This is a genomic window from Bradyrhizobium sp. T-12, assembly GCF_058314695.1.
Map to the genome: position 1 here is coordinate 3,331,794 of NZ_CM177756.1, position 56,825 is coordinate 3,388,618.

At 64.4% G+C, this 56,825-nt stretch carries 54 protein-coding genes and 1 tRNA gene (2 of these 55 cut by a window edge); 40 read left to right on the forward strand and 15 right to left on the reverse strand.

What is annotated here, in order from left to right:
* The 4 genes in view from AC0WRY_RS15635 to AC0WRY_RS15650 are tightly spaced (at most 55 nt apart) and all read right to left on the reverse strand, a layout consistent with a single transcriptional unit that may run on beyond the window.
* A protein-coding gene (locus AC0WRY_RS15635; protein ID WP_491123333.1) for an efflux RND transporter permease subunit crosses the window boundary here: on the reverse strand, positions 1-1,798 show its 5' portion. 1,421 nt of this gene lie to the left of the window's left edge; only the first 1,798 of its 3,219 coding nucleotides appear in the window; the start codon lies at positions 1,796-1,798; its stop codon lies off the left edge, out of view.
* Positions 1,791-2,759, reverse strand: coding sequence for a divalent metal ion exporter adaptor subunit IhpB (gene ihpB, locus AC0WRY_RS15640; RefSeq protein WP_491123334.1), 969 nt, complete (start codon positions 2,757-2,759; stop codon positions 1,791-1,793). The genes AC0WRY_RS15635 and ihpB overlap by 8 nt, the downstream gene beginning before the upstream one ends.
* Positions 2,756-4,030, reverse strand: a complete 1,275-nt coding sequence (gene ihpA, locus AC0WRY_RS15645; RefSeq protein ID WP_491123335.1) for a divalent metal ion exporter subunit IhpA — start codon at positions 4,028-4,030, stop codon at positions 2,756-2,758. Before ihpA ends, ihpB begins: the two co-directional genes overlap by 4 nt.
* A gap of 55 nt (positions 4,031-4,085) precedes the next feature.
* Positions 4,086-4,448, reverse strand: a complete 363-nt coding sequence (locus AC0WRY_RS15650) for a hypothetical protein (RefSeq protein ID WP_212069026.1) — start codon at positions 4,446-4,448, stop codon at positions 4,086-4,088.
* Between the two features lie 51 nt (positions 4,449-4,499).
* Between AC0WRY_RS15650 and AC0WRY_RS15655 the strand changes: the two genes are divergently transcribed.
* Both AC0WRY_RS15655 and AC0WRY_RS15660 read left to right on the forward strand, forming a co-directional pair.
* Positions 4,500-4,718: a hypothetical protein gene (locus tag AC0WRY_RS15655; protein WP_491123336.1), complete on the forward strand. Its 219-nt coding sequence runs from the start codon at positions 4,500-4,502 to the stop codon at positions 4,716-4,718.
* A 296-nt stretch (positions 4,719-5,014) separates the two neighbouring features.
* Positions 5,015-5,902 carry a hypothetical protein gene (locus tag AC0WRY_RS15660; protein ID WP_491123337.1) on the forward strand — a complete coding sequence of 296 codons (888 nt, stop codon included), beginning with the start codon at positions 5,015-5,017 and terminating at the stop codon, positions 5,900-5,902.
* Between the two features lie 55 nt (positions 5,903-5,957).
* Here the strand turns inward: AC0WRY_RS15660 and pepT are convergent, their stop codons facing one another.
* From pepT to AC0WRY_RS15690, 6 genes are all read right to left on the reverse strand, one after another.
* Positions 5,958-7,208 carry a peptidase T gene (gene pepT, locus AC0WRY_RS15665; protein WP_491123338.1) on the reverse strand — a complete coding sequence of 417 codons (1,251 nt, stop codon included), beginning with the start codon at positions 7,206-7,208 and terminating at the stop codon, positions 5,958-5,960.
* A 102-nt stretch (positions 7,209-7,310) separates the two neighbouring features.
* On the reverse strand, positions 7,311-7,655 hold the full coding sequence (locus AC0WRY_RS15670) for an HU family DNA-binding protein (RefSeq protein ID WP_491123339.1): 345 nt from the start codon (positions 7,653-7,655) through the stop codon (positions 7,311-7,313).
* 187 nt (positions 7,656-7,842) lie between these two features.
* Positions 7,843-7,919 (reverse strand) — tRNA-Asp (locus AC0WRY_RS15675).
* 161 nt (positions 7,920-8,080) lie between these two features.
* Positions 8,081-8,284, reverse strand: coding sequence for a hypothetical protein (locus AC0WRY_RS15680; RefSeq protein WP_063194782.1), 204 nt, complete (start codon positions 8,282-8,284; stop codon positions 8,081-8,083).
* Between the two features lie 130 nt (positions 8,285-8,414).
* On the reverse strand, positions 8,415-9,710 hold the full coding sequence (locus tag AC0WRY_RS15685; protein ID WP_491123340.1) for a spinster family MFS transporter: 1,296 nt from the start codon (positions 9,708-9,710) through the stop codon (positions 8,415-8,417).
* Between the two features lie 61 nt (positions 9,711-9,771).
* Positions 9,772-10,962 carry a Rieske 2Fe-2S domain-containing protein gene (locus tag AC0WRY_RS15690; protein WP_491123341.1) on the reverse strand — a complete coding sequence of 397 codons (1,191 nt, stop codon included), beginning with the start codon at positions 10,960-10,962 and terminating at the stop codon, positions 9,772-9,774.
* A gap of 166 nt (positions 10,963-11,128) precedes the next feature.
* Here AC0WRY_RS15690 and AC0WRY_RS15695 point away from each other — a divergent pair, with 166 nt between their 5' ends.
* The 29 genes from AC0WRY_RS15695 to AC0WRY_RS15835 all read left to right on the forward strand — a co-directional run bounded on the left by AC0WRY_RS15695 (position 11,129) and on the right by AC0WRY_RS15835 (position 41,018).
* Positions 11,129-11,644 (forward strand): MarR family winged helix-turn-helix transcriptional regulator, encoded by a 516-nt coding sequence (locus AC0WRY_RS15695; protein WP_491123342.1) that lies wholly within the window; start codon positions 11,129-11,131, stop codon positions 11,642-11,644.
* Positions 11,645-11,821: 177 nt separating this feature from the next.
* Positions 11,822-14,074 carry a TonB-dependent siderophore receptor gene (locus AC0WRY_RS15700; RefSeq protein WP_491123343.1) on the forward strand — a complete coding sequence of 751 codons (2,253 nt, stop codon included), beginning with the start codon at positions 11,822-11,824 and terminating at the stop codon, positions 14,072-14,074.
* A gap of 733 nt (positions 14,075-14,807) precedes the next feature.
* Positions 14,808-15,173, forward strand: coding sequence for an NADH-quinone oxidoreductase subunit A (locus tag AC0WRY_RS15705; protein ID WP_008136158.1), 366 nt, complete (start codon positions 14,808-14,810; stop codon positions 15,171-15,173).
* The gene (locus AC0WRY_RS15710) at positions 15,164-15,751 is read left to right on the forward strand and encodes a NuoB/complex I 20 kDa subunit family protein (protein ID WP_194407841.1); all 588 of its coding nucleotides are present in this window, start codon (positions 15,164-15,166) and stop codon (positions 15,749-15,751) included. The genes AC0WRY_RS15705 and AC0WRY_RS15710 overlap by 10 nt, the downstream gene beginning before the upstream one ends.
* 11 nt (positions 15,752-15,762) lie before the next feature.
* Positions 15,763-16,377, forward strand: coding sequence for an NADH-quinone oxidoreductase subunit C (locus AC0WRY_RS15715; RefSeq protein ID WP_194407842.1), 615 nt, complete (start codon positions 15,763-15,765; stop codon positions 16,375-16,377).
* A gap of 2 nt (positions 16,378-16,379) precedes the next feature.
* Positions 16,380-17,576: an NADH-quinone oxidoreductase subunit D gene (locus AC0WRY_RS15720; RefSeq protein ID WP_491123344.1), complete on the forward strand. Its 1,197-nt coding sequence runs from the start codon at positions 16,380-16,382 to the stop codon at positions 17,574-17,576.
* Entirely contained in the window at positions 17,576-18,541 is a 966-nt protein-coding gene (locus AC0WRY_RS15725; RefSeq protein ID WP_491123472.1) for an FkbM family methyltransferase, read from the forward strand. Before AC0WRY_RS15720 ends, AC0WRY_RS15725 begins: the two co-directional genes overlap by 1 nt.
* 12 nt (positions 18,542-18,553) lie before the next feature.
* Positions 18,554-19,165: an NADH-quinone oxidoreductase subunit NuoE gene (gene nuoE, locus AC0WRY_RS15730; protein ID WP_011087680.1), complete on the forward strand. Its 612-nt coding sequence runs from the start codon at positions 18,554-18,556 to the stop codon at positions 19,163-19,165.
* Positions 19,165-19,371, forward strand: a complete 207-nt coding sequence (locus AC0WRY_RS15735) for a hypothetical protein (protein WP_194407844.1) — start codon at positions 19,165-19,167, stop codon at positions 19,369-19,371. Before nuoE ends, AC0WRY_RS15735 begins: the two co-directional genes overlap by 1 nt.
* 15 nt (positions 19,372-19,386) lie before the next feature.
* The gene (gene nuoF, locus AC0WRY_RS15740) at positions 19,387-20,712 is read left to right on the forward strand and encodes an NADH-quinone oxidoreductase subunit NuoF (RefSeq protein ID WP_491123345.1); all 1,326 of its coding nucleotides are present in this window, start codon (positions 19,387-19,389) and stop codon (positions 20,710-20,712) included.
* A 5-nt stretch (positions 20,713-20,717) separates the two neighbouring features.
* The gene (gene nuoG, locus AC0WRY_RS15745; protein WP_194407845.1) at positions 20,718-22,793 is read left to right on the forward strand and encodes an NADH-quinone oxidoreductase subunit NuoG; all 2,076 of its coding nucleotides are present in this window, start codon (positions 20,718-20,720) and stop codon (positions 22,791-22,793) included.
* A gap of 10 nt (positions 22,794-22,803) precedes the next feature.
* Positions 22,804-23,871: an NADH-quinone oxidoreductase subunit NuoH gene (nuoH, locus tag AC0WRY_RS15750; RefSeq protein ID WP_194407846.1), complete on the forward strand. Its 1,068-nt coding sequence runs from the start codon at positions 22,804-22,806 to the stop codon at positions 23,869-23,871.
* 8 nt (positions 23,872-23,879) lie between these two features.
* Positions 23,880-24,374, forward strand: coding sequence for an NADH-quinone oxidoreductase subunit NuoI (nuoI, locus tag AC0WRY_RS15755; RefSeq protein ID WP_014494864.1), 495 nt, complete (start codon positions 23,880-23,882; stop codon positions 24,372-24,374).
* A 9-nt stretch (positions 24,375-24,383) separates the two neighbouring features.
* Positions 24,384-25,022: an NADH-quinone oxidoreductase subunit J gene (locus AC0WRY_RS15760; protein ID WP_194407847.1), complete on the forward strand. Its 639-nt coding sequence runs from the start codon at positions 24,384-24,386 to the stop codon at positions 25,020-25,022.
* On the forward strand, positions 25,019-25,327 hold the full coding sequence (nuoK, locus tag AC0WRY_RS15765) for an NADH-quinone oxidoreductase subunit NuoK (protein WP_008547737.1): 309 nt from the start codon (positions 25,019-25,021) through the stop codon (positions 25,325-25,327). The genes AC0WRY_RS15760 and nuoK overlap by 4 nt, the downstream gene beginning before the upstream one ends.
* Before the next feature lie 8 nt (positions 25,328-25,335).
* Positions 25,336-27,420 (forward strand): NADH-quinone oxidoreductase subunit L, encoded by a 2,085-nt coding sequence (nuoL, locus tag AC0WRY_RS15770; protein ID WP_194407848.1) that lies wholly within the window; start codon positions 25,336-25,338, stop codon positions 27,418-27,420.
* Positions 27,421-28,929: an NADH-quinone oxidoreductase subunit M gene (locus AC0WRY_RS15775; protein ID WP_194407849.1), complete on the forward strand. Its 1,509-nt coding sequence runs from the start codon at positions 27,421-27,423 to the stop codon at positions 28,927-28,929. It begins immediately after the preceding gene.
* 22 nt (positions 28,930-28,951) lie between these two features.
* Positions 28,952-30,388: an NADH-quinone oxidoreductase subunit NuoN gene (nuoN, locus tag AC0WRY_RS15780; protein WP_194407850.1), complete on the forward strand. Its 1,437-nt coding sequence runs from the start codon at positions 28,952-28,954 to the stop codon at positions 30,386-30,388.
* Between the two features lies 1 nt (position 30,389).
* Positions 30,390-31,196, forward strand: a complete 807-nt coding sequence (locus tag AC0WRY_RS15785) for a biotin--[acetyl-CoA-carboxylase] ligase (RefSeq protein WP_491123346.1) — start codon at positions 30,390-30,392, stop codon at positions 31,194-31,196.
* Positions 31,196-32,866: a ribonuclease J gene (locus AC0WRY_RS15790; protein ID WP_491123347.1), complete on the forward strand. Its 1,671-nt coding sequence runs from the start codon at positions 31,196-31,198 to the stop codon at positions 32,864-32,866. The genes AC0WRY_RS15785 and AC0WRY_RS15790 overlap by 1 nt, the downstream gene beginning before the upstream one ends.
* 12 nt (positions 32,867-32,878) lie before the next feature.
* A complete protein-coding gene (gene mce / locus AC0WRY_RS15795; RefSeq protein WP_491123348.1) occupies positions 32,879-33,283 on the forward strand; it encodes a methylmalonyl-CoA epimerase in 405 nt (134 codons plus the stop codon).
* A gap of 9 nt (positions 33,284-33,292) precedes the next feature.
* Positions 33,293-33,568 carry a DUF1467 family protein gene (locus AC0WRY_RS15800; protein ID WP_194407853.1) on the forward strand — a complete coding sequence of 92 codons (276 nt, stop codon included), beginning with the start codon at positions 33,293-33,295 and terminating at the stop codon, positions 33,566-33,568.
* A 33-nt stretch (positions 33,569-33,601) separates the two neighbouring features.
* Complete coding sequence (locus tag AC0WRY_RS15805) at positions 33,602-33,949, forward strand: hypothetical protein (RefSeq protein ID WP_194407854.1); 348 nt, start codon at positions 33,602-33,604, stop codon at positions 33,947-33,949.
* An 88-nt stretch (positions 33,950-34,037) separates the two neighbouring features.
* Positions 34,038-35,324 (forward strand): S-methyl-5-thioribose kinase, encoded by a 1,287-nt coding sequence (gene mtnK / locus AC0WRY_RS15810; RefSeq protein ID WP_491123349.1) that lies wholly within the window; start codon positions 34,038-34,040, stop codon positions 35,322-35,324.
* 283 nt (positions 35,325-35,607) lie between these two features.
* Complete coding sequence (locus tag AC0WRY_RS15815; protein WP_491123350.1) at positions 35,608-37,197, forward strand: ABC transporter substrate-binding protein; 1,590 nt, start codon at positions 35,608-35,610, stop codon at positions 37,195-37,197.
* Between the two features lie 60 nt (positions 37,198-37,257).
* Positions 37,258-38,181, forward strand: coding sequence for an ABC transporter permease (locus tag AC0WRY_RS15820; RefSeq protein WP_194408284.1), 924 nt, complete (start codon positions 37,258-37,260; stop codon positions 38,179-38,181).
* A complete protein-coding gene (locus AC0WRY_RS15825; protein ID WP_194407857.1) occupies positions 38,178-38,999 on the forward strand; it encodes an ABC transporter permease in 822 nt (273 codons plus the stop codon). Before AC0WRY_RS15820 ends, AC0WRY_RS15825 begins: the two co-directional genes overlap by 4 nt.
* Positions 38,996-39,976 carry an ABC transporter ATP-binding protein gene (locus tag AC0WRY_RS15830; RefSeq protein ID WP_194407858.1) on the forward strand — a complete coding sequence of 327 codons (981 nt, stop codon included), beginning with the start codon at positions 38,996-38,998 and terminating at the stop codon, positions 39,974-39,976. Before AC0WRY_RS15825 ends, AC0WRY_RS15830 begins: the two co-directional genes overlap by 4 nt.
* The gene (locus AC0WRY_RS15835; protein WP_491123351.1) at positions 39,969-41,018 is read left to right on the forward strand and encodes an ABC transporter ATP-binding protein; all 1,050 of its coding nucleotides are present in this window, start codon (positions 39,969-39,971) and stop codon (positions 41,016-41,018) included. Before AC0WRY_RS15830 ends, AC0WRY_RS15835 begins: the two co-directional genes overlap by 8 nt.
* Before the next feature lie 28 nt (positions 41,019-41,046).
* Here the strand turns inward: AC0WRY_RS15835 and AC0WRY_RS15840 are convergent, their stop codons facing one another.
* From AC0WRY_RS15840 to AC0WRY_RS15860, 5 genes are all read right to left on the reverse strand, one after another.
* Positions 41,047-42,075 (reverse strand): serine hydrolase domain-containing protein, encoded by a 1,029-nt coding sequence (locus AC0WRY_RS15840; protein WP_491123352.1) that lies wholly within the window; start codon positions 42,073-42,075, stop codon positions 41,047-41,049.
* 289 nt (positions 42,076-42,364) lie between these two features.
* Entirely contained in the window at positions 42,365-43,390 is a 1,026-nt protein-coding gene (locus AC0WRY_RS15845) for an ABC transporter permease (RefSeq protein WP_211416812.1), read from the reverse strand.
* A gap of 11 nt (positions 43,391-43,401) precedes the next feature.
* Positions 43,402-44,904, reverse strand: a complete 1,503-nt coding sequence (locus AC0WRY_RS15850) for a sugar ABC transporter ATP-binding protein (RefSeq protein WP_491123353.1) — start codon at positions 44,902-44,904, stop codon at positions 43,402-43,404.
* Positions 44,905-44,925: 21 nt separating this feature from the next.
* Positions 44,926-45,948 (reverse strand): sugar ABC transporter substrate-binding protein, encoded by a 1,023-nt coding sequence (locus tag AC0WRY_RS15855; protein ID WP_194407862.1) that lies wholly within the window; start codon positions 45,946-45,948, stop codon positions 44,926-44,928.
* A 140-nt stretch (positions 45,949-46,088) separates the two neighbouring features.
* On the reverse strand, positions 46,089-46,493 hold the full coding sequence (locus tag AC0WRY_RS15860; RefSeq protein ID WP_491123354.1) for a globin: 405 nt from the start codon (positions 46,491-46,493) through the stop codon (positions 46,089-46,091).
* Between the two features lie 497 nt (positions 46,494-46,990).
* Here AC0WRY_RS15860 and AC0WRY_RS15865 point away from each other — a divergent pair, with 497 nt between their 5' ends.
* The 9 genes from AC0WRY_RS15865 to AC0WRY_RS15905 form a co-directional block, all read left to right on the forward strand.
* Complete coding sequence (locus AC0WRY_RS15865; RefSeq protein ID WP_491123473.1) at positions 46,991-47,362, forward strand: DUF2946 domain-containing protein; 372 nt, start codon at positions 46,991-46,993, stop codon at positions 47,360-47,362.
* 94 nt (positions 47,363-47,456) lie between these two features.
* Positions 47,457-49,865, forward strand: a complete 2,409-nt coding sequence (locus AC0WRY_RS15870) for a TonB-dependent receptor family protein (RefSeq protein WP_491123355.1) — start codon at positions 47,457-47,459, stop codon at positions 49,863-49,865.
* Between the two features lie 26 nt (positions 49,866-49,891).
* On the forward strand, positions 49,892-51,103 hold the full coding sequence (locus AC0WRY_RS15875; RefSeq protein WP_491123356.1) for a sialidase family protein: 1,212 nt from the start codon (positions 49,892-49,894) through the stop codon (positions 51,101-51,103).
* Positions 51,100-51,597, forward strand: coding sequence for a TlpA family protein disulfide reductase (locus AC0WRY_RS15880; protein WP_491123357.1), 498 nt, complete (start codon positions 51,100-51,102; stop codon positions 51,595-51,597). The genes AC0WRY_RS15875 and AC0WRY_RS15880 overlap by 4 nt, the downstream gene beginning before the upstream one ends.
* Before the next feature lie 27 nt (positions 51,598-51,624).
* A complete protein-coding gene (locus AC0WRY_RS15885; RefSeq protein WP_491123358.1) occupies positions 51,625-52,161 on the forward strand; it encodes a copper chaperone PCu(A)C in 537 nt (178 codons plus the stop codon).
* Between the two features lie 29 nt (positions 52,162-52,190).
* On the forward strand, positions 52,191-52,730 hold the full coding sequence (locus AC0WRY_RS15890; RefSeq protein ID WP_194407869.1) for a YcnI family copper-binding membrane protein: 540 nt from the start codon (positions 52,191-52,193) through the stop codon (positions 52,728-52,730).
* Positions 52,730-54,292, forward strand: a complete 1,563-nt coding sequence (locus AC0WRY_RS15895; protein WP_194407870.1) for a copper resistance CopC/CopD family protein — start codon at positions 52,730-52,732, stop codon at positions 54,290-54,292. The genes AC0WRY_RS15890 and AC0WRY_RS15895 overlap by 1 nt, the downstream gene beginning before the upstream one ends.
* A gap of 143 nt (positions 54,293-54,435) precedes the next feature.
* A complete protein-coding gene (proS, locus tag AC0WRY_RS15900) occupies positions 54,436-55,755 on the forward strand; it encodes a proline--tRNA ligase (protein WP_491123359.1) in 1,320 nt (439 codons plus the stop codon).
* Between the two features lie 81 nt (positions 55,756-55,836).
* A protein-coding gene (locus AC0WRY_RS15905; RefSeq protein ID WP_491123360.1) for a lipoprotein-releasing ABC transporter permease subunit crosses the window boundary here: on the forward strand, positions 55,837-56,825 show its 5' portion. 292 nt of this gene lie beyond the right edge of the window; only the first 989 of its 1,281 coding nucleotides appear in the window; its start codon is at positions 55,837-55,839; its stop codon lies beyond the right edge, outside the window.

Sequence of the window (56,825 nt, forward strand, 5' to 3'; positions counted from 1 at the left end):
CCTGCATGATGCGCTTTTCCAGCGCCTTCTGCAGATCGAGCGATTGCGTGAGGCTGGTGCCGGGAATCCGGATCGAGGCCAGGGCGACGTCGCCTTCGTCCAGGCTCGGAATGAATTCGCCGCCCATCCGTGCGGCGGCAACGCCGCTTGCGATCACGATGAGGACCGCCATGATGGCCACCGCGCCCCGGTTGTCGATGGCAAAACGGAGCAGCGGCAGATAGGCGCGCTTCGCCATCCGCATGAACAGGTTTTCGTGCTCGGACACTTTGCCGGTGACGAAGATGGCGACGGCGGCCGGCACGAAGGTAATGGAGAACAGCACGGCAGCGCCGAGCGCCATCAGCACGGTCAGCGCCATCGGCGTGAACATCTTGCCCTCGACGCCGGTCAGCGTCAGCACGGGCAGATAGACCACCGCGATGATCAGCGTGCCGAACAGGCTCGGCTTGATCACCTCGCGCGCGCCGCGCAGGATCGCGCGCAGCCGCTCGTTTGTCGTGAGCAGGCCGCCTTTCTCGCGTTGCGCCGCCGCCAGCATGCGCAGGCAATTCTCGACGATGATCACCGCGCCGTCGACGATGATGCCGAAATCGATCGCGCCCAGGCTCATCAGGTTCGCGCTGACTTTTGTCTCGACCATGCCGGTGATGGTCATCGCCATGGACAGCGGAATGACGCAGGCCACCACCAGCGCCGCGCGGATGTTGCCGAGGATCAGGAACAGCACGGCCACCACCAGGGCCGCGCCTTCCAGCAGGTTGTTCTTGACGGTACGGATGGTGGCTTCGACGAGGTCCGTGCGGTCGTAGACGGTCCGCGTCACGACGCCTTCGGGCAGCGATTTGGCGATGTCCTCGAGCCGGGCCGCGACGCGGCGCGCCACGGTGCGGCTGTTTTCGCCGATCAGCAGCATGGCGGTTCCGAGCACGGTCTCCTCGCCATCGTATGTCGCAGCGCCCGTGCGCAAATCGCGACCCTCGGTGACTACAGCGACGTCCCTGATCCTGACGGGATTGCCGCCGCGCGAGCCGATCACGACGTCCCGGATTTCACTGAGATTGCCGACCTGGCCCGGCGAGCGGACGAGATATTGCTCGCCGTTGCGCTCGATATAGCCGGCGCCGACATTGGCGTTGTTGGCGGCGAGCGCCGTCATCACGTCGCGGAAGCCGAGGCGGTAGGCCATCAGCTTGCCGGGATCGGGGAGCACGTGGAATTGCCGCTCGAAGCCGCCGATGGTGTTGATCTCGATCACGCCGGGCACGTTGCGAAGCTGCGGCTTGATGATCCAGTCCTGCACGGTGCGCAGATCGGTCAGCGAATAGTCGTGGCCGCTCTGCGTCTTCGCGCCCGCCTTGGCCTCGACGGTGTACATGAAGATCTCGCCGAGCCCGGTCGAGACCGGGCCCATCGCGACCTCGACGCCGGCAGGGAGTTGGTCCTTCACCTGCTGGATGCGTTCGCCGACCAGCTGGCGGGCGAAAAAGATGTCGGTGCCGTCCTTGAAGACGACCGTTACCTGGCTGAGGCCGTAGCGGGACAGCGAGCGGCTGTAGTCGAGTTTCGGCAGGCCGCCCATCGCGGTTTCGACCGGGAAGGTGATGCGCTGCTCGGTCTCCAGCGGCGAATAGCCGGGCGCGCGGGTGTTGATCTGGACCTGGATGTTGGTGATGTCAGGCACCGCATCGATCGGCAGGCGCTGGAAGTTCCAGGCTCCGAAGGCAATGGCGCCAAGCGCGAGCAGGAGGACTAGCCAGCGCTGGGCAAGCGAGACGGCGATGAGGCGCTCAATCATGCTCGGCCTCGCCCTTACCCATCTCCGCCTTCACGACAAAGCTGTTCTCGGCGACGTAATGCTCGCCGGCGGAAAGACCTGCCTTGATCTCGACATGACGCGGATCGGAATCGCCAAGCTCCACCGGGCGCGCCTCGATCTTGTCGCCGTCCTCGCGGACGAACACGATGGTCCGGTTCTCCAGCGTCTGGATCGCGCTTCGGCGCACGGCGACCGCGACGTTGCGGGCGGCGAGGATCAACCGCGCGGTGACGAACAGGCCGGGCCGCAGCCGCCCGTCCGGATTTTGCAGCACCACACGCGCCAATGCGGTCTGGGTCTCGCTCGAGCCGATCGGCGCCATGTAGGAGATGGTGCCCTTGATCTCGCCGCGGCCGTCGTCGGGATCGATCAGCACCTCGTCGTTGAGGCGCACGCGCCTGAGATCCTGCCGATAGATCGACAGATCGACCCAGATGGTGGAGAGATCGGCGACGACGAAGGCCGGCTTCTGTTCGGAGGCGTATTCGCCGAGCGAGATCTGCCGCTCGATGATGGTGCCGGCAATAGGCGCCTTCAGCTCGTAGACCGTGAGGCTCTGGTTGCTCTCGATCGCGGCCAACAGATCGTCCTTGGCGACCTTGTCGCCGATGCGCTTCTGGATCGATTTGGCAAGGCCGGGAAAGCGCGGCGTCACCTGCACCACGGCCTCCTGGTTGGCGCGCAGAATGCCGTTGAAGGCGAGCGTGTCGGTCAGCGTGGCGCTCGCAGCCTCCGCCAGCACCACGCCCGCGGCTGCCAGCTTGACGTCGGAGATGCGGATGCGGTCGGCGCCGTGCTCGTCCTGCTCGACATGGTCGTTCGGTTTCTTCGGTTCGGAATGCTCGCTGTGCGCAGGCTTGTCCGGCGCCAGCAGGGAGGTGCCGTAAGCGCCGAGCGCGGCGGCAATGATGGCTACGAGAATGGTGGAGGAATTCTTCATCGTGCGCTCTCCCGCGCCAGCGTGAAGGGATTGCCGACGAGGCCTTCGATGGTCGCAACGCCGGCATGGAAATTCTGGAGGGCCTCCTGCTCGCGCAACCGCGCCTGGGTGACGCTGGCCTGGGCATCGAGCACCTCGAGCAGAGTGAAGCGGCCCTGGCCGTAGCCTTGCGAGATGGCCTCGGACGCCTCGACGGCCTTGGGGATCGCGGTCTCACGCAGCACCGCGAGCTCGCACAGCGATCCCTGCAGCGAGTCGTAGGCGCGGCCGGCAATCACAATCAGCGTGTTGCGGTTGGCATCGCGCTCGGCTTTGGTCTTGGCGAGGCTTTCCTGCGCCGAGAGGATATTGCCCTGGTTCTGGTCGAACACGGGGATCGGCACCGAGACGGTGAGGCGCGCCGCGTCGTCATTGGTCTCGTTGAAATGGCGCCAGCCGGCCGCGATCCGCACGTCCGGATAGGGCTTGAGCCGCGCCAGCAGCAGCTCGGCATTGCGCTGGGCAAAGACCGCGGTCCAGCGCACCAGCTGCGGATTGGCGTCGATGGCGGCGACGACGGACTGGAACGTCGGCGGCTTGCCCATGGTGTCGAGCCGGCCGGAGACCTCGCCGAATTTCGCGGACGGATTGCCCATCAGCACGGCCAGCTCGCGCCGGGCGCTCGCCAGGGTCGCCTTGAAGCGTTCGCGGTCGGCCTTCACCAGGGCGGAGGCGACCTCGGCGCGGCCGGTCTCGGCCGGGGAGGAGGCGCCGGCCTCGACGCGGCGGCGCAAGAGCGGCGTCAGGCGGTCGATGGCGGTGATCTGCTCATCGAGGATCTGGATGCGGCGCTGCGCGCCGAGCACACTGAGGAAGGCGATCGCGGTCTCCGACAGCACCTCCAGCCTGACGGCCTTGCGCTGGATCGCGGCGACTTCGACACCGGCCGCTCCGGCCGCGATCCGCGCGTCGCGCTTGCCGAACAGCTCGAAGGCCTGGCTGATCTGGAGGGTGGTCTCGGCCGATCGGGTCCCGCGATATTTGCCGGAGCCGAATGAATCGTCCTGCTCGTAGGTCAGTTCCGGATTGAGCAGCGCGCCGGCCTGGATGCGCTGGCCCGTGGCGATGCCGACGTCGCGCTCGGCCGCCGTCAGGCGCGGGCTCGCGGCCAGCGCGCGCGACAGCGCGCTTCGCATCGTCAAAGTCTGGGCGTACGACGGTGCAAGCGCCGATCCTGCAATCAGACACGCCGCCGCGCACGCCAGGCGCGCGGCCATTCCCCTGCGAAACATGAAACCGACCTGTGAAGGATGAACCTAATGGGCGCGGAACGCCCGACCAATCCGTTCAGGCAATATGCTTGGGAGGGGGAGAGTCGGTATCGGTGATGATTCCGGCGAGCCGGGAGGCATGTTGCGGGTGCGTTGCCGGCACCGGCGCGACCGACACGGCCGATGGCGCCGGCTGCGTGACCGTCAGCGAGAAGCAGCCATGGCAATGATGCCCGCCGATGGCCTTGTGATCGCCATGGCCCGTGGTGCCGTCGAGGACGGCGGCGATCTCCGAGCCACCGCCGGGCGTGGTGACGTCGATATCGTGCGATCCGTGCAGCGCGCCCGCGAGCAGATAGATGACCGCGATCAGCACAGACAGCAGCCCGCGCCAATTGCGCGGACGGCATGTTCCGGAAAGCTGGCGGTTCGCAGGCACGACGTCACTCTGGTTGCGGTCGATGTTCGGCCTAGCATGGCGGCAGGAACAGTGTCGACCCGCAACATTGTTACGTCCGGGGAACAATTGCCGCAGCAGCGCGGCCGGCGCGATCACTCACTGGCGGGCGATAATGCGTCGGTGCGAGGCAGTGGTTTCAATGATGGCAGTGCGGATCGGTTCGGCAACGTGTCTGCCATGGTCGGCCTTACGGTTAAGGTGGCGCGACTGCTCTCCATCGCCCGCTCCAGCCATTTGATGGCTTCATAGGACGGGCGAGGGGAGAGATTGCCCCATCGCAAACGCGGAAAGGCCCCAGCCAGCAACTGACCGGCTGAGGCCTTGTGCTCACAATCTCATCCTTCGGACTCGAACAATCAACGCGCATCCGGCCGGTTCGTTCCGTAACGGATGCCGAATTTAGGAACGTTCCTCCTGTCTTCTGATTAGCGAGCAGAAACTTGTTGAGGAGGATGGGACTATGGACGGACTGATTTACCTGATCGGCTTGATCGTCGTGATCATGGCGGTGCTGTCGTTCTTCGGCCTGCGCTGAGAGGACGACAATGGAAACGCTCGTACGGGAAGACATGATGGAGGGCGGCGTGACGACCGCCGATGGCCGCCGGGCCATCCAGTGGAGTTCGGTGTTCGCAGGCGCTCTCGCCGCTGGCGCAATGTCGTTCATCCTGATCGGCTTCGGCGTCGCGGTTGGCCTTGGTGTCAGCTCGGCCTCGCCGACCTGGCGCGATGCCTCGGCGGCGCTGGCGCTGCTGTCCGGGCTGTACCTGATCATCCAGGCGATCATCAGCTTCGGCTTCGGCGGCTACATCGCCGGACGGACGACGCGACCGGCGCCCGCGCTGGCGACGATCGAAGATGACGGCGAGCGGCGGGACGGTCTGCACGGGCTGACCGCCTGGGCCTTGGCCGTGCTGGCCGGCGCGGCTCTGCTCGCGCTGCTGGGCGCTGCCGCGATCGACCGTTCGCCGATGCGCAGTTCAGCCAGCAATACGTCCACAGCCGAGCCTCTGCTAAGCTATGAGCTGGACAGGCTGTTCCGCGCACCTCGCCGCGCGCCGAACATCGATCTGAGGGAAGCGCGTGCTGAGGCCGGACGCATTCTGATGACGTCGTCCAGCCACAGCGGCGTCAGCACCGATGACCGGACCTATCTGGTGCAACAGGTTGCTGGTCTGACGGGGCTGCAGGCCCCCGACGCCGAACGGCGCGTCGATGCGCTGATTGCGGATTCAAAGACCGCCATCAACCGTGCGCGGCGCAACTCGATCATCGTGGCGTTCTCGGTCGCAGCCGCGACCCTGATCGGCGCCGCGGTGGCGTGGGCTGCGGCGGTGGCCGGCGGACGACACCGCGACGGTGAGCCATTGCCGAACTGGATGGCGAGTTCGAACCGCTTCCATCGCAATCCGCGCGCGATGCCGGTGCCGTAAATCCTAAACATATGGCCGGGCGCAAGCCCGGCCATATGCGCGCCTGCAAGACACGTCAGGCCTTCTCTTCCCAGATCATCGCCAGATGGACGATGGTCTGCACCGCCTTTTCCATGTCCTGCCGGCTGACCCATTCCAGCCGGGAGTGAAAGGCGTGCTCCCCGGCAAAGATGTTGGGGCAGGGCAGGCCCATGAAGGACAGGCGCGAGCCGTCGGTGCCGCCGCGGATCGCGGTGCGCATCGGGCGCAGGCCGGCGCGGCGGATCGCTTCGATGGCGTATTCGAGCACATGCGGGTGACGGTCGATCACCTGCTTCATGTTGCGATACTGCTCGCGGACCTCGAGCTTGTAGGTCGAGCGCGGATAGTCCTTCATCACGTCCTTGACGATGGTCTCGAGCAGGTCCTCTTTCTCCTTCAGCCCTTCCTCGGTGAAGTCGCGGACGATGAAGGACAGCGTCGCCTGCTCCAGCGCACCCTCGATGCCGATCGGATGCAGAAAGCCCTGCTTGCCCGAAGTGGTCTCCGGCGAGCAGCCTTCCTTGGGCAGCCGCTCGACGATGGCAGCCGCGATCTTGATCGCGTGCTCCATCTTGCCCTTGGCATAGCCGGGATGAGCGCTGACGCCTGATATGGTGATGGTGGCGCCGTCGGCCGAGAAAGTCTCGTCCTCGACGCAGCCGGCGCTTTCACCGTCCATGGTGTAGGCGAAATCGGCCCCCAGCTTCTTCAGGTCGACATTGTCGACGCCGCGGCCGATCTCCTCGTCCGGCGTGAACAGGATCTTGATGGTGCCGTGCTTGACGTCGGGATTGTTGATGAAGAACTGCGCGGCATCCATGATCTCGGCGACGCCGGCCTTGTTGTCGGCGCCCAAGAGCGTCGTGCCGTCGGTGGTGATGATGTCGTTGCCGATCTGGTTCTTCAGCGCCGGATGTTCCGTGAAGCGGATCACCTGGCTGGTGTCGCCCGGCAGGGCGATGTCGCCGCCGCGATAGTTCTTCAGAACTTGCGGCTTCACGTCCTTGCCGGTCACGTCGGGCGAGGTGTCCATGTGCGAGCAGAAGCAGATCACCGGCACCTTCTTGTCGGTGTTCGCCGGGATCGTTCCATAGACGTAGCCGTATTCGTCCAGATGCGCGTCGGCGACGCCCATGGCCTTGAGCTCGGCCGCGAGGACGCGGCCGAGATCCTTCTGCTTCTCGGTCGAGGGCGAGCGCGGGGAGGCCGGATCGGACTGGGTGTCGATGGTGACGTAGCGCAGGAAGCGCTCGGTCACGGTATGCGAAAAGGTGAGGGAGGACATTTCTGGTCAAACCGCCGGGTCAGGGGAAGAGAGGCGGTATACCAGAAAGCGGGCCGCGTTGCGGCCGGAACGAGATGAGATCAGGCCTAACGAAACGTTGCCTCAGATCGCCTCTTTCAGTTCCTTCACGGGGCGGAAGGTGACCTTCTTGCTGGCCTTGATGTGGATCGGCTCGCCGGTGGCGGGATTGCGCCCGGTGCGGGCGGCGCGCTTGCGGACCTGGAGGATGCCGAGCCCGACGATGCGGACGCGGTCGCCCTTCTTCAGGTGCTTGGCGATCAAATCGACCATGTCGGTCAAGACCGCCTCGGTGTGCTTTTTCGACAGGTCCTGGCTCTCGGCGATATCGGCGGCGAGATGCTTGAGCGTGATGGTGGCGGGAGCGGCGGCCTTTTTCGCCGAATCCTTCTTAGCCAAATCCTTCTTAGCCAAATCCTTCTTAGCCATGACTGGCCTCCTCAATGACAGGGAAGCCCCGGAAAAACCGGAAAACGTATGGGGATCCCTCTAAGTCCTGGAAGGCGTAGACGATTCGGGCACGGGCTGACTATGGCCAGAGGTTCCCGGCCTTTGCGGGCAAAGCCGCGAAAGGGAGCGAAAGGTTTGAGGTAACACTATGAAGGGATTGCCAAAATGGCGCGAGAGACGGGGCTCGAACCCGCGACCTCCGGCGTGACAGGCCGGCGCTCTAACCAACTGAGCTACTCCCGCGTGGTTCGCTCGATGCGCGCGGAACGAGGGGGGAATTAAAGGCGGGGCTGGGTGAAGTCAAGGACGTTGCGCTTCGCCGGTGCATCTCCGCTTAAGCATTGCTCTGGAAAACGAAAAAGGCCGCCCGAAGGCGGCCATGGGTCAGCCCGGAAGAGGGCGTATCAGCGAATCTCCGAGGTCCCGGCGCTCGTCACCACCACCGGCTTGCCGGCTTTGATCACGTGGGTGGACTGAGCGGTCTGGCTGTAATCGGCATTGGTACGGGCTGCGATCCCGAAGCCGGCCACCATGATGCCGGCCACCAGCGCCACCACCACGATCTTCAGGTGGGTCGCACGATCAGCAGAGTGAATTGAGTGGTTCATCTGAGCCTCCCGACGGGCTTTGCCGCCGTCTATGGCTCCTGTCTTAAAGACCGTCTGTTTCCGGATGGTTTCGCGGGTTCCGCAAAATGGTTTCATTAATGCGTTCGCCAGGCTTGCGGTGGATAAGATCTCAGGCCGCCGCCCTCTCGATATCGGCCCGGATCGACCGCGCCGCCCAGATGAAGAGCAGGGCGCCGAGCGCGGTCGTGACCGCCGCGGAGAGCAGGGAATAGCGCACGGCCTCGGCGCCATAGCTGCCCTTCAAGGCATCGTTGACCATGCCGACCGCGAGCGGGCCGACGCCCTGGCCGAAGCAGGTGGCGGTGAGCGCGATCAGCGCGGAGGCGAGCGCCCGCATGCTCGGCTTGGCCACGGTCTGCGCGATCGCAAAGATCGGGCCGAGATGGAAGCCGACCAGGAACGAGGTCAGCGCCAGCATGGCCACCATCATCGCAAAGTCCTGCGTCAGCATGCACAGTGCGAACACCGGGCCGGCGAGGCCTGAGGTGACCGCGGGCGCCCACAGCTTCCAGCGGTCGTCGCGCCGGCTGATTTGGGCGACCACGAAGCCGCCGAGCAGGGTGCCGGCCATGCCGGCGAGCCCCTTGAAGGTGCCGGCATAGGTGCCGATCTCGGCGCTCGACAGATGGTGCACGCGTGCAAGGAATGGCGGGATCCAGGCCGCGGTCGCATAGTTCGTGTAGGTGGTCAGGCAGAAGCCGATCAAGACGATGATGAAGCTGCGCTGCGAGGCGAGGAAGCGCAGCGTCGGCCCCAGCGGCTCGGGCACGAAGCTTTCCTGCATCGCCCCGCGCTTCGGCTCGGAGATCGTCAGCCACAGGACCAATGCGAGCAGGATGCCGGGCAGGCCGGCGACATAGAACGCCATCCGCCAGCCATAGTGCTGGTTGACGTAGCCGCCGACGAAATAGCCGAGGAAGACGCCGAGATAGGTGCCGATGGCGTAGATGCCGAGCGCGCGCGGACGCTCGTTCTTGGCAAAGAGATCGGCGACGATCGACTGCGAGGCGGGGGAGCCGGCGGACTCGCCGATGCCGACGCCGATGCGCGCCAGCGCCAGCGACGTCAGGCTGGTGGCCGCGCCGCACAGCGCCGTCATCGCGCTCCAGAACGCAAAGGCGACAGCCACGATGTTGCGCCGGTTGAGCCGGTCGGCGACGCGCGCGATGGGAATGCCGAGCAGGGAATAGAACAGCGCGAAGCCGAAGCCGGCGAGCAGGCCCATCATGGTGTCGCTGAGCTGGAACTCCTTCTTGATCGGCTCGATCAGGACGTTGAAGATCGTGCGGTCGAGGAAGTTCAGCGCATAGATGATGGTGAGCAGGCCCAGCACGTAATAGCGCCGCGGCGAGGGCGTGGCCGCAGCAGCCGTTTGCACCGACATCTGTGATGTCACATCGACCATCGCGTCCCCCAATTTGTCTTTGTTATCGTTGTCGATCCAGCTCTTGTCTTGAGCCGGTTGCTCAGCCTTCGCGGATGTAGTTCCCCGCTTCGAATGCGACCGGCGGCGCGCTTTGATCGAACGAGACGCCGATCGGATCGCGGCCGGCTTCCATCGCTTCGAGCTGGTCGCTCAGCATGCGCCGGATCATGAGGATGCCGCGGTCGCTCTGGCCGAAATGCTCTTCCGAATGAACGGTGACCTCGCCCTGGCCGACTTGGGCCTCGTAGTCGCCCGGAAATTGCTGGTGCTCTTGCTCGGTCATGTCCCACCAGAACTTGCCGTTGAACTTCGAGCGCATGCGGCTGATGTCGCCGGAGTTCTTGACGCGGCCGGCGACATAGATCCGGAACGAGGTGTCATCGATCGGAAGCACCCAGCCGATCGATTCGACGCGGGCGAACTGCGCGACGCGCGGGTTCGGCACCACGCGCAAGGTCGGCAGCGCGGCTTCGGTGACGCGATAGAACACCTTGCCGTCGTCCTGCTTGCGGATCGAGCGCACGGCGATGCCGCGCGGCGTCTTGTCGAACTTCACCTCCGGGATCGAGGCCATCATGTTGGTGAATTGCGGCCCCGAGAACGAGCCGTGCAGCACCGGGACATGATAGGGATCGACCACGTTCTCGAAATGCTGCAGCCAGTTGCAGGGGATGATGGCGGGGCCGCCGCCGCCGATCGAGGAATCGTCGGCCTCGACGAACTCGCCATCGTCCATCTGCTCGAGACATTCGTAAGCCGGCAGCACGGGACGTTTCTCGGCCGGTCCCATATAGGCGAAGATCAGGCCGTAGCGCTCCTCGACCGGATACCAGGGCTGGCGCACCTTGTCCTTGTACGGAGCGCCATCGGGCTCGCAGGGCTGCTCCAGGCAATGGCCTTCGGTATCGAATTTCCAGCCGTGATAGCAGCAGCGGATGCCGTCCTCCTCGACCTTGCCGTAATAGAGCGTGGTGCCGCGGTGACAGCAGCGGGCGTGCAAGAGCCCGGCGCGCCCGTGCTTGTCGCGAAACAGCACCAGATCCTCGCCCAGCGTGCGCACCTTTTTCGGCGTGTCGGTGGCATCGCTGATCAGTCCGACCGGGTGCCAGTAGCGGCGCAGCAGCTCGCCCATCGGCGTGCCGCGCACGACCGAGGTCAGCTCGGTGCGGGTGTGCGCCGGCTTCATCGCATAGGCCGTGCCGAGATCGCGATCCCGCTGAGTGATGGTCATGCTGGTCCTCCCGCTCCGGCCCATGGGGCCGTGCGCATTCTTGCGCCTTGCCTGGAGTGAAAAATAATTCGATGACAATGTCAACGATCTTCTAAATGCCTCTTAGAGGCATTTGATGAGCCGACCGGCGCTTGGCAGGTCTCGGCTTTCTTGGCAGAGGTGGGTCATGAGTCAGACCGAAGGCAGGGGCGGGGCGACGTCGCCCGCATTGGACGAGAGCGAACCGTCGGCCCCGATCACCGTGATGCTGTCGTCGCGACTGATGGTGCTTGCCAATCTGCTCAAGCGCGGCGCGATCCTGCGCTACAAGCGCCTCACCGGATTGTCCTCGGTCGAGTTCGGTCTCGTCGCCTCGCTCGGCCGCCGGCCGCCGATGAGCGTGGCGCGGCTCGCCGAGGCCGTCGGCCAGGACAAGGGACAGATCAGCCGTGCGCTCGCCAATCTGCTCTCGCGCAAGCTGATCGCGAAGACCGCAAATCCAAAAGACAGCCGCGAGGTGCTGATCTCGCTCACCCCTGCGGGTCTCGGCGCGCATGATGCGATCGTCGAAGGCGCGCAGGAACGTAACCGCCGCTTGCTCGAGCAACTGAGCGAAGCCGAGTTCAACACGCTGCTGGCGCAGGTCGACCAGCTCACGGCGATCGCCGCCGAGATGCTCGAGAGCGAGAAGAGCGCGCGCTGATTTTCGCGGCCATCTCCGGACTTCCTGGATCGCTTCTAAGAGTCCTTCTAAGACCTTTTCAATTAGGGGATTTTCGCGCGCTCCCATAAGCGTCACGTCGAAGCGCATGCCGTCCGGGGACAGGCGGCATCACGCATCGAACATGCAGTTTGGGGTGGCGCGTTGAACAGTCTGGGAATGCTGCGGTCGGCCGTGTTGGCGGCCGCGTCCGCTTTGGTTTCGATGCCGCAGGCATCGCTTGCACAATCTTCCGCGCAGAGTGGCGCAACGAGCCTGCCGGCGGTGACCGTCACCGCGCCGGAGGCCCGCCGCCGCGCGGCCGCAACTCCCCAGCGCCGCGTGCCGCGCTCCTCGGTGCAGGCCACCAACAGGAACAAGCCCCAGCCGCAGCGCGATGTCGGCTTCGTCGAGACGCCGCGCGGTCCGGTGAACGGCTACGCCGCCGGCCGCAGCTCGTCCGGCACCAAGACCAACACGCCGATCATCGAGACACCGCAATCGGTGTCGGTCATCGGCGCGGAGCAGATCCGCGACCAGAAGCCGAACAAGCTCGACGAGGTGCTGCGCTACACCGCCGGTGTGCGGGCCGGGACCTTTGGCGCGGATACGCGCAACGACTGGTGGCTGATCCGTGGCTTCAAGTCCGACGATGTCGGGCTGTTCCTTGACGGCATGCAGCTGTTCTACACGTCTTATGCGAGCTGGAAGCTCCAGCCGTCCAACATGGAGCGCGTCGAGGTGCTGCGCGGTCCGTCGGCAGTGCTCTATGGCGGATCGAGCCCGAGCGGCATCGTCAACGTCATCAGCAAGATGCCGCCGGCCGAGCCGATCCGCTACGTCGAGACCGGCGTCAACAATTTCGGCAATGCCTATGTCGGGTTCGATTTCGGTGGGCCGGTCGCGACGCAGCCCCAGGATGGCAAGCTGTTCTACCGCGTCGTCGGCCAAGTGCAGAACGGCGCGACGCAGGTCAACTTCACGCCCGACAACAACTACTTCATCGCACCGTCTGTGACCTGGAAGCCGGATGCCGACACAACGTTCACGGTGCTGGCCTCGGCTTCGAAGCAGGACACCCGCGGCATCAACTTCCTGCCCTATGTCGGTACGGTGACGAATGCCTCCTATGGCAGGATTCCGACCAGCTTCTTCGGCGGCGATCCCAGCGTCGACAAGTTCACGCGCGAGCAGGAGATGCTCGGCTACCAGTTCGAGCGCCATCTCACCGATGACCTCACGTTCCGGCAGAACGCGCGGTTTGCGCATATCGACCTGACCTATCGCGGCTATGTCGGCAACGATGCCAATCAGGCGACCGCCACATTCAATCGCTACAATTGGTATGCGAAGAACACGGCCAATCAGGCCGATCTCGACAACCAGCTCGAATATCGCTTCAACACCGGCCCGGTGAGGCACACCATGCTTTTCGGTGTCGATCTGAAGGGCTATCAGATCGACGATTACCAGGCCTTCGGGTTCGGCGTGCCCTCGATCAGCATCTTCAATCCCGTCTACGGCGGAGCCGAAACGCCGCTGCCGACCACGCCGTTCCGCAACTTCCTGATTACGCAGAAGCAGGCCGGCACCTATCTCCAGGACCAGATGAAGCTCGGCGATTTCACGCTGGTCCTGAGCGGGCGGAATGATTGGGTCGAGACGACGCAGGACGCCCGCGACACGGGCGCCAGTGTCGACAGCCGCAACGACAGCAGGTTCAGCGGTCGCGCGGGACTGATCTACAATTTCGACAACGGCATTGCGCCCTACGTCTCCTACTCGACCAGCTACAATCCGATCATCGGACTCAACGCGCAGAACAAATTGTTCCTGCCGGAGGCGGGCAAACAGGCCGAGATCGGTGTGAAGGTCGCACCAAAGGGGTTCGACGGCTATTTCACGGTCTCGGCCTTCGACCTGGTCCGTCAGAATGTCGCGACGACGCTGCCGGGCAGTGTTCCTGTCCTGCAGAACCAGACCGGTGAGGTCACGTCGCGGGGCATCGAGCTCGAGGCTGTCGCGAACCCCACGAAGGAGCTGAAGCTGGTCGGCGCCTTCACGGCCTATCATCTGTTCAACAGCCGGGATCTCGATCCGTCCCTGGTCGGCAAGACACCGACCAACACGCCCGAGCTGCTGGTCTCCGGCTGGGCGGACTACACCTTCAAGGACGGGCCGCTCGAGGGCTTCGGCTTCGGCGGCGGCGTCCGCTACATCGGCTCGTCGTGGGCCGATACGGCCAACACCCTCGAGGTCCCTGCAGTGATGCTCGGCGACCTCGCGCTCCACTACGAATGGCAGAATTGGCGTACCGCCTTCAACGTCATCAACCTGACCGACAAGATCTACGTCGCGAGCTGCGCGTCGGCCACGTCCTGCTTCTACGGCGACCGCCGGCGGGTCACCGCCCGCGTTTCCTACAAATGGTGAAGGGAGGGTGAGGACAGGGAAGGGCAGTCTCGTGCCTGCCTGATCGCGTCCTCCTCCTGCCCTGCCGACCGGACGACCGCGGATCTTCCGTTGGAAAGATCGATGAGCTCCAGGCAATGCCCCCCGGCCGGAAGCTTATGCGAGCGCGGCGCGTGCAACGACCCAGCAAGTCGCCGCCGCGCTCGCGGTCGGCCGTACTGCACTATAACGCAGACGATGTGGTTCTCGCCGGAGGCAGGACCGATCCTGCCCTGATGCATGGCTCGTCTGATCACTTGCGCCTGTGGATAGGTGACTTGCTGCAACCCGACTTGGCTCACGGCTGCGACAATCACCGGCTCTCGGGCGTCGTTGCTGCCGCAGACGGCCAGCCACTATGTCGACGGGGTGACAGTCGGGGTTCCTGAGGTCGGCCTTATCCCGGTTGGGTGCGCCGCCGCACCCGAAAACCCGGCATTTTTCTCGGGCGATCCATGGCAAATCGCTGCCGCAGCCCGTGCGCCGCAATCTCCGGACCGCTGTCCTTTGAAAACCGGCGGCCGCCCTTGCTGGCCCTGCCGATCTGCTCCATACCAGCGCGGGGTGATTCCGGGATTTTCACCGTGCTGGGGGCGGCAAAGGGCCTGAAAAGAGCGTGTCTTGCGCCCATTGGTGCACTGCGCTAAGGCTCAGAATAATTCCAAATCGGACGAATCCGTGGCTGTCCCGAGGCTGCGGGAAAAAGGGCTCGCCAATGAGCGGCATTCTGCAGAACTATCTTCCACTCGTCGTCTTCATAGGTGTCGCGGGCCTTATCGGCCTCGTGCTGCTGATCGCGCCCTTCATCGTGGCGTTCCAGCAGCCGGATCCGGAAAAGCTGTCGGCGTATGAATGCGGTTTCAACGCCTTCGACGACGCGCGCATGAAGTTCGACGTCCGCTTCTACCTGGTCGCCATCCTCTTCATCATCTTCGACCTCGAGGTGGCGTTCCTGTTTCCGTGGGCGGTGGCGTTCGGCAAGCTTGGCGCGACCGGCTTCTGGTCCATGGTGGTGTTTCTCGCCGTGCTGACGGTCGGGTTCGCCTATGAATGGAAGAAGGGAGCACTCGAATGGGATTGAACCCTGCATCGTCCGCGGGTCCGGTCGTCGCGCCGGCCGCCAAGGGCATCCTGGATCCCTCGACCGGCAGGCCGGTCGGGGCCAATGATCCGTTCTTCCTCGAGGTCAACTCCGAGCTGTCCGACAAGGGCTTCTTCGTAGCCGCGACCGACGACCTCATCACCTGGGCTCGCACCGGCTCGCTGATGTGGATGACCTTCGGTCTCGCCTGCTGCGCGGTCGAGATGATGCAGGTGTCGATGCCGCGCTACGACGTCGAGCGCTTCGGTTTCGCGCCGCGTGCCTCGCCGCGCCAGTCCGACGTGATGATCGTCGCGGGTACGCTGACCAACAAGATGGCGCCGGCGCTGCGCAAGGTCTACGACCAGATGCCCGAGCCGCGCTACGTCATCTCGATGGGCTCCTGCGCCAATGGCGGCGGCTATTATCACTATTCCTACTCGGTCGTGCGCGGCTGCGACCGCATCGTTCCGATCGACATTTACGTGCCGGGCTGCCCGCCCACGGCGGAAGCGCTGCTCTACGGCGTGCTGCTGCTGCAGAAGAAGATCCGGCGCACCGGCACCATCGAACGCTAAGGTTTTACGTCATGGACGACGCCAAGCTCGACGCCCTGGGGCAGACGATCGTTAGCGCGCTTCCGGGCGCCGCCACCGGTCATTCGGTGGCCTTCAACCAGCTGACGGTTGATGTCGAGGCCAGCAAGATCGTCGAGGTGGTCAAGTACCTCCGCGACGATCCGAACTGCCGCTTCGTCAACTTCACCGACATCACGGCCGCCGACTATCCGTCGCGCGAAAAGCGCTTCGACGTGATCTATCACTTCCTGTCACCGACCCTGAACGCGCGCATCCGCCTCAAGGCCCAGGCCGACGAGACCACGCAGGTGCCGTCGCTGATCGAAATCTTCCCCGGCGCCGACTGGTTCGAGCGCGAGGCCTACGACCTCTACGGCGTGTTCTTCGTGGGCCATCCCGACATGCGCCGCATCCTCACCGATTACGGCTTCGAGGGTCATCCGCTGCGCAAGGATTTCCCGACCACCGGTTTCGTCGAGGTCCGCTACGACGACCAGGAGAAGCGGGTGGTGTACGAGCCCGTGCGTCTGAACCAGGAATTCCGCAAGTTCGATTTCCTCTCGCCATGGGAAGGCGCGGACTATCCGGTCCTCCCGGGGGATGAAAAAGCGGGGCCGAAGGTCTGATCATGAACGAGCAACCCGAACAGCTTCGCAATTTCACCATCAATTTCGGACCGCAGCATCCGGCGGCGCACGGCGTGTTGCGCCTGGTGCTGGAGCTTGACGGCGAAGTCGTCGCGCGCGTCGATCCGCACATCGGTCTCTTGCATCGCGGCACCGAGAAGCTGATCGAGCAGAAGACCTATCTGCAGGCGATCCCGTATTTCGACCGGCTCGACTACGTCGCGCCTATGAACCAGGAGCACGCCTTCTGCCTCGCCGCCGAGAAGCTGCTCGGCATCGAGGTGCCGCGCCGCGGCCAGCTGATCCGCGTGTTCTATTGCGAGATCGGCCGCATCCTGTCTCATCTTCTCAACGTCACCACGCAGGCGATGGACGTCGGCGCGCTGACCCCGCCGCTGTGGGGCTTCGAAGAGCGCGAGAAGCTGATGGTGTTCTACGAGCGCGCCTCGGGCAGCCGTATGCACGCGGCTTACTTCCGCGTCGGCGGCGTGCATCAGGATCTGCCGCAGAAGCTGGTCGACGACATCGAGGCCTGGTGCGATCCGTTCCTGAAAGTCGTGGACGATCTCGACCGGCTGCTCACCGCCAACCGCATCTTCAAGCAGCGCAACGTCGACATCGGCGTGGTGCCGCTGAAGGAGGCCTGGGAGTGGGGCTTCTCGGGCGTGATGGTGCGCGGCTCGGGCGCAGCCTGGGATTTGCGCAAGTCGCAGCCCTACGAGTGCTACGCCGAGATGGATTTCGACATTCCGATCGGCAAGAACGGCGACTGCTACGACCGCTATCTGATCCGCATGGAAGAGATGCGCCAGTCCGTGCGCATCATGAAGCAGTGCATCCAGAAGCTGAACGCGCCTGAAGGCAAGGGACCGGTTGTCGTCGAAGACAACAAGGTCGCGCCGCCGCGCCGTGGCGAGATGAAGCGCTCGATGGAAGCGCTGATCCACCACTTCAAGCTCTACACTGAAGGCGTCCACGTGCCGGCCGGCGAGGTCTACGCCGCGGTCGAGGCGCCGAAGGGCGAGTTCGGCGTCTATCTGATCTCCGACGGCACCAACAAGCCGTACAAGTGCAAGATCCGCGCGCCGGGCTTTGCGCATCTGCAGGCCATGGACCACATCTGCCGCGGCCATTTGCTCGCCGACGTCTCGGCGATCCTCGGCTCGCTCGACATCGTGTTCGGAGAGGTCGATCGGTGATGGGGCAGCAGGCGCCAATCCAGTTTGACCGCGCCTCGGGGGCCCTGGAAGGGGCCAACCTGTGGGAGCGGACGGCTGCCTTGGCGCTGGTGACGGGATCGAAGATCTCCTCGCACTTCTCGCATATGGGCTACATCGCCTGCGCGAATCTGTTGCGGAAGACGCTGCCCGAGCGCAACATCGCGATCAGGCTCAATCCCGACGCCGTGTTCGAATTCCCCTATGGCGACGGCTATTGGAGCAAGCTGCTCAATCGCTCGTATAATTACGAGGACGAGCTCGAGCTCTTGTTCGCCGACTCCATCGACGTCGACTACACCTTGCTCGATTGCGGTGCGAACTACGGCTACTGGTCGGTGCTGGTCTCGAGCAAGCCGTTCGGCTCGCACAAGGCGATCGCGATCGAGCCGTCGGGACAGAACTACCCGAAGCTCGTCAACAACGCGCGCGTCAACAGCAATCGCTTCGACACCATGAAATGCGCGATCGGCGCCGTCCGTGGCACCGCGCGGCTGTCGGGCACAAAGCACGAGGCCTTCAGCATCGCGGGCAATCCGTCGGCGGGCGGCGAGGAGGTGCCGGTCATCTCGCTCGACAACCTCATCGACGACGGCAAGGTTCCTGCCAGCGGCAAGTACCTGATCAAGCTCGACGTCGAGGGCGTCGAGATCGAGGCGATCAAGGGCGGCGCACGGCTGCTCCAGGCCGACAGCGTCATCATGTGCGAGGAGCACGGCAGCGACCGCAATCACTCCGTGTCGCGCTTCATCCTCGAACAGACCCCGCTGAAGCTGATCGTGTTCGATCCGCGCAGCAACCGGATGGAGACCGTGACCGAACTGTCGATCCTCGACCGCATCAAGGTCTCGACCCACGTCGGCTACAACGTTTTCGGCACCGCAAGCGCATTCTGGCAGGACAGGATCGAAGCCCTGAATGCCAAAACCGCGCGCCGCATGCAGTGAGAGATTGAAGAGATGTCCGTTCGTCGATTAGCACCGAAGGAAGTCCAGCCCGCGAGCTTCGCGTTCACGGAGGAGAACCTCGCGTTCGCCAAGCAGCAGATCGCGAAATATCCGGCGGGACGTCAGGCCTCCGCGGTCATCGCCATTCTCTGGCGTGCGCAGGAGCAGCACGACGGCTGGGTCTCGGAAGCCGCGATCCGCGTCATCGCCGACATGCTCGACATGCCCTATATCCGCGTGCTGGAGGTTGCGACCTTCTACACGATGTTCCAGCTCGCCCCGGTCGGCAAGAAGGCGCACGTCCAGGTCTGCGGCACCACGCCGTGCCGGCTGCGCGGCGCCGAGGATCTGATCCACGTCTGCGAGCACCGCATCCATCACGAGCCCTTCCATCTGTCCAAGGACGGCAATTTCAGCTGGGAAGAGGTGGAGTGCCTGGGCGCCTGCGTGAACGCGCCGATGGTGCTGATCGGCAAGGACACCTATGAGGACCTGACCAAGGAAAGCTTCGGCAAGGTGCTCGACGGCTTCGCTTCGGGCAATCCGCCCAAGCCCGGTCCGCAGAACGGCCGCCAGTTCTCGGCGCCGATCACCGGGCCGACCACGCTGAAGGAGATCACCTGATGCGTGATCTCTCGTCGCAGGCCATGCAGGGGAGCGGTGCCGTGAAGAAGTGGGGCTTCATCGCGATGCATGCGGCGGTTGCGGCCGCCTTCATTTTCCTGCTGCAGCGTTTCAGCCTGAACGCGTCGCTGGAATCCAGTCTGCTCTGGGCGCTGACCTTTGCCGTCTGCGCCGCCGGACTTGCCTACAAGCAGACCATTCGTTGATCGGAAAGCACTGATATGCTCGAGGACAAGGACCGCATCTTCAAGAACCTCTACGGCCTCCACGACTGGGGGCTCGAGGGTGCGCGGCGCCGCGGTGCCTGGGATGGCACGAAGAACATCATCGACAAGGGCCGCGACTGGATCATCAACGAGATGAAGGCGTCGGGCCTGCGCGGCCGCGGCGGCGCCGGCTTCCCGACCGGTCTGAAATGGTCCTTCATGCCGAAGGAATCGACCGACGGCCGTCCGAGCTATCTCGTCGTCAATGCCGACGAATCCGAGCCCGGCACCTGCAAGGATCGCGAGATCATGCGGCACGATCCGCATCTCCTGATCGAAGGCTGCCTGATCGCGAGCTGCGCGATGAACGCGCATGCCTGCTACATCTATGTCCGCGGCGAGTTCATCCGGGAGCGCGAGCATCTGCAGGCCGCGATCGACCAGGCCTATGAGGCCAAGCTGGTCGGCAAGGACAACGTCAACGGCTGGCCGTTCGACATCTACGTGGCGCACGGCGCCGGCGCCTATATCTGCGGCGAGGAAACCGCGCTGCTCGAAAGCCTCGAAGGCAAGAAGGGCCAGCCGCGGCTGAAGCCGCCGTTCCCGGCCAATGTCGGCCTGTTCGGCTGCCCGACCACCGTCAACAACGTCGAGTCCATCGCGGTTGCGCCCGACATCCTGCGCCGTGGCGCCGCCTGGTTCGCCGGCATCGGCCGTCCGAACAATGTCGGCACCAAGCTGTTCTGCATCTCCGGCCATGTCGAGCGGCCCTGCAACGTCGAAGAGGCCATGGGCATCCCGTTCCGCGAGCTGATCGACAAGCATTGCGGCGGCATCCGCGGCGGCTGGGACAATCTCAAGGCCGTGATCCCCGGCGGCTCGTCGGTGCGCATGGTGCCGGCCGAGCAGATCATCGACACGCCCATGGATTTCGACTCCTTGAGCAAGCTGCGCTCGGGTCTCGGCACTGCGGCCGTGATCGTGATGGACAAGTCGACCGACCTGATCCGCGCCATCGCCCGTATCTCCTATTTCTACAAGCATGAGAGCTGCGGCCAGTGCACGCCGTGCCGCGAGGGCACGGGCTGGATGTGGCGCGTGCTCACCCGCATGGCCGAGGGCCGCGCCCACAAGCGCGAGATCGACATGCTGCTCGAAGTCACCAAACAGGTCGAAGGCCACACCATCTGCGCGCTCGGCGACGCAGCCGCATGGCCGATCCAGGGCCTGATCGCGCATTTCCGTCACGAGATCGAAGCGCGCATCGACCATTATTCGCACAGGGCCGACATTGACGATATCGGCGTCCGCGATCCCGTGAACATGGTCGCGGCGGAGTAAGAGACATGACCAAGCTCATCATCGACGGCAAAGAGATCGATGTCCCCGCCGAATACACGCTGCTTCAGGCGTGCGAGGCGGCCGGCGCCGAGATTCCGCGCTTCTGCTATCACGAGCGGCTGTCGATCGCCGGCAATTGCCGGATGTGCCTCGTCGAGGTGAAGGGCGGCCCGAAGCCGGTCGCGAGCTGCGCCTGGGGCGTGCGCGACTGCCGTCCGGGCCCCAAGGGCGAGCCGCCGGAAATCTCCACGCGTTCGCCGATGGTGAAGAAGGCACGCGAAGGCGTGATGGAATTCCTTCTGATCAACCATCCGCTGGACTGCCCGATCTGCGACCAGGGCGGTGAGTGCGATCTGCAGGACCAGGCGATGGGCTATGGTGTCGACACCAGCCGCTTCGCCGAGAACAAGCGCGCCGTCGAGGACAAATATCTCGGCGCGCTGGTCAAGACCTCGATGAACCGCTGCATCCAGTGCACGCGCTGCGTCCGCTTCTCGGCGGAAGTCGCAGGCGCCCCGGAGATGGGCGCCACGGGGCGCGGCGAGGACATGGAGATCACGACCTATCTCGAGCACGCGCTGACCTCGGAATTGCAGGGCAATCTCGTCGACATCTGCCCGGTCGGCGCGCTGACCTCGAAGCCCTATGCTTTCGCGGCACGCCCCTGGGAGCTCGGCAAGACGCAGTCGATCGACGTCATGGACGGCGTGGGCTCGGCGATCCGCGTCGACACCCGCGGCCGTGAGGTGATGCGCGTGCTGCCGCGCATCAACGAGGCCGTGAACGAGGAATGGATCTCGGACAAGACCCGCCACGTCGTCGACGGCCTGCGCACCCAGCGGCTCGACCGGCCCTATGTCCGTGAGGCCGGCAAGCTGCGCGCGGCGAGCTGGACGGAGGCCTTTGCCGCGATCGCCGCCAAGGCGGCGCGCACCGACGGCAAGCGCATCGGTGCGATCGCCGGCGATCTCGCCGGTGTCGAGGAAATGTTCGCGCTGAAGGATCTGCTTGCCAAGTTCGGTTCTGGCAATCTGGCGGTGCAGGGCGGCGACGCCTTCGACCCCGCGCTCGGCCGCGGCTCCTACATCTTCAACCCAACGCTGGCGGGCGTCGAGCAGGCGGATGCGCTGCTCATCATCGGCGCGAACCCGCGGAAAGAAGCGGCCGTGTTCAACGCCCGCATCCGCAAGCGCTGGCGCGCCGGCGGCTTCAAGGTCGGCGTGATCGGTGCCAAGCCCGATCTGACCTACGATTACGATCACCTCGGCGCGGGCACCGAGACGCTCGGTGAGCTCGCGGCCGGCAAGCACTCCTTCATGGACGTGCTGAAGAACGCCAAGAATCCGATCATCCTGGTCGGCGCGGGCGCGGCCGCCCGTCACGACGGCGCGGCCATCCTCGCAGCTAGCGCCAAGCTCGCGCTCGATGTCGGCGCGCTCAAGGACGGCTGGAACGGCTTTGGCGTGCTGCACGAGAGCGCCTCCCGCGTCGGTGCGCTCGACATCGGCTTCTCCGCAACGGGCGGCGGCCTCAATGCCGCGCAGATGACGACGTTCGGCACGCTCGACCTCTTGTTCCTGCTGGGGGCCGACGAGATCAACGCGCCGGATGGCACCTTCGTCGTCTATATCGGCACCCATGGTGACCGCGGCGCGCACCGCGCCGACGTGATCCTGCCGGCGGCCGCCTACACCGAGAAGTCCGCGATCTACGTCAACACCGAAGGTCGCGTGCAGATGACGGGCCGCGCCGCGTTCCCGCCGGGCGAAGCCCGCGAGGACTGGGCGATCGTCCGCGCGCTGTCCGAGGCGCTCGGCAAGAAGCTCGGCTACGACTCGCTGGCGCAGCTGCGCCAGGCGATCTTCAAGGCCGTGCCGCATTTGATCCGTCTCGACCAGATCGAGGCCGGCTCGGCCGACCAGATCAAGAAGCTGGCGGGGAAGGGCGGCTCGCCGGAGAAGGCGCCGTTCAAGCCGCTGGTCGAGGACTTCTATTTGACCAACCCAATCGCGCGTGCGTCCGCCGTGATGGCGGAATGCTCGCGCCTCGCCTCCGGGCACATGCTGACCGCAGCGGAGTGAGCGTGATCTGATGGAATTCTTCGAAAGCGCATTCTGGACCGGTTTCCTCTGGCCGCTGATCATCATGATCGCGGAGAGCGTCTTGGTGCTCGTCGTCCTTCTGGTGGCGATCGCCTACATCCTGCTGGCCGACCGCAAGATCTGGGCGGCGGTGCAGATCCGGCGCGGCCCGAACGTGGTCGGCCCCTGGGGCCTGTTCCAGTCCTTCGCCGACCTTCTGAAGTTCGTGCTGAAGGAGCCGATCATCCCGGCCGGCGCCAACAAGGGCGTCTTCCTGCTGGCGCCGCTGGTGTCGTGCGTGCTGGCGCTCGCGGCCTGGGCGGTGATCCCGACCAATCTCGGCTGGGTGATCTCCGACATCAATGTCGGCATCCTCTTCATCTTCGCGATCTCGTCGCTGTCGATCTACGGCATCATCATGGCCGGCTGGTCGTCGAACTCGAAGTATCCGTTCCTGGCCGCGCTGCGCTCGGCGGCGCAGATGGTGTCCTACGAAGTCTCGATCGGCTTCGTCATCATCACGGTGCTGCTCTGCGCCGGCACGCTGAACCTGTCGGCCGTCGTCGAGGCCCAGCACGTCCGCGGCCTTGCCAGCCTGATCGGGCTGCCGCAGCTCACCATCCTGAACTGGTACGTCTGGCCGCTGTTCCCGATGTTCGTGGTGTTCTACGTCTCGGCGCTGGCGGAAACCAACCGTCCGCCTTTCGACCTCGTCGAAGCGGAATCCGAGCTGGTCGCCGGCTTCATGGTCGAATACGGCTCGACCCCGTATCTGCTGTTCATGCTCGGCGAATACGTCGCGATCGTCACGATGTGCGCGATGGCGACGATCCTGTTCCTCGGGGGCTGGCTGCCGCCGGTGGATCTGCCGCCCTTCAACTGGGTGCCGGGCATCATCTGGTTCTCGCTGAAACTGTTCTTCATGTTCTTCCTGTTCGCGATGGCAAAGGCGATCGTGCCGCGCTACCGCTACGACCAACTGATGCGCCTCGGCTGGAAGGTGTTCCTGCCGCTGTCGCTGGCGATGGTGGTCATAGTGGCGGGCGTGTTGCAGTTCGCCGGCATCGCGCCGAAGTGAGGGCCGTCATGGGTATCAACGTCAACGCCACTGCACGCTCGCTTCTGCTGTCGGAATTCGTCTCGGCGTTCTTCCTCGCCATGCGCTATTTCTTCCAGCCGAAGCCGACACTGAACTATCCGTTCGAGAAAGGCCCGATCTCGCCGCGCTTCCGCGGCGAGCATGCGCTGCGCCGCTATCCGAACGGCGAAGAGCGCTGCATCGCCTGCAAGCTGTGCGAGGCGATCTGCCCGGCGCAGGCCATCACCATCGAGGCCGGCCCGCGCCGCAACGACGGCACCCGCCGCACCGTGCGCTACGACATCGACATGGTGAAGTGCATCTATTGCGGCCTCTGCCAGGAGGCATGTCCTGTGGACGCCATCGTCGAAGGCCCGAACTTCGAGTTCGCGACCGAGACCCGCGAGGAACTGTTCTATGACAAGGCCAAGCTGCTCGCCAACGGCGACCGCTGGGAACGCGAGATCGCGAAAGCGATCGAACTCGACGCGCCGTACCGGTGAGGTGAGGGCATGATCCTTCCCGCGCTGTTCTTCTATCTCTTCGCCGGCGTCTGCGTCGCCTCGGCGGTGATGGTGATTGTCTCGCGCAATCCCGTGCACTCCGTGCTGTACCTGATCCTGGCCTTCGTCAACGCATCGGGCCTGTTCGTGCTGATGGGCGCCGAGTTCCTCGGCATGATGCTGATCGTCGTCTATGTCGGCGCGGTCGCAGTGCTGTTCCTGTTCGTGATCATGATGCTCGACGTGGATTTCGTCGAGCTGCGCGAAGGTTTCATCCAGTATCTGCCGGTGGGCCTCGTGATCGGCGGCATCTTCCTGTTCGAATTGCTGCTGACCGTCGGTGCCTGGATCATCAACCCGACCCTGAGCAAGACCATTACGGCGCCGATCCCGACCAACGTCTCCAACACCGAGGCGCTGGGCTTGGTCCTCTATACGAAGTACATCCACTACTTCCAGCTTTCGGGCATGGTGCTGCTGGTCGCCATGATCGGCGCCATCGTGCTGACGCTGCGCCACAAGGCGAGCGTGAAGCGGCAGGACATCAACGTTCAGAACGCGCGCACGCCCGAGATGGCGATGGCGATGCGCAAGGTGGCGCCGGGGCAGGGGCTCTCGGATGCCGATGCGGCGGAGTGGGTAAAATGACGATCGGGCTCGGACATTACCTGGCGGTCGGCGCGATCCTGTTCACGCTCGGGATCCTAGGCATCTTCCTGAACCGCAAGAACATCATCGTCATCCTGATGTCGATCGAGCTGATCCTGCTCTCGGTCAACATCAACCTCGTGGCATTCTCGACCTTCCTCGGCGACATCGTCGGCCAGGTCTTCGCGCTGCTGGTGCTCACCGTCGCAGCCGCTGAAGCCGCGATCGGTCTCGCCATCCTGGTGGTCTATTTCCGCAACCGCGGCTCGATCGCGGTTGAGGACGTCAATCTGATGAAGGGCTGAGCTCTCAAATGGTTCAGGCAATCGTTTTCCTGCCTCTGCTGGGCGCCATTCTGGCAGGGCTCATCGCCCTGGCCGGCGCGCATGCCCGCAACCCCTCGGGCGACGAGCTCGATCATCATGGCGACCATGGTCACGGCGATGCGCACGCTTCGGCCGCCCATGATTCACACGGACACGACGATCACGGCCATGACGGCCACGGCCACGGCCACGGCCCGGCCGAGCCGGCCGCGGCCGGCTCGCGCGCTGCCGAGCTGATCACCACCGGGCTGCTGTTCGTCTCGGCCGCGCTGTCATGGATGACGCTGGTCGATGTCGGCTTCATGCACCACGACGCCCGCATCCAGCTGCTGCCCTGGATCTTCTCCGGCGACCTCCAGGTCTGGTGGACGCTACGGGTCGACACGCTCACCGCCGTGATGCTGGTGGTGGTCACGACCGTGTCCTCGCTCGTGCACCTCTATTCCATCGGCTACATGGACGAGGATCCGAACCGGCCGCGCTTCTTCGGCTATCTCAGCCTGTTCACCTTCGCCATGCTGATGCTGGTGACCGCGGACAACCTCGTGCAGCTGTTCTTCGGCTGGGAAGGCGTGGGTCTCGCCAGCTACCTCCTGATCGGCTTCTGGTACCAGAAGCCGTCGGCGAATGCCGCGGCGATCAAGGCTTTCGTCGTCAACCGCGTCGGCGACTTCGGTTTTGCGCTCGGCATCTTCGCGGTCTTCATGCTGGTCGGCTCGACCGATTTCGAGACGATCTTCCATGCCGCGCCCGGCCTCACCGGCAAGACCATCGACTTCCTCGGCTGGCACGTTGACGCGCTGACCCTGACCTGCCTCCTGCTGTTCATGGGCGCGATGGGCAAGTCGGCGCAGTTCCTGCTGCACACCTGGTTGCCGGACGCGATGGAAGGCCCGACCCCTGTGTCGGCGCTGATCCACGCCGCGACCATGGTCACCGCGGGCGTCTTCATGGTGGCGCGCCTGTCGCCGCTGTTCGAGCTCGCCCCGACAGCCCAGGCCGTGGTGATGTTCTTCGGCGCGACCACGGCGTTCTTCGCCGCGACCATCGGCCTCGTCCAGAACGACATCAAGCGCATCGTCGCCTACTCGACCTGTTCGCAGCTCGGCTACATGTTCGTGGCGATGGGAGCAGGGGCCTATTCGGTCGGCATGTTCCATCTGTTCACGCACGCCTTCTTCAAGGCGCTGCTCTTCCTGGGTTCCGGCTCGGTGATCTACGCGATGCACCACGAGCAGGACATCCGCAACATGGGCGGCCTCTGGAAGAAGATCCCCTACACCTATGCGGTGATGGTGGTCGGCACCCTTGCGCTGACCGGCTTCCCGCTCACGGCCGGCTATTTCTCCAAGGACGCCATCATCGAAGCGGCCTACGCCTCGCATAATCCGTTCGGGGTGTACGGCTTCCTGATGACGATCGTCGCCGCCGGCCTGACCTCGTTCTACTCCTGGCGCCTGATCTTCAAGACATTCCACGGTGAACCGCATGACGAGCATCACTACGAGGCCGCGCATGAGGCCCCGCTCTGGATCCTGATCCCGATCGGCGTGCTCGCGGTCGGCTCGTTCGTTGCCGGCTTGCCGTTCAAGGAGCTGTTCGCCGGTCACGGCGTCGAGGAATTCTTCCGCGAGTCCGTGAAGATGAACCCGCATATCATCGAGGAGATGCACCACATCCCCGAGACCATCGCGTTCCTGCCGACGGTGATGATGGTGCTGGGCTTCCTCGTCTCGTACCTGTTCTACATCCGGCGGCCCTATCTGCCGGTCGAGCTCGCGAACACGCAGCCGATGCTGTACCAGTTCCTGCTCAACAAATGGTACTTCGACGAGCTCTACGACATCATCTTCGTCCGTCCGGCGAAGTGGATCGGCTATCAGCTCTGGAAGAAGGGCGACGGCTTCATCATCGACGGCCTCGGCCCCGACGGCGTCTCGGCCCGCGTGCTGGACGTCACCCGCAACGTCGTGAAGATCCAGACCGGTTATCTCTATCACTACGCATTCGCCATGCTGATCGGTGCCGCCGGCCTGATCACCTGGTTCATGTTCGGCTTTGGAGGCCAGTAAATGACGACCTGGCCCATCCTATCGGTCACCACGTTCCTGCCGCTGGTCGGCGCGCTGATCGTCTACTTGAGCCGCGGCGATGACGAGGCGGCCAAGCGCAACTCGCGCTGGATCGCGCTCTGGACCACGCTGATCACCTTCGCGGTGTCGGTGATCCTGGTCATGCGCTTCGACCCCAGCAATCCCGACTTCCAGTTCGTCGAGAAGGCGAACTGGCTCGCGACCGGGATCACCTACCACATGGGCGTCGACGGCATCTCGCTGCCGCTGGTGATCCTCACCACCGCCGTGATGCCGTTCTGCATCATCGCGAGCTGGAAGGCGATCAGCATCCGCGTCCGCGAATACATGATGGCGTTCCTGATTCTGGAAACGCTGATGATCGGCACCTTCTCGGCGCTCGATCTCGTGCTGTTCTATTTGTTCTTCGAAGGCGGCCTGATCCCGATGTTCCTGATCATCGGCGTCTGGGGCGGCCCGCGCCGGGTCTATGCATCGTTCAAGTTCTTCCTCTACACGCTGCTCGGCTCGGTCCTGATGCTGCTCGCCATCATGGCGCTGTACTGGAACGGCGGCACCACTGATATCCCGACCCTGATGCACACCGCCGTGCCGCGGTCGTTGCAGACCTGGGCTTGGCTGGCGTTCTTCGCCTCCTTCGCGGTGAAGATGCCGATGTGGCCGGTGCACACCTGGCTGCCGGACGCGCACGTCGAAGCGCCGACGGCGGGCTCGGTGGTCCTGGCCGCGATCCTCCTGAAGATGGGCGGCTACGGCTTCCTGCGCTTCTCGCTGCCGATGTTCCCGCTGGCCTCGCACGATTTCGCGCCGTTCGTGTTCACGCTCTCGGCCATCGCCATCATCTACACCTCGCTGGTGGCGTTGATGCAGGAGGACATGAAGAAGCTGATCGCGTACTCCTCGGTCGCGCATATGGGCTTCGTCACCATGGGCATCTTCGCCGGCACCATGCAGGGCGTCGCCGGCGGCGTGTTCCAGATGATCTCGCACGGCATCGTCTCCGGCGCGCTGTTCCTCTGCGTCGGCGTCGTCTACGACCGTCTGCACACCCGCGAGATCGCGGCCTATGGCGGCCTCGTCAACCGGATGCCGCTCTACGCGATGACCTTCATGGTCTTCACCATGGCCAATGTAGGTCTGCCCGGCACGAGCGGCTTCGTCGGCGAGTTCATGACGCTGCTCGGCACCTTCAAGGTCTCGATCCCGACGGCGTTCTTCGCCAGCTTCGGCGTGATCCTTTCGGCGGCCTATGCGCTGTGGCTCTATCGCAAGGTCGTGTTCGGCGCGATGGTCAAGCCGTCGCTGGCGAGCATGAAGGATCTCACCTTGCGGGAGTGCGTGATTCTGTTCCCGATGATCGCGCTGACGATCCTGTTCGGCGTCTATCCGAAGCCGGTGCTCGACATGTCGGCCGCCTCGGTCCAGCAACTCGTCAACAATTACAACACCGCTGTGACGGCCGTGAAGGCCGCCGCACTGCTCCAGTGATCGGGCAGGTCAGGATATCGCCATGAGCTTTGAGACTGCAGGTTATCAACTGGCGCCGGTGCTGCCCGAGATCGTGCTGGCGATCGGCGCCATGGCTCTGCTGATGCTGGGCGCCTATCGCGGGCAGGGGACGACCGGCGCGATCACCTCGCTGGCCGTGGTGCTCCTGGTCGTGGTCGGCGTGCTCGAATACATGCTGCCCGCGGGCAAGCAGGTGACCTTCGGCGGCAGCTTCATCGTCGACGATTTCGCGCGCTTCATGAAGATCCTGGCCCTGATCGGCTCGGCGGTGACGCTGGTGCTGTCGACCGAGTTCCTGTCCGACCCGTCGCGCCGCATCTTCGAATATTCCATCCTGGTGCTGCTCTCGACGCTCGGCATGATGGTGCTGATCTCGGCCGGCGATCTGATCTCGCTCTATCTCGGCCTCGAGCTGATGTCGCTGGCGCTCTACGTCGTCGCCGCCTCCAACCGCGACAACGCCAAGTCCACCGAAGCCGGCTTGAAGTATTTCGTCCTCGGCGCGCTGTCCTCGGGCATGCTGCTCTACGGCGCCTCGCTGATCTACGGCTTCACCGGCACGGTCAGCTTCACCGGCATCGCCGCGGCGGCGACGGTCTCGAATGTCGGCCTGGTGTTTGGCTTGGTCTTCCTGCTGGTCGGCCTCTGCTTCAAGGTTTCGGCTGTGCCGTTCCACATGTGGACGCCCGACGTCTACGAGGGCGCGCCGACCCCGGTCACCGCCTTCTTCGCCTCGGCGCCGAAGGTCGCCGCGCTCGCCGTGTTCACCCGCGTCACGCTGACCGCATTCCCGGGCATCGTCTCGCAGTGGCAGCAGATCCTGGTGTTCGTGTCGATCGCCTCGATGGCGCTCGGCTCCTTCGCCGCGATCGGCCAGACCAACATCAAGCGCCTGATGGCCTATTCCTCGATCGGCCACATGGGTTTTGCCTTGGTCGGCCTCGCTTCGGGCACGGTCGAGGGCGCGCAGGGCGTCCTGATGTACATCGTGATCTACGTCGCGATGACGCTGGGCTCGTTCTCGATCATCCTCGCCATGCGCCGCAACGGCCAGGCTGTCGAAGAGATCCGCGATTTCGCAGGTCTGTCGCGAACCAATCCGCTGCTCGCCTTCATGTTCGCGATGCTGCTGTTCTCGCTCGCCGGCATTCCGCCGCTGGCCGGCTTCTTCGCCAAATGGTACGTGTTCGTCGCGGCCATCAAGGCGAATTTGTTCACGCTCGCCGTCGTCGGCGTGCTGACCAGCGTGGTCGGCGCCTACTACTATCTCGCCATCGTCAAGACGATGTATTTCGACGAGCCGGCCGGCCAGGTCGATCCGGTGCGCGTCGAGGTGAAGACGGTGCTGGCGGTTTTCGGCCTGTTCAACATCCTGTTCGCGCTGTTCGCAGGTCCCGTGGTGAGCGTCGCCTCCGCCGCGGCAAAGTCGCTGTTTTAGGATGGCTTTCGCGCTCGGTCCTCGCGCATTGTCGGCGGGCTACAGGCTCGCAGCTTTCGAGCGGACCGGCTCGACCAATACCGAGGCGATCGAGCGCGCCAGGGCCGGGGAGCGCGGCCCGATGTGGTTCGTCACGTCGGAGCAGACCGCCGGCCGCGGCCGCCGTCAGCGTCCCTGGATCGCGCCGCGTGGCAATCTCGCCGCCAGCGTTCTCGAAGTCCTGGACGTGGCGCCGGCAATTGCCGCCACCATCGGCTTTGCCGCCGGTCTCGCCGAAGAAGCCGCGCTCGAGAAGGTCAGCCTCGAGGCTGCGCTCCGCCTCGGCGAGGGCCGTCCCCGCTACGCCCTGAAATGGCCCAATGACGTCCTGGCCAACGGCAAAAAGCTGGTTGGCATCGGCCTGGAGGCGGAGGCCATCGGCGATCGCCTTGCCATCGTCGTCGGCATCGGCACCAATGTCGTCGCCGCGCCCGAGGGTACCCCGACGCCGGCGGTGTCGCTCGCCGCGCTCGGCATCCAGATCAGCGCGGAAGAGCTGTTCGCGGCGCTGTCCGACGCCTGGGTCGAGTTCCGCGGCATCTGGGACAACGGCCGCGGCTTTGCCGAGATACGCAAGCTGTGGCTGGCGCGCGCCGCCGGCCTCGGCGAGAAGGTCGCAATTCATACGGGGACGATGACGCTGGAAGGTATTTTTGACACCATCGATGACACCGGCTGCCTGATCGTCCGCACCCCGGAGGGCCGCCGCGTGCCAGTGGCCGCAGGCGAGGTGTTCTTCGGTCCGGTCCGCTCGGTGGGAGCTGCGTGATGGCGAAGCCCGAGGAACTGGTATTTGCGCCGCTCGGCGGCGTCGGCGAGATCGGCATGAACCTGTCGATCTACGGCCTGGGCAACCGCCAGCAGCGCGCGTGGATGGCGGTCGATCTCGGCGTCTCCTTTGGCGACGAGGAACATCTGCCGGGCATCGACCTGATCATGCCCGACATCTCCTTCCTGGAGAAGGAGCGCAAGAACCTGATGGGCCTCGTGCTGACCCACGCCCATGAGGACCATTTCGGCGCCATCATCGATCTCTGGCCGAAGCTGAAATGCCCGATCTACGCGACGCAGTTCAGCGCCGCCTTGTTCGAGGCCAAATGCGCCGCCGAGCGCAACGCGCCGAAGATCCCGGTGACGTTGGTGCCGTCGGGTGGGCGCATCGACGTCGGCCCGTTCAACGTCGAGTTCATCCCCGTCGCGCATTCCATTCCGGAAGCGCACGCGCTGGCGATCCACACCTCGGCCGGCACGGTGCTGCACACCGGCGACTGGAAGATCGACCCGACCCCGACTTTGGGGCGTCCGACCGACGAGAAGCGGCTGCGCGAGCTCGGCGACGAGGGGCTGCTCGCCCTGATCGGCGATTCCACCAATGCGGTGCGCGATGGCCGCTCGCCCTCGGAAGCCGAGGTCGCCCGCACCATCATCGACCTCGTCAAATCGGCCAAGGGCCGCGTTGCCGTGACCACGTTCGCCTCCAACGTTGCGCGCATCAAGGCCGTGGCCGCCGCAGCCAAGGCCGCCGACCGCGAGGTCGTCGTGGTCGGCCGCGCCATGGAGCGCGTGGTGCAGGTCGCGCGCGAGACCGGCTATCTCGACGGCGTGCAGAATTTCCGCTCGCCCGAGGTCTACGGCCACCTGCCGCAGGACAAGGTTCTGGCGCTGTGCACCGGCAGCCAGGGCGAGCCGCGCGCCGCGCTCGCGCGCATCGCCAATGACGACCATCCCGAGATCACGCTCAACCGCGGCGACAGCGTGATCTTCTCCTCGCGCACCATTCCCGGCAACGAGAAGGCCGTCGGCTCGATCATCAACAACCTCGTGCTGCAGGGCGTCGAGATCATCACCGACCGCGACGCGCTGGTCCACGTTTCCGGCCATCCCCGCCGCGACGAATTGCGCGACCTGATCGCCTGGACCCGGCCGCAGCTGCTGATCCCCGTCCATGGCGAGGCCCTGCATCTGCACGAGCACGCCAAGCTCGCGCGCGCCGCCGGCGTGCCACGTGTGCTGGTCTGCCGCAACGGCGACCTCGTCAAGCTCGGCCCCGGCGATCCCGGTATCGTCGGCGAGGTCCCGTCGGGCCGTCTCTACAAGGACGGCACGATTTTGGAGGATTCCAAGTCCCGCGCCGTGGTCGAGCGGCGCCGCATGGCGTTTTCCGGCTGCGCCTTCGTCGCCATCGCCATGACCGAGCAGGGCGAGCTCGCCGACGATCCCGAGGTCGATCTGGTCGGCATCCCCGAGAAGAACCGGGCCGGCGAGCCCTTCGACGACATCGTCTTCGATGCCGTGGTCTCGACCGTCGAGGGCCTGCCGAAGGCGCGCCGTCGCGATGCGGATGCGCTGGCTGAATCGGTGCGACGCGCTGTCCGGGCCGTCATCAACGAACATTGGGGCAAAAAGCCCCCCTGTCTGGTACACGTACTGACAGTCTAACGGGAGAGAACCATGCTGGGCCGGCTCAATCATGTCGCGATCGCGACCAAGGATGCCGTCAAGGCCGCGAAGATCTACGGCGCCGCGTTCGGCGCGCAGATCTCCGACGCCGTGCCGCTGCCCGAGCACGGCGTCATCACGGTGTTCGCCACGCTCCCCAACACCAAGATCGAGTTCATCGAGCCGCTTGGCGAGGCCTCGCCGATCGCAAAATTCGTCGAGCGCAACCCGGACGGCGGCATCCACCATGTCTGCTACGAGGTCGTCGACATCATTGCCTCGCGCGATACGCTGGTGAGGGAGGGCGCGCGGGTGCTCGGCGACGGCGTGCCGAAGATCGGCGCCCATGGCAAGCCGGTGCTGTTCCTGCACCCGAAGGACTTTTCCGGTGCGCTGGTCGAAATCGAGCAGGCGTAAGGCCGTCCCATGGCGATCCAGATATCAACCGCGATCGCGATCTACTTCGTCATCTGGTGGGTCGCGCTGTTCGTGACGCTGCCGTTCGGCGTGCGCAGCCAGCACGAGGACGGCGTCGGCGCGCCCGGCACCGACCCCGGTGCGCCGATCCTGACCCGGATGGGCGGCAAGCTGATCTGGACCACGATCATCTCGGCCATCATCTACGGGATCGCCATGGTCGCCTATCACGCGGGCTATCTCTCGATCGAGCGCCTGTCGAAGCTGATGGGCATGCCGTTCTAGATTTTTCCATCTATATTGTTTCGGGGGGAACGAATGACTTTTCAGCGGATCGTCATCGCGCTTCTGGTGCTGATCGTCGCCGGCCTCGGCGCCATCGGCTATGTCGAGTGGAAGATGGCGGTGCAGGTGCGAACGCTGAAGGCGTTCGTCGAGGGCTATGTCTTCAACGAAGCCGTGATGGCCTGCGAGCAGGCCAAGAGCTCGACGCCGTTCAAATGGAACGGCGGCAAGAGCACCTCGGTGATCGGGCTAAACTCGGTCAAAACAGACAAATACAATGTCAGCGCCAGCTACACGCTGGTGGCGGATCTCGTTTATTGTGATTACGATCCCATCAAAAGAAAGGCCGAGATCGGCTCGAGCTTCCTGGAGCGGGAGTAACGGTCCGGCCCATAGAGCATGATCCGGAAAGGTGTGACGCGCTTTTTCCGAGAAGATCATGCTCAAATAGGAATGGGGTGGGATCGTCATGGCGCAGGGGCAGGGGGACTACCGGATTCTGCATGAGGCGGCCTTGCGGGACTATCTCGCGGGCCTGCCGGACCTCGAGGCGCTCCTCGGCGGCGATCCCGCCGGCTGGACAATCACCGAGGTCGGCGACGGCAATCTCAACCTCGTCTTCATCGTCAAGGGCGCGCGGGGCGGCGTCGCCGTGAAGCAGGCGCTTCCTTACGTCCGCCTCGTCGGCGAAAGCTGGCCGCTGCCGCTGTCGCGGGCTCATTACGAATATCTGGCGCTGTCGAAGCAGGCCCAGCTCGCACCCGGCCTCGTGCCGGCTTTGCTGCATCACAACGAGAATCTGGCGCTGACGGTGATGGAGCTGCTCGAGCCCCACATCATCATGCGCAAGGGGCTGGTTGCGGGAACGCAATATCCCGGCTTCGTCGGCGACATCACCACGTTCATGGCGCGGACGCTATTCTTCACCTCCGACCTCGCGCTGTCCGCAGCCGAAAAGAAAGAGGGCATCGCGGCTTTCGCCGGCAACCACGCGCTCTGCAAGATCACCGAGGATCTGATCTTCACCGATCCGTACCGCATCGCCGAACAAAACCGCTGGACCGCGCCGTATCTCGATGCGCACGCGGCAAGCCTGCGCGAGGACATGGAGCTGCACGTCGCGATCTCCCGGCTCAAGCTGAAGTTCATGGCAAGCCCCGAGGCGCTGCTGCACGGCGATCTCCACACCGGGTCGATCATGGTCACGGAGAGCCAGACGCGGGTGATCGATCCCGAATTCGCGTTCTACGGCCCGATGGGGTTCGACGTCGGCGCCGTGCTCGCCAACCTCCTGATGGCCTATTTCGCCTCCGCCGGCCACGAGCGCACGCCGGGCGAGCGGGCCGCGTTCGAGGCCTGGGTTCTGAAGACGGTGGAAGCGGTGTGGAGCGAGTTTGCGCGTAAGTTCCTCGAGCTCTGGCGCGCCGGCGCCGCAGGCGATGCCTATCCCGCCTCGCTCTTCGCCGGCGAGAAGGGCGCCGCGCGGCTGGAGGCCGAGCGGCAATCCTACATGCAGCGCCTGTTCGCTGACACCATCGGCTTCGCCGCGGCGAAGATCATCCGCCGCATCTTCGGTCTCGCCCACAACATCGACTTCGAGCTGATCGAGGATGCGAAGAAGCGGGCGGAGAGCGAGGCGCGCGCCGTGCGGCTCGCGCGCGGGATGATGGTGGAGGCCGCGGCGTTTCGGACGATCGCCGATGTTACGGGTGCTGCGCGAAAGCTGAGGGACTGGCAGCCGGAATTGTCCGGCTGAAGACGTCGCGCGAGGAGCGCGCTCCACGCTCCGTCATTGCGAACGCAGCGAAGCAATTCGGAATCGCTGGGGGGAAGGGGGCCATCGGCTGCTCGTCCGATGACGCACCGCGTCAATCAGCGGCTTGCATCGCTGGGTGGATGCAACCTGACCCTCCGGAGTTCTCTCGAAGGGCCGGCCTCCCGGAACAGACATTGGTCTCCAGCAAAAACGAAGCTTGCATTCGATGGGCTGCGAATGATCAAATCTCTGATCGACATGCACCTGCGTTGTTGGGGGACACATGATGTTCAGGATGATTGCGATCGTCGCGGGGTTGGGCCTGGCGCTCGCCGGCGCGGCGGAGGCCCAGACGCCGCGCAAGGGCGGAACCATCCGCATGACGGCACCCTACGGATCGAGCTTCACCAGCCTCGACATTCACACCACGCAGCGCGCCCAGGACGAGATATACGCCAAAGCGCTGCATCGCTCGCTCTACATCTGGAATTCCGCGGAAGGCAAACCGGTCCTGGAACTCGCCAAGGAGGACGTGGTCTCCGGCGGCGGCCTCGTTCACACCTTCAAGCTGCGCGACGACGCCTATTTCCACAACGGCCGCAAGATGACGGCCGGCGATATCATCTGGTCCTACAACCGCATCATGGACGGCACCAAGGCGTTTCCCGGCGCGCGATATGTCCGCGTGATCGAGGGCGCGGCCGCGGTCGAAAAGGGCCAGGCCAAGGAGATCACCGGCCTGAAGAAGATCGACGATTTCACCATCGAGATGAAGCTGACCGAGAAGGTCGATCCGGGCTTCTATTTCTTCACGGCGCTGACCTCGATCTATCCGGCCGACGAGGGCGCCAAGGAGAGCTTCATCCAGAAGCCGATCGGCCTCGGACCGTTCAAGTTCGTCGAGCATGTGCCGGGATCGCGCATCGTGCTGGAGCGGTGGGACCGGTTCTACAAGCCCGGCAAGCCCTACGCCGACAAGATCATCGTGGCGGTCATGGGCGAGGCCGCGGCCCGCGACGTCGCTTTCCGCAACAAGGAGATCGACACCTCGGTGCTGGGACCTGCGCAATATGTCGCCTACCAGTCCGATGCCGCCCTCAAGGGCACCATCGTCGAGGTCGCCGAGGTCTTCACGCGCTATATGGGCATGAATCCAACGTTCAAGCCGTTTGCCGACAAGCGCGTCCGGCAAGCGATCAACTACGCGATCGATACCGATTTGATCATCAACAAGCTGGTCAAGGGCAAAGCCTATCGCGCCACCAGCTGGCTGCCGCTGACCGCTCCGGCCTACGACAAGGCCATGAAGCCGTACCCCTACGATCCCGCCAAGGCCAAGCAGCTGCTCACTGAAGCCGGCTATCCCCAAGGCTTCGAATTCGAATGGACCACCAGCCAGAACGAGAGCTGGGGCCTGCCGATCGTCTCGGCCGTCATCCCGATGCTGGACAAGGTCGGCATCAAGGCGAAGGTCAAGCAGGTCGAGACCGCGGTGCTGGCGGAGGTGGTTCGCACCGGCGACTACCAGGCCTTCATCTATTCCCAGGCGAGCGGCCCGGATCCGCTAGCTGCCCTCAAATGCTTCCACTCGTCGACGCCGCAGCCGGCGTGCAATTACATGACCTTCAAGAACGCCGATTTCGACAAGATCATCGACGAAGCCGGGCAGGCCGACGATCCCGCCAAGCGCACCCAATTGCTGCAGAAGGCCAACGCGCTGCTCTATGAAGAGGCCCCGGTCTGGTTCTTCAACTACAACAAGGCGGTCATGGCGGTGCAGCCGTGGCTCAAGGGGATTCAGCTGAACGCGACGGAGCTGACCCATCAGAACGTCGAAGACCTCTGGGTCGACGAGACCTCGCCCGCGAAGTGACCTGCGCTCTCGCGCTCCCTCCATCGCCTCGAACGATGGAGGGAGAGAGGAACGGTGCCGATGCTCTCCTTCCTGATCCGTCGCTTGCTGCAGACCATCCCGACCGTGCTGGCCGTCGTGTTGCTGGTCTTCGTGCTGTTCAGCGTCGTTCCCGGCAGCATCGTTTCCTCCATGAGCGACGACAGCGATCCGCAGGTCGAGCTGCGCATGAAGAAGCAGCTCGGTCTTGACCAGCCCGTCTATGTGCGTTTCGGAACCTACATCGCCCAGCTCGCGATCGGCGATTTCGGCACCTCGTTCCGGACGCGGGAACAAGTCACGACCATGATCGCCAAGCGGGCATGGCCGACGCTGCAGCTGATCTTCGCGGCCATGGCGTTTGCGATTGTGATCGGCGTCCCCCTGGGGTTCATCGCGGCGCTGAAGCCCGGCGGCATCGTCGATACGGTGGCGATGGTCGTGGCGGTGTCGGGCCTGTCCATCGCCAAATTCTGGCTTGGCCTCGTCCTGATGTATCTGTTCGCGTTGAAGCTCGGCTGGCTGCCGAGCTTCGGCTATGGCGACGGCGGATTGAAATATCTGCTGCTGCCGGCCATCACCCTCGGCGTCTCGCCGATGGCGCTGTTTGCCCGGACGACGCGGGCCGCGGTCCTAGAGATCATGACGGCTGATTTCGTCCGCACGGCGCGCTCCAAGGGCATGAGCGAAATCAGGGTCGTGAAGTGGCATGTGATGCGCAATGCACTCGTCATCATCCTCACGACCGTCGGCCTGCAATTCGGCGGGTTGATGGGGCAGGCGGTCGTCGTCGAGAAACTGTTCTCCTGGCCCGGCATCGGCTCGCTGCTGGTCGACAGTGTCCTGCAGCGCGACATTCCGGCTGTCCAGGGCTCCATTCTCGTGGTGGTACTGGCCTTTCTCGCGATCAATCTGCTGATCGACGTGCTCTACGGCGTGATCGATCCCAGGATCAGATACGCATGAAGCTCCGCGCCAATCTCGTCATCGGTGGCGTCTTGTTCGCGCTGGCGATCGTGGTCGGCCTGCTGGCGCCGTGGATCGCGCACACCGATCCCGTCATGGACGCCAACCTGATGAATGCGGAAGAGCCGCCGAGCTGGACCTGGTGGTTCGGCACTGACGATCAGGGCCGCGACATCTATTCCCGCGTCGTGTACGGCGCGCGGGTCTCGCTGACGGTCGGCATCATCTCGCAGCTCATCAACAGCGTGATCGGCGTGGCCTTGGGGCTCAGCGCCGGCTATTTCGGCGGCTGGTGGGACGATGTCGTCAACGCCCTGACCAACCTCATGCTCGCGATCCCGTCGCTGATCTTCGCGCTGGCCATCATGGCGGTGCTCGGCCCCGGCCTGACCAGCCTGTTGATCGCGCTCGGGCTGACCAACTGGTCCTTCACCTGCCGGATCGCGCGGGCCTCGGCGCTGTCGCTGCGGAGCCAAGGCTATGTGCAGGCGGCGACCGTGCTTGGCTATGGCGATCTGCGCATCATGATCACCCAGCTCCTGCCGAACATGCTCGGACCGCTCATCGTGATCGGCACGCTCGGCATGGGCAGCGCGGTGTTGTCCGAAGCCGCATTGTCGTTCCTAGGCCTCGGCGTCCGGCCCCCCTTTCCAAGCTGGGGCAGCATGCTGTCGGACGCCCGTGACCAGATCACGACGGCGCCGTGGCTCTCGGTATTTCCCGGCCTTGCCATCTTCCTGACGGTGCTCGGCCTCAATTTGCTCGGTGACGGCCTGCGTGACATTCTCGATCCGCAATCGCGGAGCCGGCGCACATGACCGGCACGCCGCTGATCGAAGTCGAGGACCTGCGTATCGATCTCGATGACGGATCGAGGAGGATGCCCGCGGCGGAGGGCGTCTCGTTCCGCATCGACCGCGGCGAGACCTTCGGCCTCGTCGGCGAATCCGGCTGCGGCAAGAGCATCACGGCGCTCGCTTTGATCGGCCTGCTGCGGCATCCCCTGTCGATCGGTGGCGGTGTGATCCGGTTCGACGGGAAAGAGATCCAGCATCTTTCGGCAGCCAGACAGCGCGAGTTGCGCGGCAACCGGATCTCGATGATTTTCCAGGAGCCGATGACGGCGCTGAACCCGGTCTCGCCCGTGGGCCGCCAGATCGCCGAGATGTTCGTGCTGCACAAGGGCAAGAGCTGGCGGGAAGCCAACCGGCTGGCGGTCGAGGCACTGGCAAGCGTCCGCGTGCCCGCGCCGGAGCGGCGGGTGAAGGACTATCCGCACCAATTGTCCGGCGGCATGCGCCAGCGCGTGATGATCGCCATCGCGCTGGCCTGCGGCCCGGATCTGTTGATCGCCGACGAGCCGACCACCGCGCTCGACGTGACCGTGCAGGCGGAGATCATCGAGCTGATGCGCAATCTCTGCGCCGAGCGCGGAACGGCGATCCTGATGATCAGCCACGATCTCGGCCTCGTCGCCAATGTCTGCCGCCGCGTCGCGGTGATGTATGCCGGCCGCATCGTCGAGGAGCGCGGTTCGGCCGATATTTTCCGCGCGCCTTCGCATCCCTATACCCAAGGCCTGGTGGCCTCGCTGCCGCGGCTCGGCAGCCGCGCCGCGCTCGGGCGGGCCAGGCTCCGGGAGATCGCGGGCGTCGTGCCCGCCATCACGAATTTCCCCGATGGCTGCCGGTTCAATCCGCGCTGCACGCAGGCGACGGAGATTTGCCGGACGGTCGTACCGGAGACCGATGTGCTGGAGGCGGGCGGTCTGGTGAGGTGTCATCACCATGCATGAGCCGCAAAACATGCCGGGTGAGCGCAGGGCCGACGACGATCTCATTGTCAGCGTCGAGGATCTCGCGGTTCATTTCCCACTGGGCGGCGGCCTGCTGGGCCGCGGCCGGCGGCTGTTGCGTGCCGTGGATGGCGTTGACCTCAAGCTGAAGCGAGGCGAATGCCTCGGCCTCGTCGGCGAATCCGGCTCGGGCAAGTCGACGGTCGCCTTGTCGATCCTTGGCCTGCTGACGCCGACGCGCGGCCGTATCGTGCTGGACGGGGAGGTCGTGAAGACCAGGCAATCCGGCGACCGCAAGGCGTTGGCGCGCACCGTGCAAATGGTGTTTCAGGACCCCTACGCCTCGCTCAATCCCCGCCAAACGGTTCGCCGCACGTTGGAGGATCCCCTGCGGGTGCACGGGGTCACGGCGAAGAGCGAGATCGAGGACCGCGTCGCCGCCATGCTGCGGCACGTCGGCCTGCGGCCTGAACAGGCGGGCCGCTATCCGCACGAATTCTCCGGCGGCCAGCGCCAGCGCATCGGCATTGCCCGGGCCCTGATCCTCAATCCCAAGATCGTCATCTGCGACGAGCCGGTCTCTGCGCTCGACGTTTCGATCCGCGCCCAGATCATCAATCTGCTGCTGGAATTGAAGGAGACGCTTGGGCTCTCCTACATCATGATCAGCCACGACCTCGGCGTGGTCGAGCACATGAGCGACCGTGTCGCCGTGATGTATCTCGGCCGTATCGTCGAGAACGGCCACTGGCGCGAGATCTTCGAACGGCCCGCGCACCCCTACACGCAGGCCCTGATCGCCGCGATCCCCGATCCCTTGCACCACGCCCCGCTGGCGACGACCGGCGGCGACCTTCCCAACCCGCTCAATCCACCCAACGGCTGCGCCTTCAGCCCGCGCTGTCGTCACGCGGAAGCAGTGTGCCGGCACGAGCCGGGGCCGGTGCTGGAGACGCGCCCCGACGGGCACGCGGTGCGGTGCTGGCGGGCTGAAGAGATTGCGAGCAAAGCAGCGAACGCTGCTCTAGCCCCGTCACTCTGACATGACTTGGGATATTCAAAGCGCGTGCTCATTTCAACCCGGCCAACACCACGTCACGGATCACCCGGATCGGCGGCATCCATTGCGTCTTGTCGGCGTAATTTCCGCAGATGATGGCGACCACCACGCCGAGATCGGGCATCGCGAACAGCCGCTGGCCGCCATAGCCGAAGCCGCCGATCCAGTGCGTGATCGGGCGGTTCGGCGGTTGGCCGTATTGCAAATCGCCGCTGTACCAGAAATAGCCGTATCGGCGCTGCTCGTCGCAAGGGACGTAGGGCTGGAACGATTTCGCGAGCCAGTCCGCTGAGACGATCTGACGTCCGTCCCATTGCCCGCGGTTGAGGATCAATTGCCCGATGCGTGCAAGGTCGCGCGGCGTCATGCGCAGGCCGGAGGCGGGCGCCGGCTTTCCGTTGAAGCCCTTGGTCCATTCGGGCGGGCCGATCCCGAGGGGATCGAACAGGTGCGCGCGGGCAAAATCCGGCAGCGACTGGCCGACGCTTTTCACCAGCAATTGCCCGATCAGCTCGGTGCCGGCGGCGCCGTAGATCCAGCGGGTGCCGGGATCTGAAATGAAAGGCCGGCTGAAGATGTAGCGCAGACGATCGGGCGCGCGCTCCATCCGGATTTCGCTGTTGTTGGGGTCCTGGTAGGGAATGTCCTCGTTCCAGTCGAACCCCAGCGTCATGGTGAGCGCATGCGCAACGGTCAGGCGCTGCAGGCGGGGATCGGTCGAGGCGTCGGCATAGTCGGGGAATTGCGCGATCAGCTTCTGGTCGGGCGCGGGCACCTTGCCGAGATCGAGCGCGATCCCGTAGAGCAGGCCGAGGATGCTCTTGGTGACCGAGCGCAAATCGTGCAGCGTGTCGGGGCCGAACGCGACGTGGCCGAGAGGAGTGCCCCAGGCTTCGTCCTCGCCGGCAAAATAGCGTTCGAGCACGAGCTTGCCCTCGCGCGTGACCACGACGCCGTGCAAGCCCCAGGCCCGCTTGTCCGCGATCAATCTGTCGAGCCGCTCATCGAGGTCGGAGGCGAAGCCCGCATCGGGCGGCATTGTCGATTGCCATTGGAACGGAGCGGAGAGAAGCGGGCGGGCCGTCGTGAGAAGCGCACCCCCACCAAGGAGCGCGGCACGGCGATTGATTGTAGACATCGCGAATTTCTCAAATCGATTGGATGGCCGACGATGCGTCACGGACAGCCGCCACGACGACAGCGTGCTCCTGTTTTGCCCGACGTGTCAAACGCCCCTGTGGCGCCGGCGCGCGCCACCCCGCGCCAAATTTCTTAATGATTTGTACTGTGCATGGGGTTGTTTTCGCGTTTTTTGTTTTGGCGGCCGTCTACTCCGCCGTTTTTTCCCTCAAGCGCTGCGCATAAACGTTGATGACCAGCGCCGCCAGCAGGATCAGGCCGCGGATCAGGATCTTCAGGAAGCTGTCGATGTTCACGTGGTCGAGGCCGTTGTTGAGGACACCGAGCACGAACAGCCCGACGATCGTGTTGCCGATGCCGCCGCGGCCGCCGAACAGGCTGGTGCCGCCGACGACGACGGCGGCGATGGAGTCGAGGAGGTAAGTGTCGAACTCGTTCTGCTGCGCGCTGCCGAAATGGGCGACGCCGAGCATGCCGCCGATGCCGGAGCACACCGCCGAGATCACCATGACGGCGCCGAGGATGAGCTTGACGTTGAGGCCGGAATATTCGGCGGCCTCGCGGTTGCCGCCGACCATGTAGACGTAGCGGCCGAAGCGCGTGTAGGTCAGCACCAGGTGGCCGCCGAGCAGCATTATGGCGGCGACGATGACGATCCAGGGAATGCCACTGACCGAACCGGAGCCGAGCGTCGTGATCAGGCTCGGCACCTTGTAGGCGATCTGGCCGCGCACCAGCAGCGCCGAGATGCCGGCGGCGATCTGCATCATCGCCAGCGTCATGATGAAGGAGGGGATGCCGATCACGGTCAGCCCCAGCGCATTGACGAGACCGAGCAGGGCGCAGAGCAGGATCGACAGGATGATCGCAACGGCGCCGGGCAGCGGGATGTTGGCGATGTTGACGTAGGATTCCTGCAGCGTGAAATAGGCGACCGCGATGCCGGTGACGTTGGCGATGCTGGCGATCGACAGGTCGATCTCGGCGCAGAGGATCACGAAGGTGAGGCCGACCGCGATGATGCCGGTCACCGACACCTGGGTCAGGATGTTGCCGAGATTGTCGAGCGTCGCGAAAGAGGGGCTGGCGAAGGCGAAGAAGGCGGACAGGAAGATCAGGGTGAGGAACGGGGCGATATTGCGCATCTGCGAGCGCAGGAAGGGCGCAAGGCCCCGCGCTCGCTGCCCCGCCGCCAAAGCCGTGTCACTGCTCATGTGCTTCTCCGTCACGCCGCTTCCAGCAGGCGGTCCTTGCTGACCGGCTCGTTCTTGAATTCCCGCACCAGGGCGCCGCGCTTGAGCACGAGGATGCGGTCGGCCAGCGACAGCACCGTTTCCGGCTCGGTCGACAGCACGATGATCGCAAGCCCCTTGGTGCGGAGGTCGCGGACGATGTTGATGACGTCGTTCTTGGCGCCGACATCCATGCCGCGGGTCGGCTCGCATAGCACCAGAAGCTTGGGCGGATAGGTCAGCCATTTCGCCAGCGCAACCTTCTGCTGGTTGCCGCCGGAGAGCATGCCGAGATCGAGACCGACCACCGGCGGTCTGATCTGCAGCTGCTCGACCTGACGCTGCGCGATGTCGCGCTCCTGCGCGGGCTTGAGCAGCAGCGACGAGATGCGATCGAGGATGCTGATCGAGATGTTCTTGTAGACCGGCTCCTGGTGAAACAGCATGTCGCGCCGGCTCTCCGGCACCAACGCCACGCCGGCGCGCCGCGCCGCAGCCGTGCTGGCGAAGGTCTTGGGCTGACCCTCGACAAGAAGCGAGCCGCTGTCCGGCTTCAGCTTGCCGAACAGGATGCGCGACAGCTCCTGCTGGCCGCAGCCCATGAAGCCGTAGATGCCGAGCACCTCGCCGGCGCGCGCCTCGAAGGAGATGTCCTTCAGGCTGCGGGACAGCGAGAGCTGATCGACCTTGAGAACGATCTGGCTGTCACGCGGCTGCGGCAGCATCAGATCGTCGGTGTAGCTGTGCTCGAGCGCCTCGCCGCCGCGGCCGATCATGGCCTCGATCAACGCGCCCTTGCTGGTCGCGGCGCTGGCGGTCTCCGCGACCTTCCGCCCGTTCCGGAACACGGTGACCGTATCGGAGACCAGCAGGATGTCCTCGATGAAATGCGAGATGAAAACGATGCTGGTGCCTTGCTCGCGCAGCCGACGGAGCGTCGCGAAGAGACGCTCGACCTCGGGCGGGGAAAGTGCGGAGGTCGGCTCGTCCAGGATGACGATGCGGGCACCGGAGAACAGCACGCGCGCGATCTCGATCAGCTGCTGCAGCCCGATGGGCAGATCGCCCAGCCGCGACATCGGATCGACGTCGATGCCGAAGCGGGCGAGCTGCTCGCCGGCCTCGCGGGCCATCCGCCGCCATTGCACGAGGCCGAGCGCATTGGTCGGCTGGTTGCCCAGGAAGACGTTCTCGGCGACCGTGAGATCGGGCGCGACGCTGAGTTCCTGGTGCACCATGGCGATGCCGGCGGCGTGCGCATCGCGCGCCGAGCGGAAATGCGTCTCCGCCCCGTCGATCAAGAAGCGGCCGGAGAACTCGGTATGCACGCCGGCGATGATCTTCATCAGCGTGCTTTTTCCAGCGCCGTTCTCGCCGACGAGACCGTGGATCTCGCCGGGATGGAGCGCAAAATCGACACCACGAAGGGCTTCGACGCCGCCGAAGCTCTTCGTGATGCCCTGCAGTTCAAGGATGGGCGAACGACCCTCTGACATGAAAGTTCAGGTCTTGGAGGCTCAGATCAGGAAGTGATCCTGCATCCATTGCATCCCGGCGGCGTTGGCCTTGGTCACGACCGGACCGTCGGTGACGACGTTCTTGGGAATGCCCTGTCCGCTCTTCTCGCCGCCGACCACGGCCGAGACGCCGGCGATGACGGCGCCGCCATGGATGCGGCAGGACGGATTGCGGACAGTTGCGAACATGCGGCCTTCGCTCACCGCCTGGATCGCCGGCGGCATGGCATCGACGCCGCCGATCAGAATGTTGGTGCGGCCGCGGGCCTTCATGATGTTGGCGGCGGCGAGCGCCATGTCGTCATTGTGGAAGAAGGCCGCGTCGATCTGGGGATACTTCGTGAGGTAGGTCTCCCAGAGCCGGGCGGTCTTCGACACGTCCCAGTCGGCGGGCTGGGTGTCGAGCACCTCGATCCCCGGGAATTGCTTCACCGTGTTGGTGAAGCCCTTGGCCCGTCCTTGCGCGCCGGTGTGGCCGAGCGCGCCCTGCGTCATGATGATCTTGCCCTTGCCGCCCATCGCGTTGCACAGCGCCTGCGTCACCGAGGCGCCCATGAACTCGTTGTCGGGAGCGAGGAAGGAGTGCACGTTGATCTGGTCGAGCGGCGCGATCAGCGTGTCCATGTCGATCACGGGCGTGCCGGCGTCGATCATCTTCTGTACGGGCTGGGTGAGGGTGCCGATGCCGAAAGCCTGGATCGCGACGAAGTCCCATTTCTGCGAGGCCATGTTATCGATCGCGGCGCGCTGCTTGACGGCGTCGAGCTGGCCGTCGAACCAGGTGACCTCGACGTTGAACAGCTTGCCCCAGAATTCGGCGGCCTGCTTTCCTTGCGCGCACCAGGTGGCCTGCAGGCCCGCATTGGAGAATGCCGCCTTCAGCGGCTTCTCGCTGCGCCCGACCTCGGCGGCCAATGCGGGGTTTATCCCCATGCTGCCGAGCAGGGCAGCTCCGGCGCCGGCGGTCGCGGCCGCCTGAAGAAGATCGCGCCTCGTCGTCGAGAAATCTTTCGTCCCGGACATCGCTCGCTCCCATAAAATTTTATCGTCGGCGCGTCATTGGTTGCGCGACCGATGGCGAAAGTGTCTCACAAGAGTTGGCGCCACTCAATCTGCAATCACTCGCGCAATCAGGACAGGTCGCGTTGGTGCAGCGCAAAGTGTCAGACTGCTGCGCCGGCGAATGCGTCGATTTCGACGAGCAACTGGTCCCAGGCGCTTGCGATCTCGATTGACCATTGATCGCCGAGCAGGTCGCGCAGGCAATCCCTGATGATGGCGAAGAACGCGATGAACAGCTCGCGCGGAGTGCCGTAGCCATCGTGCGAGACGACTTCGCAAGCGATCAGCCGGAAATGTCCGCGGCGCTGACCGGCGAAATCGAGGATGGCCTCGATCGCGAGCGCGAGCATCGAGCCCTTCACGAGGTCGCGGCCGTCCGAGCGGAACATCGCTTGCGTTTCGGGATGCGCATCGAACAGGCGTTGGTAGACGAGGGGTGTCAGATCCGCGCAACGTGAGGCGGCGAGCTCGAAGCTGATTTCGATGGGATTGGACGAAGCATTCATCGGTGCTTCAGCCGCCTGCCGACGAAACTTGCAGACAAAAAAAGAGCGGGGCCCTGGCCCCGCTCAAAAATTGTGTCGACCCTATTATCCCCGATTCTAAGATTTGCTCTTGATTGGCGGGGCGACGCTGCATTTTGCGCGTCAGGGGCTCCTCCCGAGACTTGGACCACCAGACTTCGACCTCGCGGCCAGTCTGAGCGAGGCGGATGCTAGATCAACTTTTCTCACTTGTCATCATTTTCGGCAACGAATGTTCAAAATTCGATCAGTAGACGAAATGATCGGGCGGCGTGTTCCGCAAGTATATGACAAATATAAGAAATTTTCGGATGGCTGGGCCGTTTGAGATGCCTCAAATGCCCCATCCCGGTCCCGTGCTGAGTTACCGTCGCCACGGTTTTCGTCAAATTTGCGCTGGGCCAAGAAGGCGGCGGAACTGATCTCGACTTGGGGCGCGGCACGGTGTTTAGTTAGTGAACGAACGAACGGTTCGGTGGATGCGCGCACGGCTACAAAAATTCCTGCCTCTGGTCCTGCTCGCTTTGGCGATGCAGGTGCTGGCGCCGATTGTCGCCTGCTGGGCGACGGGCCTTGCAGTTGCCGATCCGCTGTCTGCCGGCGTCATCTGCCACAGTCCCAGCGAGCCGGGCGGCAACGACCAGACTGGCGTGCCGATCGCGCATGCGGGCGCCTGCGCCATGTGCTGCCTGGCCCAGGCCAACGCGTCGCTCGATTCGCCGACGCCCGCGGCGCTCCCGAGTCCCTTCCGCCATGCCGAGCGGGTGGTGTGGCATCCGGCGGATGAGGCCGCCATTGCCGTTCACACGGGCTCGAGCGCCCAGGCGCGCGCCCCGCCTCAATTTTCCTGACGTCGCGACGAACCGAACCGTCGGCGCGCGCTGTTGTCGTGCTGACGGCGTGCTCAATGACCGGCCGACGTGCCGGATGTCAGGAATCTAGGAAATGTTACGCATTCGTGCGATGGGGCGCGCGGGCTTGCCCGTGCTCATCGGACTGGTGTCCCCGATCGGTTCAGACGCGCTCGCCCAGACTACCTCGGAAGCGATCCCCGCGGTCACGGTCGAAGCGCCGCAGAGGTCTCGTCCCAAACCCGTCACGCGGCCCTCGCGACTGCGCGCCGCCTCGACGGCCAGCGCGGCGCGGCCGGTCGCGCCGAACGGGACCGACGGCGCTGGGGGACAAAACAACACGAGAAGCGCCGGCGAAGTGCGGGCCGGCCTCAACCAGTCGCCGGCCGGCCAGACCGCCACCACCATCGATCGCAGCCAGTTCGACAATCGCCCGTCGTTCTCGGTCAGCGACGTCCTGCGCGACAGCCCGGGCATTTCGATCAAGCAGGGCAATGGTCCCCGGGATTTCGGCATCTCGATTCGTGGCTCCAACGCGAGGAACGGCTTCGCCATCCGCAATCTCGTGATCTTCGAGGACGGCTTCCCGGTGACGCAGCCGGACGGCCTGTCGCGCAGCGACCTGATCGATCCCCACGCCTATGGGGCGATCGACGTGATCCGCGGTCCCTCGTCGGCGCTGTACGGGAACTACGCGACCGGCGGCGCGCTCAATTTCCGGACACGGCCCGGCGGAACGATCGACGGCGTCGAATATGGCGTCGACGGCGGCAGTTACGGCTATCTCAACAATTACCTGGCGGCCGGCAAGAAGGTCGGGAATTTCGAGGCCTCGCTGTTCGCCAGCGACACGAGGGGCGACGGCTATATCGGCAACAGCTGGTTCAACACCCAGACCGTCAACTTCCTCGGTACGCTCCAGGCGACGTCGGACGATCGCTTCACGGTCAAGATCATCAACAACGATCTCAGCGCGCGGCTGCCGCTCCGGCAGTCGCTGAACCAGTTCTACACCAATCCCTTCCAGCAGGGCTGCACGACGGGCGCGGCGCTGGCTGCCGGATGTCCCACTGTGTCGCTTTTCAAGAACGGCTTTAACGGTGGCAAGGATACCGAGACGGCGACGCAAGCAGGTCTTGGGCGAACCGATCGGCGAACCATTGTCGGAGGACGATGGGAGCACGACTTCGACAACACGATGACTTGGCGAAACCAATTCGTCTTCGACGACAGAAACATCAGCCAGCCGACCGGTGCGACCAGCGCGATCGGCGATTTCCCCTCGTACAACTATATGAGCGACATCACCAAGCGCGGCGAAATCTTCGGCATGGAGTCGACCACGTTTGTCGGCGCCTGGTACAATACGCTGGCGGCGTCGAGCGATACGCGCAACGTCATGCCGGGCGGCAACGCGACGCTGGGATTGATCTCGGCCAACACTTACAGCGATACGTCCAATTACGGGATACGGGCAAGGGAGGAGCTGAAGCTCACGCCTGACCTGACCGCGATCGCCGGAATTGGGTGGGAAACCACCATTCTGAAGGGCGTCAATACCCGCTACACTTACAATACGATCAACGTTCCGGTCGCCACGATACCTGCGCCGATCACCGTCAACCGCAGGATCGAGAACACGGCTCCCGAATTGGCGCTGCTCTACAGGCTCAATCAAGAATGGCAGTTTCGCGGACGGGTTGCGACCGGATACGGAACGCCGCAGGTGTCGAACCTGTTCGTTCTTCCGAACGGCGATTTCGGCAACAACACCCAGCTCCAGACGCAGACCAATGTCGGTTACGATCTCGGGTTCGATTGGACGCCGAGCAATGCGGTCAAGTTGAGTGCCACCGCGTTCTATGAGTTCTTCCGGAATGAGCTGGTCAGTCAGGCCGCGAGCAATCCGAACGCCAGCAATGCGACCTATATGTTCAACGCGCCGCGGTCGGAGCATCGTGGCATTGAGCTTGCCGCGGACTGGAAGTTCTATCCGGGCTGGCGGTTCATGATCGCCTATACCTATCTCGACGAGGTCTATACCGAATATGTCGAGAACATCACCAAGGGGGCTGTGTTCAGTTTCAACCGTGCCGGCAACAAAATTCCCGGTATCTCGCCCAATGAGCTGACAGCCCGAATTGGTTACGACGAGTTCGCTGGGCCGCTGGCGGGCCTGGGAGGCTTCGTCGAGGTCCAATGGAAGGATTCCTTGTACATGGACAATGCCAATCTGCTGAAGGCGCCGGGCTACGAGCTGGTCAACGTCAACGTTCACTACAAGACTGACCTCGTGTCCGACACCTTCAGATCCCTGAACCTGTTCCTCGAGGTGAGAAACGTGTTCGATCGCACCTACGTCGCGTCGGCAAACAACATCGGCAATTCGATTTCGGCGACTGGCACTCCAGATGCTGCGAGCACGCTCGCAAACACGACAGGGTCGATCTACGCCGGCTCGCCACGCACGTTCGTTGCGGGTATGAAGGTGGCATTCAAATGATCCGGACTCTCGAGGGGAGTGGGGCCATGATCCGAACTGGCGTGCTCGCGATCGTCGCGCTCGCATTCGCGCATGGTCCGGCGCTCGCGCAGATGCGTGCCCCACCTGCATCTGAAGCAGCCTGCGAGGAGCCGACGCTGCGCTGCGCGACCAAGGCGACGCCTGCGTTCGGTCCGGACGGGACGCTGTGGCTGGTCTGGATGGCGGGAGGGCAGGTCTCGGTCGCCAATTCGCAGGATGAGGGGCGCCATTTTTCGGCGCCCACAGAGGTCACGACGAAGCGGCTCAACCTCGATTGGGGGCCCGATGCGCGGCCGAAGATCGTGGTCGACCGCAAGGGCGGCATCGCGCTCGCGTTCTCGACCTTCAGGGACGAGGCCTTCAATGGCCAGGTGCTCACTACGCGTTCGGCCGACGGTGGGAAGAGCTTCGCCGAGCTAAAGCCGATCACCGCCAGCAACGAGAGCCAACGCTTCGAGGCGCTGGCGCTTGATCAGGATGGAACTGTCTTTGCGGCGTGGCTGGACAAGCGCAATCGCATTTTTGCGAAGGAGGCGGGACAGAAGTACGAGGGAGCCGGCCTGTTTTTCACCTCGTCCAGCGACGGTGGGGCCACCTACGCAGAAGCGAAGCTGGCGCGCGAGGGCACCTGCGAATGCTGCCGGTTGGGGCTGGCCTTCGCTGCGCCCGGGCGGCCCGTCGCGATCTTCAGGAACATATTTGCGGGCGGCGTGCGCGACCATGCGGTCATGACGTTCACTGATGTCGCGACGCCGGGTGAGGTCCGCCGGGTCAGCAATGATGACTGGCAGATCAATGCGTGTCCGCATCACGGCCCGAGCATCACCGTTGCGCCGAACGGGACCTATCACGTCGCCTGGTACACGAACGGGAAGGCGCGAAAGGGATTGTTCTACGCGCACTCCCGCGACGAAGGCCGCACCTTCTCCGCACCCCTGGCGCTGGGGCAGCCGGGCCGTAACCCGACGCGCCCCTTCGTGCTTGCCGGCTCTGCGGGGACCGTGATGGTCTGGAAGGAGTTCGACGGCCAGAAGACCTCGGTCCAGATGGCGATCTCCCGTGATGATGGCGAAACCTGGTCGCCGCCGAAGACCATATCGAGCACGAGCGACACCTCCGATCACCCATTGCTGGTCTCCAACGGCAAGCGGATCTATTTATCGTGGATGACGAAGGCGGACGGCTATCGGCTCACACCTATCGAGGACCAGCCATGAGATTTCGATTTGCGGCCATCGCCGCTCTCATCGTTCTGATCGCTTCGGTGGCTGCGCTCGGCGCGTCTCCCGCGCTGAAGCCATTTGAACGCGGCACGTGGCAAGGCGTCCTCAAAGGGCACGCCGGCCGCCCCGTGCTCGTGCATTTCTGGGGCGTGACCTGCGGACCCTGCAAGGTCGAGCTGCCGTTGCTCGGACAGTTTGCCAAGGATCATCCCGACGTCGACATCGTCACGGTCAGCGCCGATCTCGTGCCGAACCTGCCGGGGGCGACGCAAGCGATGCTCGACAAGGCGGGCCTGTCGTCGACCGAGAACTTCATCTTCAACGACGGCTTCGTCGAGCGTTTGCGGTTCGAGATCGACCCGGCTTGGCAGGGCGACATCCCGAGGACCATGCTCATTTCCCGGGAAGGGACCGTCACGACGATCGAAGGCTCGGCCGAAATGGCCGATCTCGAAAAATGGTCGGAGCAACAGCGCTCCAAACACTGAAGTTCAGTCTGCAAAGGGAATACCGATATGAAGACCATCTCGAAAAACGTGCTGCTGGCTGCGTTCGCTCTTGCGGTCTGCGCGGCGCCGGCGCTCGCCGACGATATCAAGGCCGGCGATCTCGTCATCTCGCAGGCGTGGAGCCGTGCGACACCGGGCGGCGCAAAGGTTGCCGGCGGCTACCTCGTCATCGAGAACAAGGGAACAGTGCCGGACAGGCTGGTCGGTGCGTCCGCCGATATCGCCGGCAAGACCGAGATTCACGAGATGGCGATGGACAATGGCGTCATGAAGATGCGTCCGCTCGACAAGGGGCTCGCCGTCGATCCCGGCAAGACGGTGAAGCTCGCGCCCGGCGGCAATCATCTGATGCTGCAGGAGCTGAAGGGCCCGTTCAAGCAGGGCGACAAGGTTCCGGTGACGCTGCAATTCGAGAAGGCCGGCAAGGTCGCCGTCTCCCTCGACGTCCAGGGCGTCGGCGCGCAGGCCCCCGGCGATGCCGGGCATTCTGGTCACATGGACATGAAGAAGATGCCGGACCATTCGGGAATGAAGATGAAATGAGTCCGATCCGGGCTTTCGGGAGACCGCACATGAAACGATCCTGTCTGTTCCTGATTGCCGCGCTCGCGGCCTCGCCGGCCGCGGCGCATGTCTCGCTCGAGACCAAGCAAGCCACAGTCGGGGCGTCCTACAAGGCCGTGTTCACCGTGCCGCATGGCTGCGCGGGCTCGCCGACGGTGAAGATCCGCGTTCAGGTCCCGGAAGGGGTGATCGCGGTGAAGCCGATGCCGAAAGCGGGCTGGACTGTCGATGTCGTCGAGGGCAAATATGCCGGGGAATACGACTATCACGGCAACAAGCTCTCCTCCGGCGTCAAGGAGGTGGCGTGGTCCGGCGGCAAGCTGCCGGACAAGAACTATGACGAGTTCGTCATGCAGACGGTCCTGACCGACAACCTCAAGCCCAACACCATGCTGTACTTCCCGGTCGTTCAGGAATGCGAGACCGGCGTCAGCCGCTGGATCGAAATTCCCGCCGAGGGGGCAGGGCATTCGCATGGCGGCAAATCTGGAGGCAAGTCTGAGGGCAATTCGCCAGCGCCGGGTGTGAAGTTGTTGCCAAAACCCTGATGCGCCTCTTCGCTGCGCTCGCGACGCTGCTCTTCGCGATCGGCTTCGCGAGCGCGGCATGGGCGCACGCCGCGCTGATGTCGGTCGAGCCGGCGAGCGGGAGCCTGCTCGCGGCTGCGCCCAGGGCGGTGCAACTGCGCTTCAACGAGCCGGTGACGCCGGGCGCGATCCGGCTGATCGACGGTGCGGGCAGGGCGCGGGACGATGCACGCATCAGTTCATCCGGGGAGACGATCTCTGTCGCGATGCCGATGGATCTGCCGGAGGGAACCGCGGTCATCAGCTATCGCGTGATCTCGCAAGACGGCCATCCCGTCACGGGATCTGTGGTCTTCTCGATCGGCGCGCCGACGGCGACGAAGGCTCCGGCCGCCGTGGACCGCGGGTTGACCGCGTTGATCTGGCTGGCGCGGATCGGCCTCTATATCGGGCTGTTCGTGGGCGTCGGCGGCGTGTTCTTCGCGCGCTGGATTGCGTGGTCGACGATCGGCATGGCCGTCCCGCGCATGGCGCTCGCCCTCGGCCTTCCGAGCGCAGTGGCGTCCGTTGGTGTCTTGGGCCTCGATCTGCTCGGGCTGGCCCCGGCTGCTCTTGCGACGTCTGATCCCTGGAAAGTCGCATTTGCGACGAGTACCGGCCCTGCGTTGCTGGTTGCCTCCGCAGCAATGCTGTTCGCATGGATGGCGCTGCGTAGCGCGTGGTACGCGCGCGCTCTCGCGGTCATCGCGTTGGTCGGCGTCGGTCTGTCGCTCGCCATGACCGGGCACGCTGCAACGGCGCCGCCGGAGGCGCTGACGCGTCCGGCGATCTTCCTCCATGGCGTCGGGGTCACCATCTGGATCGGCGCTCTCGCGCCGCTCGTCGCGCTGCTGTCGCGGCCGACGATTGCGACGCTGCCGATCGTGAACCGCTTTTCCCGTATCGCTGCGCTCGCCGTCGGCGTGTTGGCCTTGACCGGCCTTGCACTTGCGATCGTGCAGCTCGAAAAGCCGGGAGCGCTGATCGAGACCCGCTACGGGCTGATCCTCTCGATCAAGCTTGTCCTGGTCACGGGCTTGCTGGCGCTGGCCGCGCTCAATCGGTTCCGGCTGACCCCGGCTCTGGCCCGGAGCGAGACGGGGACGCCCGCGCTCAAGCGCTCGATCCTGCTGGAAGGTGCGATCGCACTCGCGATCCTCGCCGTGGTCGCCGGCTGGCGCTTCACGCCGCCGCCGCGGACCATCGGTCCCGAGACGCCATTGGCGATCCACATCCACAGCGACAAGGCGATGTTCCAGGTCCTGGTGTCGCCCGGCAGGCCCGGGGCCAACGATGTCGTGCTGCAGCTCATGACCGGCGAGGGCACGCCGCTGGCCGCCAAGGAGGCAATGTTGGCGTTGAGCCTGCCGGAACGCGGCATCGAGCCGATGGAGCGCAAGGCCTCGCTGGGGCCAGACGGCTACTGGCATTTGCGCAAGGTCGAGCTTCCCTTCGCCGGCCTCTGGCACGTGCGGATCGATGCGCTGGTAACCGACTTCGAGCAAATCACGCTCGAAGATGAACTCGACGTCACGCCGCCGTAACCTGCAGCTCAAGATGAACCTGAAGTCCGAAGGAAAAATGACAGGAATTCCGCTGCTTAGCGGCTTTTGCTCATTCCCGGTCTTGTATTTTCGCTCCCAATCCGGTTTCACTGCACCCGGTCACTGATTCCACGAGTATTGCCATGCGGTTGTCGCGGTTCTTTCTGCCCATCCTGAAGGAAAATCCGAAAGAGGCGGAGATCGTCTCGCATCGGCTGATGCTGCGCGCCGGCATGATCCGGCAGGAGGCGGCCGGCATCTATGCCTGGCTGCCGCTCGGCTTCCGCGTGCTGAAGAAGATCGAGCAGATCGTGCGCCAGGAGCAGGACCGCTCCGGCGCGCTGGAACTGTTGATGCCGACGCTGCAGCTCGCCGACCTCTGGCGCGAGAGCGGCCGTTATGACGCCTATGGCCCGGAGATGCTGCGCATCGCCGATCGCCACAAGCGCGAGCTCCTGTACGGGCCGACCAACGAGGAAATGATCACCGAGATCTTCCGCGCCTATGTGAAGTCCTACAAGAACCTGCCGCTGAATCTCTATCATATCCAATGGAAATTCCGCGACGAGCAGCGCCCGCGTTTTGGCGTGATGCGCGGCCGCGAGTTCCTGATGAAGGACGCCTATTCCTTCGACCTCAACGAGGCCGCGGCGCGCGTCGCCTACAACAAGATGTTCGTGGCCTATTTGCGCACCTTCGCGCGGATGGGGCTGAAGGCGATCCCGATGCGTGCCGAGACCGGCCCGATCGGCGGCGACCTCAGCCATGAGTTCATCGTGCTGGCCGAAACCGGCGAATCCGGCGTCTTCATCAATCGCGACGTGCTGGACCTGCCGGTGCCTGGCGAGGACGTGAATTATGAGAGCGACCTGACGCCGATCATCAAGCAGTGGACCTCGCTCTACGCCGCGACAGAGGACGTCCACGATGCCGCGCGCTTCGAGCAGGAAGTGCCCGCGGAGAAGCGGGTCAACACCCGCGGCATCGAGGTCGGGCAAATCTTCTATTTCGGCACCAAATATTCCGACGCGATGAGTGCGCTGGTGGCAGGGCCCGATGGCGTCGACGTGCCGATCCATGGCGGTTCCTATGGCGTCGGCGTCTCGCGCCTGTTGGGGGCCATCATCGAGGCCTGCCATGACGATGCCGGCATCAAATGGCCGGAGGCGGTGGCGCCGTTCCGTGTCTCGATCCTGAACCTCAAGCAGGGCGATGCGGCCGTCGATGCCGCCTGCGAGAAGCTTTATGCCGAGCTCACGGCCAAGGGCGTCGATGTGCTCTATGACGACACCGACCAGCGCGCCGGCGCCAAATTCGCCGCGGCCGACCTGATCGGTATTCCCTGGCAGATCATGATCGGCCCGAAGGGGCTCGCCGACGGCAAGGTCGAGATCAAGCGCCGAAGTGACGGCTCCCGCGAGACCATGTCGCCTGCGGACGCGGTTGCAAGGCTTGTCGGCTGATCGGCTGAATATTGTTCATCGCGCGATATCGCGGCCGCCAATCCGGCCACAATTGACCCCGAATCATGGGATTATCGAGCGATGGATGAGACCATGACCGAAACCGTGCAAACCGCGCCTTTTGCGCCATTCGAATGGATGCTGTCGGCGCGCTACCTGCGGGCGCGCCGCAAGGAGGGATTCATCTCGGTCATCGCCGGGTTCTCCTTTCTCGGCATCATGCTGGGTGTGGCGACGCTGATCATCGTCATGGCCGTGATGAACGGCTTCCGCAAAGAGCTGCTCGACAAGATCCTCGGCCTCAACGGCCACATCCTGGTGCAGCCGCTGGAATCGCCGCTGACCGACTGGAAGGACGTCGCCGACCGCCTCAGCCAGGTCGGGGGCATCCGGCTCGCCGCGCCCGTGGTGGACGGCCAGGCGCTGGCGTCATCGCCATGGAACGCCTCGGGCGTCCTGGTGCGCGGCATCCGCTCCGACGACCTCAACAACCTCACCTCGATCGCCAAGAACATCAAGCAGGGCTCGCTCGAAGGGTTTGACGAGGGGCAGGGCGTCGCGATCGGCCGGCGCCTCGCCGACCAGCTCTCGCTGCATGCCGGCGACAGCATCACGCTGGTGGCGCCGAAGGGGGCGGTGACCCCGATGGGCACGACGCCGCGCATCAAGCCGTACAAGATCGTCGCGGTGTTCGAGATCGGCATGTCCGAATACGATCTCGGCTTCGTGTTCATGCCGCTCGCCGAAGCGCAAGCCTATTTCAACCGCAGCAACGACGTCACCTCGATCGAGGTGTTCACCACCAATCCCGACAAGATCGATGCCTTCCGCAAGGCGGTGACGGAGGCCGCGGGACGTCCGGTGTTCCTGGTCGACTGGCGGCAGCGCAACTCGACCTTCTTCAATGCGCTCCAGGTCGAGCGCAATGTGATGTTCCTGATCCTGACCATGATCGTGCTGGTCGCGGCGCTGAACATCGTGTCCGGCCTGATCATGCTGGTGAAGGACAAGGGTAGCGACATCGCGATTCTGCGCACCATGGGCGCCTCGCAGGGATCGATCATGCGGAT

Coding starts and splice junctions, on each gene's coding strand:
- ihpB (WP_491123334.1), bottom strand. CDS start 2,759: ATGAAGAATTCCTCCACCATTCTCGTAGCCATCATTGCCGCCGCGCTC.
- ihpA (WP_491123335.1), bottom strand. CDS start 4,030: ATGTTTCGCAGGGGAATGGCCGCGCGCCTGGCGTGCGCGGCGGCGTGT.
- AC0WRY_RS15660 (WP_491123337.1), top strand. CDS start 5,015: ATGGAAACGCTCGTACGGGAAGACATGATGGAGGGCGGCGTGACGACC.
- pepT (WP_491123338.1), bottom strand. CDS start 7,208: ATGTCCTCCCTCACCTTTTCGCATACCGTGACCGAGCGCTTCCTGCGC.
- AC0WRY_RS15670 (WP_491123339.1), bottom strand. CDS start 7,655: ATGGCTAAGAAGGATTTGGCTAAGAAGGATTTGGCTAAGAAGGATTCG.
- AC0WRY_RS15680 (WP_063194782.1), bottom strand. CDS start 8,284: ATGAACCACTCAATTCACTCTGCTGATCGTGCGACCCACCTGAAGATC.
- AC0WRY_RS15685 (WP_491123340.1), bottom strand. CDS start 9,710: ATGGTCGATGTGACATCACAGATGTCGGTGCAAACGGCTGCTGCGGCC.
- AC0WRY_RS15690 (WP_491123341.1), bottom strand. CDS start 10,962: ATGACCATCACTCAGCGGGATCGCGATCTCGGCACGGCCTATGCGATG.
- AC0WRY_RS15695 (WP_491123342.1), top strand. CDS start 11,129: ATGAGTCAGACCGAAGGCAGGGGCGGGGCGACGTCGCCCGCATTGGAC.
- AC0WRY_RS15700 (WP_491123343.1), top strand. CDS start 11,822: ATGCTGCGGTCGGCCGTGTTGGCGGCCGCGTCCGCTTTGGTTTCGATG.
- AC0WRY_RS15705 (WP_008136158.1), top strand. CDS start 14,808: ATGAGCGGCATTCTGCAGAACTATCTTCCACTCGTCGTCTTCATAGGT.
- AC0WRY_RS15710 (WP_194407841.1), top strand. CDS start 15,164: ATGGGATTGAACCCTGCATCGTCCGCGGGTCCGGTCGTCGCGCCGGCC.
- AC0WRY_RS15715 (WP_194407842.1), top strand. CDS start 15,763: ATGGACGACGCCAAGCTCGACGCCCTGGGGCAGACGATCGTTAGCGCG.
- AC0WRY_RS15720 (WP_491123344.1), top strand. CDS start 16,380: ATGAACGAGCAACCCGAACAGCTTCGCAATTTCACCATCAATTTCGGA.
- AC0WRY_RS15725 (WP_491123472.1), top strand. CDS start 17,576: ATGGGGCAGCAGGCGCCAATCCAGTTTGACCGCGCCTCGGGGGCCCTG.
- nuoE (WP_011087680.1), top strand. CDS start 18,554: ATGTCCGTTCGTCGATTAGCACCGAAGGAAGTCCAGCCCGCGAGCTTC.
- AC0WRY_RS15735 (WP_194407844.1), top strand. CDS start 19,165: ATGCGTGATCTCTCGTCGCAGGCCATGCAGGGGAGCGGTGCCGTGAAG.
- nuoF (WP_491123345.1), top strand. CDS start 19,387: ATGCTCGAGGACAAGGACCGCATCTTCAAGAACCTCTACGGCCTCCAC.
- nuoG (WP_194407845.1), top strand. CDS start 20,718: ATGACCAAGCTCATCATCGACGGCAAAGAGATCGATGTCCCCGCCGAA.
- nuoH (WP_194407846.1), top strand. CDS start 22,804: ATGGAATTCTTCGAAAGCGCATTCTGGACCGGTTTCCTCTGGCCGCTG.
- nuoI (WP_014494864.1), top strand. CDS start 23,880: ATGGGTATCAACGTCAACGCCACTGCACGCTCGCTTCTGCTGTCGGAA.
- AC0WRY_RS15760 (WP_194407847.1), top strand. CDS start 24,384: ATGATCCTTCCCGCGCTGTTCTTCTATCTCTTCGCCGGCGTCTGCGTC.
- nuoK (WP_008547737.1), top strand. CDS start 25,019: ATGACGATCGGGCTCGGACATTACCTGGCGGTCGGCGCGATCCTGTTC.
- nuoL (WP_194407848.1), top strand. CDS start 25,336: ATGGTTCAGGCAATCGTTTTCCTGCCTCTGCTGGGCGCCATTCTGGCA.
- AC0WRY_RS15775 (WP_194407849.1), top strand. CDS start 27,421: ATGACGACCTGGCCCATCCTATCGGTCACCACGTTCCTGCCGCTGGTC.
- nuoN (WP_194407850.1), top strand. CDS start 28,952: ATGAGCTTTGAGACTGCAGGTTATCAACTGGCGCCGGTGCTGCCCGAG.
- AC0WRY_RS15785 (WP_491123346.1), top strand. CDS start 30,390: ATGGCTTTCGCGCTCGGTCCTCGCGCATTGTCGGCGGGCTACAGGCTC.
- AC0WRY_RS15790 (WP_491123347.1), top strand. CDS start 31,196: ATGGCGAAGCCCGAGGAACTGGTATTTGCGCCGCTCGGCGGCGTCGGC.
- mce (WP_491123348.1), top strand. CDS start 32,879: ATGCTGGGCCGGCTCAATCATGTCGCGATCGCGACCAAGGATGCCGTC.
- AC0WRY_RS15800 (WP_194407853.1), top strand. CDS start 33,293: ATGGCGATCCAGATATCAACCGCGATCGCGATCTACTTCGTCATCTGG.
- AC0WRY_RS15805 (WP_194407854.1), top strand. CDS start 33,602: ATGACTTTTCAGCGGATCGTCATCGCGCTTCTGGTGCTGATCGTCGCC.
- mtnK (WP_491123349.1), top strand. CDS start 34,038: ATGGCGCAGGGGCAGGGGGACTACCGGATTCTGCATGAGGCGGCCTTG.
- AC0WRY_RS15815 (WP_491123350.1), top strand. CDS start 35,608: ATGATGTTCAGGATGATTGCGATCGTCGCGGGGTTGGGCCTGGCGCTC.
- AC0WRY_RS15820 (WP_194408284.1), top strand. CDS start 37,258: ATGCTCTCCTTCCTGATCCGTCGCTTGCTGCAGACCATCCCGACCGTG.
- AC0WRY_RS15825 (WP_194407857.1), top strand. CDS start 38,178: ATGAAGCTCCGCGCCAATCTCGTCATCGGTGGCGTCTTGTTCGCGCTG.
- AC0WRY_RS15830 (WP_194407858.1), top strand. CDS start 38,996: ATGACCGGCACGCCGCTGATCGAAGTCGAGGACCTGCGTATCGATCTC.
- AC0WRY_RS15835 (WP_491123351.1), top strand. CDS start 39,969: ATGCATGAGCCGCAAAACATGCCGGGTGAGCGCAGGGCCGACGACGAT.
- AC0WRY_RS15840 (WP_491123352.1), bottom strand. CDS start 42,075: ATGCCGCCCGATGCGGGCTTCGCCTCCGACCTCGATGAGCGGCTCGAC.
- AC0WRY_RS15845 (WP_211416812.1), bottom strand. CDS start 43,390: ATGAGCAGTGACACGGCTTTGGCGGCGGGGCAGCGAGCGCGGGGCCTT.
- AC0WRY_RS15850 (WP_491123353.1), bottom strand. CDS start 44,904: ATGTCAGAGGGTCGTTCGCCCATCCTTGAACTGCAGGGCATCACGAAG.
- AC0WRY_RS15855 (WP_194407862.1), bottom strand. CDS start 45,948: ATGTCCGGGACGAAAGATTTCTCGACGACGAGGCGCGATCTTCTTCAG.
- AC0WRY_RS15860 (WP_491123354.1), bottom strand. CDS start 46,493: ATGAATGCTTCGTCCAATCCCATCGAAATCAGCTTCGAGCTCGCCGCC.
- AC0WRY_RS15865 (WP_491123473.1), top strand. CDS start 46,991: ATGCGCGCACGGCTACAAAAATTCCTGCCTCTGGTCCTGCTCGCTTTG.
- AC0WRY_RS15870 (WP_491123355.1), top strand. CDS start 47,457: ATGTTACGCATTCGTGCGATGGGGCGCGCGGGCTTGCCCGTGCTCATC.
- AC0WRY_RS15875 (WP_491123356.1), top strand. CDS start 49,892: ATGATCCGAACTGGCGTGCTCGCGATCGTCGCGCTCGCATTCGCGCAT.
- AC0WRY_RS15880 (WP_491123357.1), top strand. CDS start 51,100: ATGAGATTTCGATTTGCGGCCATCGCCGCTCTCATCGTTCTGATCGCT.
- AC0WRY_RS15885 (WP_491123358.1), top strand. CDS start 51,625: ATGAAGACCATCTCGAAAAACGTGCTGCTGGCTGCGTTCGCTCTTGCG.
- AC0WRY_RS15890 (WP_194407869.1), top strand. CDS start 52,191: ATGAAACGATCCTGTCTGTTCCTGATTGCCGCGCTCGCGGCCTCGCCG.
- AC0WRY_RS15895 (WP_194407870.1), top strand. CDS start 52,730: ATGCGCCTCTTCGCTGCGCTCGCGACGCTGCTCTTCGCGATCGGCTTC.
- proS (WP_491123359.1), top strand. CDS start 54,436: ATGCGGTTGTCGCGGTTCTTTCTGCCCATCCTGAAGGAAAATCCGAAA.